The following is a 57,671-nucleotide window of genomic DNA, read 5'->3' on the forward strand; positions in this document are numbered from 1 at the left end:
TGTAGCCAGCGCCGAAAGCGTCAATCTCAGCGGGAGTTTCGGTATCAACATCGTAGACGCGGCGTTCGCGTTCAACTGAGAGGTACTTCTTCTCTAGAGTGTCCCATACACGCAGGGTCTTGTCGGTGGGACCTGCAAGGAAATCAGCGTTACCTTCAAAGGGAGTGTAGTTGCGCATGATGAAATCGCGGACATCTACATGCTCCTGCCAGGGACCACCAACAAACCCAGCCCAAGCTTCAGTTTTTGGATCGTTCTGATCGGGCTGGATGGTATCTGGACGGTCTACTGTTACGGTCATCTGTTGTGCTCCTATAGAGGTGCTTTTATTCAATAAAATATTGAATGTTCGAATACTCTTACTCTATAAAATTGCTGCGTGAAGGTCAGCCCCGCACCAAGAATGTTAAGAGTCATTTTGAGTAGAAGTAGGGTCAAAAACCGCAGAATATCAGGCTTATGAGAAATGTTATGCAGGATAACTCTTCAATAGAATTTCCAAACTATTCTCTATATTTTCATTTGTGAAGTTTATGTAAATTGAACCTTATTCTTAGTGTAAAAATGACCTTTTGGGTTATCCACAGGTTTTCGTGATTGGATAGCTAGCATCCCGTGAGTAATCGCTACGGGGAGCTCCGTGTGTATGCTTCACGGAGGCACGATTGTTCAACGAATGACGGTTCAGGAGAATTTAGTGGGAGTTGCACTCTTTATCAGTGGTGTGGTGGTGATGGTCATTGCTATTGCCGCTTCGATTGCCCTCCATGAAATCGGGCATTTAGTTCCTGCGAAAATTTTCCGTGTGAGAGTACCTCAGTACATGATTGGGTTCGGTAAAACGCTGTTTTCGGTGAAAAGAGGCGAGACAGAGTACGGGCTCAAAGCTATACCGCTGGGCGGGTATATCGCTATGGTGGGCATGTATCCTCCGGGGGCGACGCGCGACCCCCAGAAAAAACCTGGACCGCTAGCAGATATATATGATGAAGCCCGACGCGCGGACGCCAAACGGATTCTTGCCACCGATAAGGGGCGACTTTTCTATCAGTTACCTGTCTGGAAGAAAATCATTATCATGCTGGGCGGGCCCACCATGAATTTACTCATCGGTGTACTTTGCCTTGCTGTATTAATTTTGGGCTTTGGTCAGCAGCAACCTACCACCACGATTTCATCAGTTTCTCAGTGCGTTCAAAAGGTCTCAGCCACGAACGTCGATAACGCTGCCTCGGATGGTTGCGGAAACGATGCGCCTCAATCTCCTGCGGCTGAGGCGGGTATCGAACCGGGGGATAAGATTCTGTCGTTTGCAGGAACTGAGGTCAGTTCCTGGGATCAGCTGAGCGAACTTATTCGCTCCCACGCTAATCAGAGTGTGCCTGTTACGGTGCAGCGCGATGGCACGCGCACCGAACTTACTATTGAGCCGATGCTCACCGCGCGCCCTGTGCTCAATGAGCTAACGGGCCAGTATGAGAAGAATGCCGATGGCACCTATCAAACTGTGGAGGTCGGTTTCATCGGAGTTGGTCCGACGAGTGAACTGACTCCCGGCACTGTGAGCGATGTACTACCTACCGTGGGGCAGAATTTGCAGCAGATTGGTTCTACCCTCATTAAACTTCCTGTCCGCGTTTGGGGTGTGGCGCAGACATTACTGACCAACGGTGAGCGAGCAGCAGATTCACCGGTTTCTGTAGTGGGCGTGGGGCGAATCGCCGGTGAAGTAGCGGCAACGGACAAAATCGATCTGCACTCCAAGGTTGCTTCGTTGGTTTCGCTTATCGGCTCGATGAACCTGATGCTCTTTGTCTTCAACCTGATTCCCTTACTACCGCTGGACGGTGGCCACGTGCTGGGTGCTCTCTGGGAGGGGATTCGTAAAATATGGGCAAAGCTGAGAGGAAAGTCTTCGCCGGGGGCTTTCGACCCCGTCAAGCTCCTACCACTGACCTGGATAGTTGCCGGGGCGTTCTTGGCGATGTCCGGCATCCTGATTCTTGCCGATATTTTCAAGCCAGTCAGTATTTTCTAAGGTCTAGGGGCGGTTAATACGGAGTAGTTTAGCCAGCTGTTCATGGTGGTGCGATGGCAGGCACTGTGCTTCATAGACCTGGCGCGCAAGCTCCTTATCGCCCATTTTCGCCCGAAACGCCATACCCATAGTGATTCCATGCTCTGGCGCGGGTAGAAATTCCAGGGTATCACCGGGAGAAATCACGCCGGGTTCAAGCACTCTGAAGTAGCAGCCAGAATCCCCGTGCTGGGTAAAAGACTTGACCCAGCCCTTTTGGTCTAACCAGGAGGCGAACGTGCGACAGGGCTGGCGAGGCACGCTCACCTGCAACAGAGCTGACCCAACGCGTACCTTTTGATTAATGACTGCGGTGCTCCAATCGACGCCCTCCGTCGTCAGGTTCTCCCCGAAAGCGCCCGACTCATAGGTGCTGCTATTTTCTTTAGACCACCACTGTAATTCTTCTAAAGCAAAAGCATAGACTGCCTTATCGGCGCCTCCATGATGTTTGCAGTCTCCAATAGCATCACCTTTTACTCCTGAGCCGTCACCATAATTCGGCCCCGGAGCAAATACCGAGATGAATTTCTGGGGCAGTTTGTTGATCCCCGAAATCTTATCTTCCCCGGTAGGGCAGGGGATTGGTCGGGCAACGTTGGTTGAAACAACGACGCCGTGTGTGCCTCCGGCAGCGGGAATTTTCAAAAGTGAAGAAGCCATGTCTCCATCATATTCAAACGCACTCTGATCGCCCTGAACAACGTGGGCAAATGTACTTTGCTCCTATATCGCTCCTGAGGGAATGAAGTGGCAGAATAGGATGATGATGTGATGCGTGGTTTTCACGTATCTAGGCAAAAACTTTGGAGGATTTATCTTGGCTTCGGTCAATCTAGGAATGCCAGCGGCACCAGCGCCCACACTCGCCCCCCGCCGCAAAACCCGCCAGTTCAACGTCGGTTCGGTGGGCGTAGGCTCAGATTCTCCTATTTCTGTGCAGTCGATGACTACGACCAAGACACACGATATCGGCTCGACCCTACAGCAAATCGCTGAACTGACTGCAGCAGGCTGCGATATCGTTCGTGTTGCATGCCCCACCGATAAGGACGCCGAGGCGCTTCCAATCATCGCCAAGCAGTCACAGATTCCCGTGATTGCTGACATTCATTTTCAGCCCAAGTACGTTTTCCAGGCGATTGAAGCCGGTTGCGGCGCGGTTCGTGTGAACCCTGGTAATATCCGCAAATTTGATAACCAAGTTAAAGAGATTGCTCAGGCAGCGCAGGAGCACGGTACTTCTATCCGTATCGGCGTCAACGCTGGTTCTCTGGACCCGCGCCTGCTGGAGAAATACGGCAAGGCAACCCCTGAAGCCCTGGTGGAATCGGCAGTTTGGGAAGCCTCATTGTTTGAAGAGCACGGCTTCCGCGACTTCAAGATTTCAGTGAAACATAATGACCCCGTAGTGATGGTTGAGGCTTACCGCCAGCTCGCAGCAGCGGGCGACTGGCCCTTGCACCTGGGCGTGACTGAAGCTGGTCCTGCATTCCAGGGAACTATTAAGTCCGCAACTGCTTTCGGCGCTCTGCTCTCTGAAGGTATCGGCGATACGATTCGTGTGTCTCTCTCAGCTCCTCCTGTTGAAGAGGTAAAGGTCGGTTCTCAGATTCTTGAATCACTGAACCTGCGCCCTCGTAAACTCGATATTGTTTCTTGCCCCTCCTGCGGTCGCGCCCAGGTGAATGTATGGGAACTTGCAGAAAGCGTCTCAGCCGGTCTCGAAGGTATGAAGGTTCCCCTGCGCGTTGCCGTCATGGGTTGTGTCGTCAACGGACCCGGCGAAGCTCGCGAAGCCGATTTGGGCGTTGCTTCCGGTAATGGAAAGGGCCAGATTTTTGTGAAGGGTGAAGTCATCAAGACTGTACCCGAATCAGAAATCGTTCCTACCCTCATCGAAGAAGCAAACCGTATTGCTTCTGAGATGGAAGCACGCGGTGAATTCGTGCCAGATGATGCCGCGCCCGAGGTCACCGTCAAATAGCCAGCCGTAGGTTCTCTTCGATGAATCTCCTACGAGAAAGCCACCGGAAACGTGTTTTCATTTCTTCAGCGTTCATCGCGTGATGCGCTGATTCGCCCCCTCACCATGGAGGATCGGGCTGATTTAGAAGCAATGATTAACACGGATCCGGTAGCTTTTCTCTATGCAGCGGAGCACCTTGATCTGTTTGGGTTGCCAGCGTCGTCAGCTATGCCGGCGTTGCGAACGTCTGCCGGGTTCATGGGTATTTTTGAACCGACCAGCGACGAGACGACGGCGCCCGTAGCTAACGCCGGGTTAGAGCCTGAACAGCACCGGCGGCAGAGCGGTCTTAGTTTGAGCCCCCGTATCAAACAAATTGCCGATATATTTCTTTCCCCCATCTCCCAAGCTCGTCCATCATCCTCAGAGCTAGAAGACGATGGAGAAGAGCCACTGCGTAGTGCAGCGCCGATTTCCCACGTCCTCGTAGGTGCGTTTTGGCTGGGATCAAACTGCGTACCTCTGGTGATTCCTGATGCCTACCGCGCTCAGGTGGCAACCGTTATTGCTCGCTCGTCTCGGACAGTAGCTTCCATTTTTGGAGCGCAACAGGACGTCCTTGGCCTCTGGGAGTTACTTGCCCCTAAAATGGGCAAAGCATTGTCGATCCGAGAGAACCAACCACTTCTGTATCTACCTCTGGATGTTTCGCTTGAACGCCTGGCTGCGCAGTCGTTATACCGCCCAGATTTAGAAGCACCTCAGGTCGTTGCCGGTGGCGCTCGTTGGGCGAGGACCTCAGACCGCCAATCTTTGCTCAAGGCATCGGTTGCTATGTTTACCGAAGAAGTCGGCTACGATCCTATGTCTAGGGATCCTGTAGGCTATGCCCGCAGAGTCGACGAATTCATTAGAACCGGGCGGTCTGTGGTGGCAACGAACGACGACGGCGTGGTGGTTTTTAAGGCGGATTTGGGGTTGGCGCATGCCGATGTTTGCCAGATTCAAGGGGTGTGGCTACACCCTGCTTACAGAGGGTTTGGGCTCTCTGAGCCGTTGCTTGCTCAGGCGTTCCAGCTCATCAGGCCGCGTTTTCCGCACATCAGCTTGTATGTGAATGATTTCAATACCCGGGCGCGTAAACTCTATGCAGCATTGGGTATGAGTGAAGAAAACACGTTTGCCACTATCCTCTTCTGAGTATGAAAAGTTCCCCTGATCAGCGTCTTGAGTTCGTAATAAACTTTTTAGTCTTTAACTCGCTGTGCGCAGTAAAAATGACACTCACTCAGTAATCTGTCGTTTAAATATCTATCTTTTGATTTGAAGGAAACACCAAAAATGTTTAAATCCCCTTGTCAGGGAGGGGATGCGAGTTGTGGGTCAAACGGGGTTAGCATAATTTCCCCTAGTCACAGGTATTTTTGCGCCTTAGCCCACAGTTATAGGGACAAATTTTCAAAACTCTGAGTAATATCTGAGTGAGAGCTTTATTTTCCGTAATTCTTTTAAGAGTCGGCTGACAGGCATTTTTACCTGCTTTAGCCGCGTCTTTCGCACATCCCTACATACATATATGCACTTTTAGAGGAGATTACTCATGGGTAAAAAACAACGCACACTGAGCGCTACCCTTCTTTCGGCTACTTTCTTGATGAGCTTGGCTCCAGGCGCAGCACAGGCGGCCGATGCTTCAGCCATTTATATGAATCCCCAAGCTGGGATTACAAAGCTGTGGAAGACCGACCCAGCTAAGTATGGTAATCCTGTTTCACCAGAGAAATGCGTTAAAGGAAAAGGTTGTGAACAGGTTTTTGAGAAGTCTGTTATCACCTGGAATTCCCGCAACGGTGTCAAGGCGCTGACCGGTGCAGAGCGTGCTCAGGCGTTTGAGAAGGCTGGCGGCATTGGTACGGTTGGTGCTCTAGAGGGCGACGCCTGGAATAACGCTTTCTGTGGCCCTTCAGTTACTACATTTGACGGTAAAACCCGCCACCTCGTCGTCGTGGGTGGAGATAAAGCAACTATTGGTTCTTCTATCGATTTGAACTCGGTCGAAGGCAAACAGTGGATTAAGGATCGCGCTACATCCAAGAAGTGCTTTACCTCGGTAGTTACTCCTCCTGCTCCCGGTGAAAACAACCAAATCCCCACAAATATTGACTGGTCCAAAGCAAGCCATGAGTGGAACGGTGACCGCCTCACCTTCCGCACAGACACCACCTCATACGTCGTCGCAGCAGATGCCAACTTGAAACCAAAAGCTGGTGCAACTGTTTATGAGGTACCCCTGTTCGCCAAGACCAATATCTATTGGAATAACTGGGAGCGGGCGTACCAAAATACTGCGTTTGATCCAGTAGCTGCTCTCGGTATGCCTGTTGCCCAGCCTGCCTGGCAGGACAAAGCGTACACCCAGCAGTTTGAGGGTGGCACCGTGACGTATAACCCCGCTACCGGAGAACACTCGATTCATATTTCCCTAGAGGGTGCCAAAGCCTACTCCAAGATCATTGGACAACGCCTTGATATTCCTGCAGACGGTTACACAGGAAATCTTGTACCAATCGGTAATCACCTCTACGCAGAAAAAGGTGAAGCCTTTGCCTTTATCTATGACTCCCAATCAGGAGAGTTTGGAGTGATGGACAACCGCGTCTACGACGAATTTCTGCAGAACCCTAGCCATTTTGGTACTTGGGATGGAACCGAAGTATACGGCGATGGACGTGGAGGTCCCCTCTATAACGGGGCAGTCTCCCTTTTCACTACCGCCGATGGTAAATCTGCCTGGGCTGGGGGAGAAAAGACTCAGTCGGTGTATTACACCGTTGAGAATGCAGATGGGACTAGAGTCACAGAGCATATCGACCGTGAACCTGTTTGGATTCCCACCGATCCCGCCAAGGTCGACTGGAGCAAGGCACACTATTACGAGTTGCCGGGTCTTCCCAACGAGGCAGGTGGAGCGCTCTTCTATCAAGACGGTCCAGCATCATCCATTATTATCAAAGCAAATGCAGATGGGACTCCCAAAGCGGGGGCAGCCGCATACCGTTCTGATTGGTTAGGTTACTTCTATCCCTTTGACGGACGCTTTACCTACAATGATTTCTCCGCCTGGTCTAACCCCACCCCTTCAGGAGATACCGCTCCTCACGCTTTCCTAGGTGTTCCTCTTGAGGATGGTAAAACCGTTGTAGAAAACGGCGTTACCTACCAGATCCAGAAGTTTGAACACGGTTCCATTAAATGGGAAGTGCCAGTAGGGGATGCTGCGGCTAAGGATGCTGTTGTCACTTTGGACGCTGAAACACAAAAAATTTATGACGAGCGTCTTGGCTAATAATCCGGGAAGCTCTCGGGCTATTCCTATAAGAAGTGCAATGGGAAGAAGGATTCCTGTTGCACTTCCCCTAAAACTCAACGAAGAGGAAAAATGATGAAATTTTCATCCAACAAATGGGGCGTCTCGCTTCTTTCTGCGACTGCTCTCGTCGCGCTACTACCCAGTGTGGCTCAGGCGGCCCCTACTCCGAGTGTCTACATGAACCCCAACGCTGGTATCACCAAACTCTGGAAAACAGACCCTGCCAAATACGGCCAGCCATTATCGCCGGAGAAATGCGTTAAGGGTAAAGGCTGCGAGCAGATTTTTGAAAAGTCTGTTATTACCTGGGGTTCATCCACCGGCGTCAAAGCTATTACCGGTGCCGATCGTGCTCAGGCATATGAAAAAGCAGGCGGTATCGGTGTGGTTGGCGCCCTCGAAGGTGACGCCTGGAATAACACTTATTGTGGTCCATCGGTAACAACTTTTGACGGCAAGACCCGCCACCTCGTCGTCGTCGGTGGCACCAAGGCGACTGCGGGTTCATCCATTGATTTGAACTCAGTCGAAGGTAAGAAATGGTTGCAAACGCGAGGCACAGCCAAGGCATGCTTTGATGCCAAGCCAGCAGCAGACAACGAAGCTGCAACCAAAGCCAAAGTTCTTGATATGGTGCATAAATCCTTTGACTCTACCGTTACGGCTGAAGACATTATCGTCACTGACGGTCGTTACTACGCAGTAGCTGTAGGATATAAAGGACGCGTTTTCCTTTACGACCAGCAGATCGGAAACAGCGGAATACTTGAAGGACCGGTTTATACCGAATACATCAAGAACCCTTCGTATTATGGCGGGCTTATCATCTCATTTTCCCCTGACGGCGGCGACAGCGATATGGGCTATGTCAGCATCTTCGGTGAGTCAGCAGTCAATGAGTTCGCACTTCAAGCCTATGGCGAGCGCTCCGTCAGCGTGCAGCACTCCCAGTATGTTGTCAATGCAGATGGAACAAAGACCTGGCAGCCTGTTGAGGACTACGTGATTGACCACGAAGTTCCTTATACCCCGCTTGATATTAATTCCATCGACTGGTCCAAGGCTTCCTACTCAGATATGCCAGGGCTACCCGGTGAAGAGGGTGGTGCCCTTTTCGTCACAGATGCCCGTGCCATGTACATCATCAAAGCTAACGCAGATCACACTCCTGTAACAGGAGCTAAAGCCTATCGCTCGGAATGGCTGGGATATCAAGAATCCATAGTGGGTCGTGGATCTTGGACGCAAGCTCAGCAGTGGTACCAAGGCGATTGGAATCTTGAGCCTAGTAAGGTGAGCGCTTTGGGCGTGCCTGTTGCTGAGGCAAAAATTGTGGAAGAAGGCGGCCTCAAATACCAAACGCAGCAATTTGAGCATGGATCTATCAAATGGCTCATGCCAGATAGTAAGCTCGTCAATCCAACCTATGAGGCAGAAATTACGTTAAATCCTGAAGCTCAGGCGTTCTTCAACTGGTAGGGGATTATCTCTCGACGTCTGATGTGCTGATTTAGCTTAATGGTCGCGTCTTAGAGCGGTGTGCATCCTTTCTAGAGGGTGCGCACCGCTCTTTTTTACTTTTTCTGTTGTGCATGCCGTGAGACAGTAGAATAAAACAAAATGCCTCTAGCCTGCGTGCTGGGGGAGAACCCCAAGAGAAACGGATGATTCAGGTGGCAACTACTCGCCTTTCACAACTCTTTTTGCGTACTCTGCGCGATGATCCGGTAGATGCCGAGGTCGCCAGCCACAAACTGCTGGTTCGCGCCGGGTACATTCGTCGTGCTGCCCCCGGCATTTATACCTGGTTGCCGCTGGGCCTTAAGGTGCTCAACAAAGTTGAGAACATTGTGCGCGAAGAAATGAACGCGATTGGTGCACAGGAAGTTCATTTTCCGGCTCTTTTGCCCCGTGAACCCTATGAGGCGACCAACCGCTGGACCGAGTACGGCGATAACCTTTTCCGACTGCAGGATCGCCGCGGCACTGACATGCTTTTGGCTCCTACCCATGAAGAGATGTTCACCCTTTTGGTGAAGGACCTTTATAGCTCCTACAAAGATTTGCCGGTCTATCTCTACCAGATTCAGACCAAGTACCGCGACGAAGCGCGTCCTCGTGCCGGACTGCTCCGCGGTCGTGAATTCATTATGAAGGACTCCTACTCCTTCAACATTGACGACGCCGGTTTGGAAGAAGCGTATTTCGCTCACCGTGGGGCTTACCAGCGTATATTTGAGCGCCTTGGCTTAGAAATCGCCATCGTGAAGGCACAATCTGGTGCTATGGGTGGCTCCCGCTCGGAAGAGTTCTTGCACCCCACGCCTGTCGGCGAAGATACTTTTGTGCGGTCGGAAGGTGGATACGCGGCAAACGTTGAAGCAGTCACAACCGTAGTGCCTGAACCTATCGATGCCAGCAACACCCCCGCGGCGTCCATCGAGGTAACTCCAGACTCACCCACTATCGAGACTCTGGTAGAACAGTCCAATGCGCTTCACCCCAAATCAGAGGGGCAATGGACCGCTGCAGATACCCTGAAAAACGTTGTTATCGCAGTCATTCACCCCGATGGCACCCGTCAGCTTGTTGCCATTGGCGTGCCTGGCGACCGCGCGGTCGACATGGGCCGCGTCGAAGTGAACGTGGGCGTATTGCTCGGTATTGGCGGCGAAGTTGAGGTAGAAGCAGCCACCGAGGAAGACTTCAAAAAATTCCCCCAGCTGGTCAAGGGGTATATTGGCCCCGGTCTCTCTCTCGATGCAAAACTGCTTGGCACCGAATCAGAGACCGAAATCCCATACTTTGTTGACCCCCGTGTAGTCTCCGGTTCGACATGGATTACCGGTGCTAACGAAGCTGAGAAGCATGTGTACAACCTCGTCTTCGAACGCGATTTTGAGGCCGACGGCGTGATTGAGGCCTGTGAAGTTCGAGAAGGTGATCCCGCTCCCGACGGTTCGGGACCTCTCATTGCAGCCCGCGGCATCGAAATGGGGCACATCTTCCAGCTGGGCCGCAAATATGCAGAAGCTCTGGGGCTCAAGGTTCTAGACCAAAACGGCAAGTTGCAGACTGTCACCATGGGGTCTTACGGTGTGGGTGTTACCCGTGCGCTCGCAGCGATTGCTGAAGGAAACCATGACGATAAGGGCCTAATCTGGCCTCGAAATCTAGCCCCTGCAGACGTTCATGTGGTAGCTACCGGCAAGGGCGCAGACATTACCGAATACGCTGAAAAGCTAGTGGAAGAATTATCTGCAGCCGGTCTTGACGTAATGTTCGATGATCGCCCCAAGGCATCTCCCGGCGTGAAGTTTGGCGATGCCGAATTGCTGGGCGTTCCTACCATCGTTGTGGTAGGACGTGGTTTCAAGGACGGCAAGCTAGAGCTGAAAGATCGCCGTTCTGGCGAGGCTCGGGATATTGCCGTCGAGTCCGCTGCAGAAGAAATTGTGCGAGAAGTAAATAAATAAAAGAAGTATCTCCGCGACCTGAAAAAGGGAACTGAAAATGAGGGCGCGGAGAACTTTTGCTTCGTGGGCTAGTGAAGGAGCCCCCTCATGTTTGAATCAATGGATCCAATGACCTTGATTTTAATGGTGTGCGCGGGTTTCTCTGCTGGCTGGGTCGACGCGGTAGTTGGCGGTGGAGGTTTGGTTCAGCTACCGGCGCTGATGCTTGTACCTGGACTCACTCCCTACCAGGCGTTAGCGGTCAATAAACTGGGCTCAGTTTTTGGAACAGCTGCCAGCGCCACCACCTATTACCGGCGGACTTCCAACGATCTCAAAACTTCGCTACCTACCGCCGTCGTGGCATTTTTTGCGAGTATGGGAGGGGCAATAGTTGCAACCCATATCCCTACAACCCTTTTCAAACCCATTATTGTCTGCGCACTGGTGGGGGTTCTGCTGTTTACTGTTTTCAAACCGAATCTGGGGGAGTTACAGCAGCTCAAACATACGGGGGCTCGGCATATTCTCACAGCTTTGGGTATCGGCGTGGTGATTGGGTTCTACGACGGGCTACTCGGACCGGGCACCGGCTCATTTTTGATGATTGCCTTGAATAGTCTTCTGGGATACAACTTTTTGCTGGCAACTGCTCAAACAAAAATTATCAATCTTGCGACTAACCTTGGAGCGTTGATTTTCTTTGCGCTTGCCGGGTACCAGATTTGGTCATTGGGACTTCTGCTGGGATTGGCAAATCTTTGCGGTGGCTACCTGGGTGCACGAACAGCCATAGCGCGGGGGAATAAGTTCATTCGAGTGATGATGATGGGGGTAGTTTCTGCATTGATTCTTACAATGGCGTGGGATCTTTGGAGCAGAGCACTTTTCTTCTAGGAACTACTCTCCAAACGAAAGTTTCACCGACTCCCCGAAGATGGGCGAGTCAGTAGTTACAGCGGAATCAGCCCAAACCGCCTGAGCGTTCGTTTTTACATTGTTCTGAAGAGATTTCAAAGAATCTGCAGCGTGCGCTTCATCGAAGTCATAAGCAGGTTGCTGGGCGGGAACCTGAAAATTACAAGAAGTTGCTTCCGAAAGATTTTGCTCCCACTTTTCGGCTTGAGCAAGCGCATCGGATATGCGTTTTTCATCGACGTTGTCCTCTGGCTCAGGGGAACGGGCGTCAATAACTTGTGCTGCATAAAGATAGGCGTGGGCAGATGCCAAGGTATCCTGCACACTGTCCGGGGCAGATTCAGCATGATTCGGAGAATCACAGCTGATGTGCACAGTTCCGACAAACTCTGGTGAGCCTTTAACTAATTTCTCTGCACTACCCGCAAGCCAGAGCTGCTGGGCGAAAGTGAGTGCTTGAGCGCGGTCTGCGGCGTCCGTCGAATCATCGACGGCGATATTCCAGAGCTCATCAACTCCGGACGTGAGGGAAAAGTCCGGTACTTCTGATGTTTCAGTGGAACTCAGTTCATGGGCGCTTTCAGGCACCTGCTCCAATTGCTTCTCTATCAGTTGATCGATGGATGCCTGCGCAGAGTTATCTTGAATAGATTGTAGAGTCTGCACCATACGAACCTGGGGAGCAAGCTGTTTTTCCACACTGTCAGTCTGCTGAGCCGAGCTATACCCCCAAGTACCCAAACCAAGGATCCCTACCGCTGCAAGCATGGATATACCCGTCGATGTTTTCATCATGCACCTCTTCTCAACCAACAGAACCCTCTCTATCTTCGCACAGGTTCGCAGCAGCCCCCGAGCACGCTTCCAGAGAAAAAACAATGCACAACCGCAGCTCATTCGCTACCGTTAAGCACGAAGAATATACAACTATCAACTACTTCCCTAGAGAAAGTAATTCATGGCAAAGAAAACAGAGCTGAATTCCCGTGAACGACGCGCGGCTGAACGCGCAGCGGCAGGTATCCAAACCAGCACACCCCGCAAGCCCTTTATCAACACCGAAGAAATCCGCACCGCAATTGTTCCCGTCATCGAAGAGTTCGGATGCGTACTAGAGTCGCTGAACGCTAAAGGTTCCGGCAAGAACCGCACCTTAGAAATCGTGATTGACTACACCGAAGAACGCACCGACTTCCTCTCCCTCGACACCATTGCCGAAGTTTCCCAGGGCATTTCAGCAGTACTCGATCAAGCTAATGACGGTGAAGAACCCTACCTATTAGAGGTCTCTTCACCTGGCGCTACGCGCGCCCTGACCGAGCGTCGGCATTGGAAACGATCCCTAAACCGCCTGCTCAATATTGAACTGACCGACGGTGAGCCCTTCCTCGCTCGCTTAGACGAAGTCCTAGAGGAAGGCGTCAAAATCCGCCGCAAAAAGCAGACGAAAAAGGGGCAACCGGAGTCTTATAAAGACCAAGAAACCTTGCCTTGGGATTCAATTTCTAGCGCAAATGTAGAGATTGAGTTCAACCACTAGGTCTAAGTTCGCTAGACTTACTCCAAGACGTATTAATCGACAAGATGTTTTGTGCGGGAAAGCTCGCGTGAATTGAACACATCGACGGAGCCGGGACACCGCAAGTGTCCCGGCCCTGTTCTACACGGAAAGGCCGGCTATGGATATCGATCTGAGCAACCTGCGACTGCTGGAAAAAGAGCGAGACATTTCAATTGAGGAACTCATTCCGATGATTGAGAGCGCTCTGTTGCTGGCGTACCAGAAACAGCCCGGCGCGATTAGAGAATCACGTGCTGAGATTGACCGTAAGACTGGCGCGGTCACTATTTGGGCTCCTGAGCTCGATGATGATGATGAGCAGATAGGCGAATTCGACGACACCCCCAATAACTTTGGGCGTATCGCCGCATCGACCGCTCGTCAGGTCATCTACCAGCGCCTGCGCGACGCAGAAGATTCACATTTGTTGGGTGAATACAAGGATCGCGAAGGTCAACTAGTAACCGGTGTGGTTCAGCAGGGTCCGAATCCCCGTATGGTTCACGTTGATTTAGGCACGGTGGAGGCTGTTCTGCCGTCTTCTGAGCAGGTTCCCGGTGAACGTTACCCGCACGGTTCGCGCGTGCGTGCCTATCTTTTGGAGGCTCGTCGCGGACCTAAAGGTCCTTCAGTGCAACTTTCCCGAACCCACCCCAACTTGGTTCGCCGTCTTTTCGAACACGAAGTACCTGAAATCCAAGATGGTTCGGTAGAGATCATGTCCATTGCTCGTGAAGCGGGCCATCGTACCAAGATTTCGGTCATGGCAACTAAGCCCGGCATCAACCCTAAGGGCTCATGCATTGGTGAAATGGGTTCGCGTGTACGCGCAGTCATGAGCGAATTGAACAACGAGAAAATCGATATTGTCGATTACTCGGATGACCCCACTGAGTTCATTGCTGCGGCTCTTTCTCCTTCAAAGGTTAAGAGCGTGACGGTCACGGATCAGCGTTCATACTCTGCTCGTGCTGTGGTTCCCGACGATCAGCTGTCTCTTGCTATTGGCAAAGAAGGTCAGAACGCTCGTCTGGCAGCAAAACTCACCGGTTGGCGCATCGATATTCTCTCTGAATCCCGCTTTAACCAGGCAATGGAAGAGGCAGGTCGGATGACGGAACCCTCCGAGGATAATGCGAACTAACTCACTTAGTTGCGCTCAACCCCTCCTTCGGGGCTAAACTGGAACATAGTCTAGTTCGACTTTTCAGTCTGAGATGGACGTTTCGCGCTTTTGTGCGCCCTTCGTCCAGTTACGCCTAAGGAGGGTACCATGCTTGATTCCCTCCGTACGTGTATCGGATGCAGAGTCAAAGACTCACCCCATCAACTTGTTCGCATCGTCTGCGAAAAGCGCGCAGGGGAATCTCTTCCTTTTGCAGTGTTTGATGATGAAAAGAACAAACCCGGGCGTGGAGCTTGGATTCATCCCGACTCCGAATGTCTGAGCAAAGCTCACCGCAAGGGAGCTTTTCACAGGGCGTTCCGTTCCCGAGTACAGCCTCAGGAACTGGTGATGACAGCATAGTGCTGTATAACCGGTTCTAGCCTGAGCGGTCACATGCCAAACAGGTCAAGGCGAACCAATATGTAAGTCAACTAGTTTGACGACTTCTTATGCGAAAGCGAGTCAGAAAACTGATGGAAACTCTATGAGTGCCGCACGATGAGTACTTTGTTGTGCTCTCACACAGGCAAAAAAGTAGCTAGCTTCAATCCTCGAAGCCGGTTTACTCTCTTCAAGTATTAAAGGTTCGCGCCGTCCTGGTGCGAACCAGGACAGGAGAAATGTGGCTAAGCCCCGCGTTCACCAACTCGCAAAAGAGTTGGGAATTACTTCTAAAGAAGCTATCGGTAAGCTTCAGGAACTTGGCGAATTCGTCAAAGGTCCATCATCTACCGTGGAACCGCCCGTAGAAAAGAAACTACGTTCAGCGTTCCCTCAAGCTGCAGGGGAAAAGCCTGCAGAAAACCAGGCAAAGGCAGCAGAGCCCAAGGGCTCCGCACCTAAGCCTTCTGGCGCACCTAAGCCAGGCGCCGCAACTCCTAAACCAGGCGCAGCAGCACCTAAGCCTTCTGGCACACCCAAGCCCGGCAACGCACCGAAGCCCGGTGCCAAACCAACTGCGAAGCCTGCAACCCAGCAGGCAGAAACTAAGCCGGCTCAGAAAGCTAGTGGACCTCGTCCCGGTAACAACCCCTTCTCTACGCAGCAGGGCATGAACCGGAACGAATCTTCTGCTCCTTCCGCACCTAAGCCAGGCGCCGCAGCTCCTAAACCAGGCGCAGCAGCACCTAAGCCTTCTGGCGCACCCAAGCCTGGCGCTAAACCAGGTCCTCGCCCCGGAAATAATCCTTTTTCATCCCAGCAGGGTATGGGCAAGCGTAATGAGCGCGGCGAACGAGGTCAGGGCGGACCCCGTCCTGCCGGTCGTAATCAGCGCGGTGGCGGCCCTCGTCCCGCAGGCGGTCAGGGTGGCCCTCGTCCCGCAGGTGGCGGTCAGGGCGGTTCTCGTCCCGCAGGTGGCAACGGTGGCCCTCGTCCCGCAGGTGGCGGTCGTAACCAGCGTCCTGCTAACGCAGGTCAGGGCGGACCCCGTCCCGCAGGTAACAACGCACCTCGTCCTGCAAATGCAGGGGGCGGCGGAAACCGTCCTTCACCTAACATGATGCCTACCAAGATGGCAGCTCCTGCAGCCGGTGCACCCGGTCGCGGTGGCAACGCTGGCGGCGGCAATGGTCCTCGCCGCGGAGGCGGGGGCGGATTCAACCGTGGCCCTGGTCGCGGTGGCCCCGGCGGCGGTCGCGGTAACGCTCAGGGCGCTTTCGGTCGCGGCGGTGGACGTCGAGGCAAGAAGAAGAAGCAGAACCGTAGGGATCAAGATCAGATCCAGGCACCCACAGTAGGTGGCGTAGTAGTTCCTCGCGGTGACGGAGAAACTCTTATTCGCTTGCGTCGCGGTGCTTCGATTATGGATTTTGCTGAGAAGATTAATGCAAACCCCGCATCGTTGATTACCGTGCTGTTCCACCTCGGTGAAATGGCAACTCAGACTCAGTCACTGGATGAGGAAACTTTCGAGCTCCTCGGTGCTGAACTGGGCTACAAAGTTCAGGTTGTTTCACCTGAGGACGAAGAGCGCGAACTCTTCGAATCCTTCGACATCAACTTGGATGCTGAAGCTGAAGCAGAAGATGACGATGTCCTAGAGATTCGTCCTCCTGTTGTAACCGTTATGGGTCACGTTGACCACGGTAAGACTCGTTTGCTGGACGCTATCCGTAACACCAACGTTATTGAAGGCGAAGCCGGCGGTATTACCCAGCACATCGGTGCTTACCAAATCCGTACCGAGGTAGAAGGCGAAGAGCGCGCTCTAACCTTCATTGATACTCCCGGTCACGAGGCGTTTACCGCTATGCGTGCCCGCGGTGCCAAGGTCACTGACATCGCTGTTCTGGTTGTTGCAGCGGACGATGGCGTTATGCCACAGACCGTTGAAGCACTGAACCACGCCAAGGCCGCTGAGGTTCCGATTGTTGTCGCAGTCAACAAGATTGATAAGGAAGGCGCTAGCCCCGATAAGATTCGTGGTCAGCTCACCGAATACGGTCTAATTCCTGAAGAATACGGTGGCGACACCATGTTCGTGGACGTCTCTGCACGCCAGGGTTTGAACATTGACGAGCTTCTTGAAGCTATCTGCCTCACCGCAGACGGTGCTCTAGAGCTCACCGCTAACCCCAACAAGGAAGCTCGTGGCGTTGCCATTGAAGCTAACTTGGATAAGGGTCGCGGCGCGGTTTCCACCGTCTTGGTTCAGTCCGGTACCTTGCATATTGGTGACGCTATCGTGGCCGGTGTGGCACACGGTCGTGTTCGTGCGATGTTCGATGAAAACGGGAACGCTGTACAAGAAGCTGGTCCTTCACGCCCCGTGCAGGTTCTGGGTCTTTCTACCGTTCCTCGTGCAGGCGATACCTTTATCTCGACCGAAGAAGAGCGTACCGCCCGTCAAATCGCTGAAAAGCGTGAGGCTGCCGATCGTAATGCTATGTTGGCTAAGCGCCGCAAGCGCGTTACCCTCGAATCCTTCGACGCTGCTGTGGCTGAGGGCAACATGGATACCCTCAACCTCATCATCAAGGGTGACGTTTCCGGTGCTGTTGAAGCTCTGGAAGAGTCCATCATGAAGATTGATGCTGGCGGGGACGAGGTTCAGGTTCGCGTTATCCACCGTGGTGTGGGTGCGATTACCCAGAACGACGTCAACCTTGCAACCGTTGATAATGCGGTCATCATCGGCTTCAACGTTCGTCCGGCGGAGCGAGTTACCGAACTTGCTGACCGTGAAGGCGTAGAACTGAAGTTCTACACGGTCATCTACCGCGCACTTGAAGAGATTGAAGCAGCCGTCAAGGGTATGCTCAAGCCTGAGTACGAAGAAGTTGAGCTTGGCTCAGCGGAGATCCGCGAAGTATTCCGCTCCTCCAAGTGGGGTAATATCGCAGGTTCGATTGTCAAGTCAGGCATCATTAAGCGCAACTCCAAGGCACGCCTGGTACGCGATGGCAACGTGGTTCAGGACAACCTGACCATCGAGTCCTTGCGCCGCTTCAAGGACGACGCCACTGAGGTTCGCGAAGGTTACGAGTGTGGTATTGGACTCGGCTCCTTCAACGACATCAAGGACGGCGACGTCATTGAGACTTGGGAGCTTCAGGAGAAGCCCCGCGTCTAAGATGTGTCTATCATCTAACACTCGTTGAGTGAGAGGGCGGGGTGTCCGGCTATGTTGCTGGGCGCCCCGCCTCATTTTTCTGCAAATAGTGCAGAACCCCGATAAACTTTTAGAAGATAAAATCTCATCGTTAAGGAGCAAAATTATGGCAGATGCAGCACGCGCAGCCCGCCTTGCGGATCGCATCAAGGTTATTGTTGCCAAAGCATTGGAACGCCGCATTAAAGACCCACGTCTGGGTTTTGTAACTATTACCGATGCGCGAGTAACCAATGACTTGCAGCACGCTACCGTGTACTACACGGTGTATGGCACCGCTGAAGAACAGGCTTCTACTCAGGCGGCTTTGGAATCTGCCAAAGGTGTTTTGCGCTCTGAGGTAGGTAAGAATATTACTGCCCGTTTGACTCCTACGCTGACTTTTGTGCCTGATGAAGTTCCGGTGAATGCGTCGCATATTGAGGACTTGCTACGTAAAGCGCGCTCTCGCGATGAGGAACTCGCTGAGGCGTCTTCGAGCGCTACCTATGCGGGTGAAGCCGATCCGTACAAGAAGCCTGATGAAGAAGAATCCGAAGAGGCATAAACCAGGTGGCTAAAAAACAGCATCAGGGGCCGTCCGGGCTGATTGTCGTTGATAAGCCTGCGGGCATGACGAGCCATGACGTGGTTTCGCGTGTGCGCAGGCTTGCCCAGACGCGCAAAGTGGGGCACGCCGGCACTCTTGATCCGATGGCGACCGGAGTGCTGATTTTGGGCATTGGGAAAGCTACTAAGTTACTCACGTGGATTGTGGAGGAGTCAAAGACGTATACCGCTACTATCCGCTTGGGCATTTCAACCGTCACCGACGACGTCGAGGGCGAAACTCTTGAGGTCGCTGAACCCAAAGCGATTGCATCTATCGATGATGCGCGGATACAGGCGGAAGTGGGAAAGCTCACCGGCGATATCATGCAGGTTCCCGCGTCGGTTTCGGCTATCAAAGTGGACGGCGTTCGTTCTTATTCTCGCGTTCGTGAGGGGCAAGACGTACAACTGGACGCTCGTCCGGTGACCATTAGTGAGTTCGCCGTACATTCTATTGACCGGACCTCAATTACTACGGTGGACGCTGAAGGTGCTTCGGTTGATGCTCAGGTGATTGACCTGAATATCACGGTTTCCTGTTCTTCTGGCACCTATATCCGCTCCCTTGCCCGAGATTTAGGGAATACCTTGGGGGTAGGTGGGCATCTGACCTCCTTGCGCCGTACTCGCATTGGCGAAATCCAAGTAGCCGAGGCTCACACGTTGGATGCTCTGGCAGAGCTGAGGGAACAGGAACAGCCTCTGCCGTTGTTTCCTTTAGAAGACGCCGCAGCCCATCTGTTTGGCGTCAGAGAGTTGAGTGCTCAAGATGCCACGGATATTTCTTTCGGACGCCGCATTGAGCCCTCTACTTCTGCACACCAGCGGGCGACGAACGGGGGAGCGACAGATGGCATTACAGCCGCTTATGCTCCCAACCAGACTCTCGTCGGGCTTATAGAAAATAAGACCTTCCGCGGACAACCCGTTGCCGCACCGTTACTGGTTTTTGAAGCAAGCCATACGTTTGAGGAGAACCCCGCATGATCGCCGGTTACGATATCTGGTTCTGGATTACCTGTCTGCTGGGAACCGTTGCTTTTCTGATTTGTCTGGTTCAATTTTTACGAGGTAAAGCGCCGGACGACTGGTCCCAGGGCTCCGCCATCGTACTGCAGGGCTGGCTATTCATCTATTTTGTGGGCTCCATCATCATGCAGTTTATGACTGATGGACCCAGCGGCGACTGGCTAGAATATTACGGGTATTTGCTGACCGCAATGGTGATTCCTGCTGGTGCTTTTACCTGGTCGATGAGTGAGAGAACGCGCTGGGCTACTCTGGTTCTGGCTATCGTTGGGCCGGTGCTTATTGTGATGGTTCAGCGTATGAATATGCTCTGGTACTACTACTAAAATTCAGGAATCCTGATTTCCCCTACCGTTACGAGACTAAGAATTACATGATGAACCAATCACCCACCGCCAAAAATAGTGGATTTGGCCGCCTGCTGATCGTTATCTACTGGATTTTTTCCCTGTCTGCAGGTGCTCGTGCGCTCTACCAGATTTTGCGTAAGTTCGATCAAGCCCCGCTGTCGATTTCGCTCTCACTGGTTTCTGCGATTATTTATCTAGTAGCGACAATCTTCTTGGCAAAGAAGGACGCGGTGTCCTGGAACATTGCAGTGGGTGCCTTGAGCATTGAACTATTGGGTGTGCTGGGAGTGGGCAGCTTCTCTTATATGCGCCCCGATCTTTTCCCCCTTGCGTCGGTGTGGTCCCATTTCGGAGCCGGCTACGGGTACGTTCCGCTAGTTCTCCCAATCATTGGCCTGTGGTGGCTCTTCCATACTCGTCAGGCTTCAACCTCTCGCGCTGTGAGTAAATAGCATGAAGTTTGCTTCTGCTCGATTCGGCAGCGGCAGGTTTTGATGCGTAATATGGAACCGTTCAAGTAGGGAAGAGGAAGACGTGGATTTGTACCGCACTATCAGCTCGATTCCGGCTGATTTCGGGCCGTCTGTGGTTACTATTGGTAATTTTGACGGCATTCATACAGGTCATGCAGCCGTCCTGGGCACCGTGGTAAACCTTGCCCGCGAACAGGGGCTCACTCCCACAGCGGTTTCGTTTGACCCTCACCCTGCGGTGGTTCATCGCCCGAACGAGCCCCTGCATGAGATTATGGGTCAGCCCGAGCGCCAGCAGTACCTGGCTGAACTAGGGATTGATGCCTATATCCTGTTGCATTACACCCTAGAATTTTCTCGGCAGTCGCCCGAAGAATTTGTGAAGAATACGTTTGTTGATGCGCTGCACGCTCGATACGTAGTAATTGGTGAAGATGTCCGATTTGGTCATAATAATGCCGGTGACCTTCAGACCATGCGCGAACTAGGTCAAACCTTTGGTTTTGAGGTTGTGACTATTGACGAGCTGATGGCAGACGAGACGCACCGTACTTCTTCTACACGTATCCGGCAGCTACTAGCTGAGGGAAAGGTGGAGGAAGCGCGTCAGCTTTTAGGACGCCCGCACCGTATGGTGGGTGAAATTGTCCACGGCGCCGCCCGCGGTCGAGAACTGGGTTTTCCCACAGCTAATCTTTCGCAGCAGTCCCGGGGATTTATCCCTGCCGACGGCGTCTACGCGGGATGGCTGGTTGACGAGCAGGGTAAGCGTCATCCGGTTGCAACCTCTATCGGTACCAATCCCACTTTTGAAGGAATTACCCAGCGCCAGGTTGAGGCTCACGTCATTAACCGCCCCGATGAACCCATCGAAAGCTTTAATCTTTACGGGCAAGAAGTCACCGTAGAATTTTTGCATTATCTGCGTCCGACGGTGGCTTACACCGGTGCCGAAGCTTTGATTGAGCAAATAGCCCAGGATGTTTTAGATACCGAGGAAAAGCTGGCTGAAAATTAAATATAGAGGTTTAACCATCAGGGAGAAAATCTCCAGTCCGACACAGCGTGAGGCAAGCAATCCTTCTCGCCTGCTTCGCTAGCGCTCAGAAAGGCGATTCATGCCAGACCCAGCCAGCTTGCCTCACGCTGTGCCGGGACTGTTGGTGATACTTCGGATTAAGCATCGCCAACCCATGGGGTATCATTCGATACTAATATTTGTTATAGAACAAGAGTTACTTCATGGAACAAATGATTTACATTTCTGGCGGAGATGTTTTACTCAAAGATGCTCGACGTAAAAGCGAGCGGACAGTTTCACTAGAGCCCTTTGAAATCAGCGATACCCCAGTGAGCGTCGAACAGTTCAAACTGGGTTATGTGGAAAACAATTCAGCTGAAACCAAACCAGTTCCTGCAAGAAATATTCGTTGGCTGGATACTATCCAATGGTGTAATCAATCTTCAATACAAGCGGGGCTTGAACCACCTTATCGAATTGAGGATACAGAAGTTATCTGGGATCCATTAGCGAACGGCTATCGCCTTCCCACAGAAGCTGAGTGGGTTTATGCAAGTCAAGCAGGTACTTTGGGTCCACGATATGGAAATCTTATGGATATTGCATGGACTGAAATCGATGAGGTTAATGAACCGCAACCAATGGGGTTAAAGAACCCTAATGCGTATGGGCTATATGACACCCTCGGTAATGTTTGGGAATGGTGCTGGGATCGTCTAGATACTGCTCGATATGGTAACTACCGTCTTTTGAAAGGCGGAGGCTGGTCTGATCCTGAGTGGTCCGTACGAGTAGGCGTTCGCCGTGGAGATGCTCCTGATGCAATATTGGAGGATGTTGGGTTCAGAGTTGCGCGTGGGGTTGTACTAAATTCAGATAGCTACCAAGGGTGGTCAGAATTTGTTGACCGTGAGCGTGCATCAACGAGGCAAGCCCTCCCAGTAGGTTGGACTCCTCTGAGATTCTAGGATGCTTACATTCAGAAGAGTGAGGAAAAGACGGACCCTCGAAATCATTCGCTTTATTATGAAATTTTGGCGAGGTAAACCCTGAACGTTAATGCAAAGGACGGTTTGTACCACGCTTTTGGTGGTACAAACCGTCCTTTCTGATACAAACTCGGTGGAACGCTTACATTTCCTCGTGAGTCGCGGGGTCAAAATTGAACCCCGAGATACCCGCATGGAGCAGATTGATTTCCTTCATCTGTTCGTCGGACAATTCCCAGCTGAAGACCGCAAAGTTCTCTTCGAGTCTTTCCTCTTTGAGGGTGCGGGGGATGGGAAGAAGCTGGCTCTGCACATGCCACCGAAGAATAACCTGGGCAGGAGTCTTTTGTACTTCTTCTGCGATTTTGGCGATGACGCTATGGCCCAGCAAATCGGTGTGATTACCCAAAGGCGCCCAAGAAATAGTAAGAATCGCGTGGTCATCGTTGTACTGATGCAGCGACTCTTGCTGATAATAGGGGTTCAGTTCAATCTCGTTGGCTGCCGGGTACTCGCCGGTTTCTTCGACCAGTTGATTGATATGTTCGGGCAAGAAATTGGAAACACCAATAGACTTGACCAAACCTTCGTCGCGCGCTGCCATCAAACCGCGCCAGGTATCAACGAATTTACCTTGGGACGGATTAGGCCAGTGAATGAGCACCATGTCCAGATAATCCAAACCCATGCGTTCAAGCGAACCGCGAATCGATGCCTTAGCTTCTTCATAACCGTGGTCGCGGCCTGGAATCTTAGAAATCACAAAGATTTCTTCCCGATCTACACCTGAACGAAGTACACCCTTACCCACGCCGCTTTCATTCTCGTAATTCTTGGCGGTGTCGATGAGGCGGTAACCTCGGCGAATCGCTTCAGACACAAGAAGTTCTGCGGACGTATCGTCCATTCCATAGGTACCTAAACCGATGGGCGGGATAGTCTTTCCATCACGCATTTTATGGTTTTGCATTAGTGCCCTCCTGCGGCAATAACGTGGTCAATAACAGCAAGAGCTGCCTGGGCGGACACCGGCGCTACCAAATCAACTTCTAGGTGGAACACCTGATCCGCTGTGGGGCCGCAGAGATCCGAAATTGCTCGGACAGCAATGAAAGGTACATCTTCGTTGTGGCATACCTGCGCGATGGCGGTGGTTTCCATATCGGTGGAGATCGCATCGGGAAAAACCACCCGCGTATCAGCCACATTATGAGCGGTCACGAAGGAACCACCAGCGAGCATAGGACCACGATGAATGGTGCCGGTGAACTCGACCGGTGCTAATTCGCTCTGGGGGAGCGCACCCAGGGATTCAACCAAAGATGGTGCTGCGTCGAACTTTTCGGGCATGCCCGGCACCTGACCGCGCGCGTAGCCAAATGCGGTGGCGTCGGCGTCGGTGTAGGTAAATTCTGTGCCGATGACGAGGTCACCGACATTAGTGGAGGTATGTAATCCTCCGGCGGTACCAGCAGAGACAACTAGCGGCGTCGACGGTACAAGGCGTAGCGCGGTAGTGATAGCCGTGGCAGCATTGACTAACCCGATGCGCGAGCGCACTAGCAGAACCTTTTCTTCGCGCTGGTCTGAGCGGACGACGCGCGGGAAGAACTCCGCGATGCCGTAGCTGAAAGAATCGCCTGCGGGCTCGGTGAGTTCAAAGAAGGGTGCTGCTTCTTCATCCATTGCCACCTGGACGATGGCGGCGTCTTGAAAATCTTGTGGGAGAGAAGAAATGGGGTGGGCCACTATGCCATCACCGTTTCCCACTCGGAGCGGTGGTCGAGGAACTGACTAACTGCCTCTTGCGCGTCCTTCAGCGAATGGTTGGCACCCCAGCCGCACTGTACTTCGTTTGCTGCTGGAACCTCGGTTGCCTGAAGAATGTCTTTGAAGCTGGCTTCGAGGATGGGCAAGAAATCTTGTGGTTCTAGACCGAGGGTGAGCGCGTAGAAACCGGTCTGGCAGCCCATGGGGCCAAAGTCGATGAGCTTATCGGTGTGGTTGCGCATGAGTTCGGCGGTGAGGTGTTCGATGGAGTGGATTGCTTTCATCTCCAGGTGATCGGTGTTGGGCTGGGTAAAGCGCACATCGTATTTGATGAGGACATCACCTGCGGGCAGTTCTTTGCGATCTGCAATGCGCACATAGGGCGCGGCAACTTTAGTGTGATCCAAATTGAAGGATTCTACGTTCATTTTTTCCATGAGTTTTCCTCTTTCTTTCGAACTTGCGGAGGTTTTCTCCCTATTATTCCCCACCTACAGGAAGCCATCCAAACGTTTTGACTTATCAGATGTGAGAAACTGTGGGGCGAGTTAGCAGTTTGTGGGCAAATCTTCAGATTGGGTTATTAAAGTAGAAGAGATAACACCAATCAACGGAGGTTTCATCATGAACGTTCTTATTCCTACTGCCGCAAGTGCTGCCGGTTTGGTGGGCGGTTATAAAGTTGCTCGGGCGACGGGCGTGCGTCCGCTGGGCGGGGTAGCTCTTGCCGCAGGCGGTGTGGCTGCATTTAAGGGATGGCAGAAAAATGCCGGTACAGCGCGAGCTGCAGCTTTGACCACTCTCTATCTGGGTAGCTTTGGTTACTCCCATGCTTTGCACAAAAAGATTGGTCCGTGGCCCGCTGTTCTCGCGGTCACCGGCGCAACCGCTGTGGGTTCTCTAGCGTTTGGGCGTGAGCGCTCCTAACCTTCCCCCCCAGCTATACATAAGGGTGTTTCCAAAGATTTGGGAACACCCTTATCTGTGCAGGGCATCTTAGAAAGAGAGAAAAATGAATACCCACTTAAGAATTTATATAAATTAGCTTCTATGTATAAAAACAAGTGGGTATTCTTGAACCACATACTTTGCTCATTATCATTTAGCTCAACAATCGAGGTATCTCCCGATGAACAACACGCAGGGGTCCCACGCGTCCAACCAGCTCGCTGAGAATCAATCTTCTCAGCTTCACCGTGGGTTGTCTCTGCGACATATCCTCTTCATCGCCCTGGGGTCAGCTATTGGCACCGGACTTTTTTACGGCTCGGCAAGTGCAATTTCTCTCGCTGGTCCTTCTGTTTTGCTTGCATATGTGATTGGTGGCGCTGCCGTCTTCATGGTGATGCGTGCTATGGGGGAGATGGCGCTGGCCCACCCAGTTGCCGGTGCCTTTTCCGAATACGCAACCCAGTACCTGGGGCGGTGGGCTGGTTTTGTGACCGGTTGGAGCTATGCCTTCGAAATGGCGTTGGTGGCAGTTGCTGACGTCACCGCGTTCTCCGTTTATATGAAGTTCTGGTTTCCCCACTCGCCCTCTTGGGTATGGATTGCTATTGTCCTACTGCTTATTCTTTCCATCAATCTCGTGCAGGTGAAAGCCTTTGGCGAGAGTGAATTTTGGTTTACCCTCATCAAGGTTGCAGCAATTATTGCCATGATTGTGGGCGGTATTCTGCTGATGATCTTCGGCGTCAACGCTCATGCTGGGGAGCCCTCGTCCATCACCAACCTGTGGAATCACGGCGGGTTTTTCCCCAACGGTCTGGGTGGTTTTATCGCTTGCTTTACCGTGGTGATGTTTGCTTTTGGCGGTATTGAAACCATCGGTATTGCCGCTGGTGAAGCAGAAAATCCCAAGGTCTCGATCCCCAAAGCCGTGAACACCACCCCCGTGCGTATTTTGCTGTTTTACGTGCTGGCGTTGGCAGTTATCATGACGCTGATGCCCTGGAACTCAATTGACGGGGAGACCTCGCCTTTCGTTCAAATCTTCAGCTCTCTGGGCATTCCTGCAGCCGCTCACGTGCTGAACTTTGTTGTGCTCACCGCGGCTATTTCTGCCATCAACGCAGATGTCTACGGCGCCGGACGTATGCTTTATGGTTTGGCAACGCGCCGTCTGGCACCCAAATCCTTTGCCAAGACCGACCGTCGAGGAGCGCCCTTCATGACAGTGGTGTGCATGGGGCTGGTTCTGGTCATCGGCGTGGTTGTGAATTTCCTGTTTGAAGACGCTTTCCTTGTGATTGCCTCTTTGGCTACATTCGCCACCATCTTGGTGTGGGTAATGATTTTGGTATCCCACATTGCATTCAAACGACAGCTGACGCGGGAGGGCGCAACGAGCGATTTCCCCACTCCCGGTTGGCCCTGGGCGTCTTATATTGCCCTGGCGTTCATGTTGGCAATTGTGGTTCAGTTCGCTTTCTTTGAGGACACCCGACTTGCGCTGCTCGTGGGTGCGGCGTGGTGCGTTCTGCTGGCGATTATCTACAAATTTATGCCCCATGACGACGCCGCTGCCCCCAACGGTGCCGTCGCACGGCCCCTGAATAAATAGGGTAGAAAAGTAGCAAATAAGCGAAAAGAGGGGCAGTGGTGCGTAATGCATCACTGCCCCTCTTGTGCCGCTATTCTTTTCAGGACTTATCCCCATGCGCTAGAATAGACAATGTATGACTGTAGTCCGTGGTGGTCATGCGTCAGGCGAAAGAGAAATCTTCTCTTTCACCTTCCCGGTAACAAAAATGTTATTCGGGCCGACACGGCACTAACTCTAGGAGTTATTCAGTGGCACTGGATCCCGCAGTAAAGCAGGAAATTATCAAGGAATACGCAACTCACGAAGGTGACACCGGTTCACCCGAGGTGCAGATTGCAGTTTTGACTCGTCGTATCACCGACCTGACTGAACACCTCAAGTTCCACAAGCACGATCACCACACCCGCCGCGGTCTGATGATCCTTGTTGGTCGCCGTCGCAACATGCTCGGTTACCTCAAGAGCACCGATATCGAACGTTACCGTGCACTCATCGAGCGCCTCGGTATCCGCCGATAAATAGAGCTTGAGAGGGCGGTATCTGCACGAATTTCTTTGTCTTTCAAATAATTCGTAGATACCGCCCTCTTCTCTCACCTTAGTAAAATCGGTGATTTCTTTGAAAATCACCACCAATAATGGTTCTGGCGGCTGCGTATCAGCTCACGGTCCTCGGTTGCATTTAGCGCAGCACAAAAAGTTTGTTGCGATGGGTTCAACTGATGATCGATGGTGAACGTCAACCGCCCACGAACCATCAACACAGAAATGGAGGAACCTTGGAAGGTCCCGAAATTAAATTTGCAGAAGCAATCATTGACAATGGAAAGTTCGGTCAGCGCACCGTTCGTTTCGAAACAGGACGCCTCGCACAGCAGGCTGCAGGTTCAGCTCTCGTTACCATTGACGATGAAACCACCTTGCTCTCCGCTACCGCAGTGGGCAAGAATCCCCGTGAAGGCTTTGACTTCTTCCCCCTGACCGTCGACGTTGAAGAACGTATGTACGCAGCGGGTAAGATTCCTGGCTCTTTCTTCCGCCGTGAAGGTCGCCCCTCCACCGAAGCTGTTCTCGCTGCGCGTCTGATTGACCGTCCCTTGCGTCCTGCTTTCAAAAAGGGCATCCGCAATGAGGTTCAGGTTGTCGTCACCGTTCTCACCATTGAACCCGATGAAATCTACAACACCGTAGCAATTAACGCAGCATCTTGCTCCACCGCTCTTTCAGGCCTGCCCTTTGCCGGTCCTGTAGGCGGCGTTCGCATCGCACTGATTGACGGTCAGTGGGTCTGCTTCCCCAAGTTCTCCCAGCTTGCTGAGGCAACTTTCGATATGGCTGTTGCCGGTCGCATCGTGACCAAGGCAGACGGCACTGAAGACGTTGCCATCATGATGGTCGAAGCTGAAGCTACCGATAACTCATGGAAGCTCATCAAGGAACAGGGCAAGCAGGCTCCCACCGAAGAAATCGTCTCTGAAGGTCTTGAAGCTGCTAAGCCATTCATCAAGGCACTGTGCGAAGCACAGCTTGCTCTCAAGGCTGAAGCTGGCAAAGAACCTATGGTTCTGCCTACTTTCGGCTCCCACGGCGACGACGTCGACGCCGCAGTGCGCGAATTTGCCAGCGAAAAGATTGCAGATGTTTACTCCATCGCGGGTAAGCAGGAACGTGAAGAAGCATCGGGGATGCTTCAGCAGGAAGTTCTTGCAGCTCTTGGTAGCGAAGGAAAAGAATTTGAAGGTCGCGAAGATGAAATCAACGCAGCTTTCAACGCTCTAACCAAGCACACCGTTCGCCAGCGTATCCTCACCGAGCAGGTTCGTATTGACGGTCGCGGTCTGACCGACATCCGGCAGCTCACCGCTGAAGTTGAGGTTCTGCCCCGCGTTCACGGTTCGGCTATCTTCGAGCGCGGTGAAACCCAAATTATGGGTGTTACCACCTTGAACATGCTCAAGCTGGAACAGCAGTTGGATTCGCTGTACCCCGTCAAGTCCAAGCGCTACATCCACCACTACAACTTCCCTCCCTACTCAGTAGGCGAGCCCGGTCGTGTTGGTTCACCTAAGCGCCGCGAAATCGGTCACGGTGCACTAGCTGAGCGTGCGTTGGTTCCCGTTCTTCCTTCACGCGAAGAATTCCCCTACGCCATCCGTCAGGTATCTGAGGCACTGGGCTCTAACGGCTCAACCTCCATGGGCTCGGTATGCGCGTCGACTCTTTCTATGCTCAATGCCGGTGTTCCTTTGCGTGCACCCGTTGCAGGTATCGCTATGGGGCTGGTCTCTGATGAAGTTGACGGCGAAACCCGTTACGCAGCTCTTACCGATATTCTCGGTGCAGAAGATGCTTTGGGAGATATGGATTTCAAGGTCGCAGGTACCTCTGAGTTCGTTACCGCAATCCAGCTTGATACTAAGCTCGACGGCATCCCCGCATCTGTTCTGGCAGCTGCACTGACTCAGGCACGTGAAGCTCGCCTTCACATTCTTGAGGTTCTTAACGCAGCAATTGACGCTCCCGATGAGATGAGCAACTTTGCTCCTCGCGTGATTTCAGTGAACGTTCCTGTTTCCAAGATTGGTGAGGTCATTGGTCCTAAGGGCAAGATGATTAACCAGATTCAGGAAGACACTGGAACCGATATCTCCATCGAAGATGACGGCACCGTTTACATCGGCGCGGTCGACGGTCCCTCCGCTGATGCAGCACGTGCAGCAATCAACGCTATTGCTAACCCTCAGGTTCCTGAGGTCGGCGAGCGTTACCTGGGTACCGTCGTCAAGACCACAACCTTCGGCGCATTCGTTTCCTTGACTCCTGGCAAGGACGGGCTACTTCACGTCATCGAGTTGCGTAAGCTCAATGACGGCAAGCGAGTCAACGACGTCGACGACGTCGTTTCGATCGGTCAGAAGGTTCAGGTTGAGATCACCAAGATTGATGATCGTGGCAAGCTCTCGCTATCACCTGTTGTAGCTGAATCTGAAGAATCAGAAGAAGACTCGGAAGCGTAATCGCTTCTAGTTGAGTAACCGGCGGCTCTTTCACACCTGAGGTGTGGGGGAGCCGCTGTGTTTTAACCGGTAGAATTGAGAGAAAAATTCACTGATATCTGGAATGTACAAGGAAGTTTATGCCTATTATTTTGCCCACTGATCGCGCGAGCATTACCGAAGAACTTAACTATGAAGTGGGCCGTGTTATCGAACAGGGCGAAGGCGGAAACGAGGTTCGTCGTTCTATTTTGCCCGGCGGTATCCGCGTGATTACGGAGAAGATGCCGTCTCTACGAAGTGTGTCTATAGGCTTCTGGGTAGGGGTGGGTTCTCGGGATGAGCAACCGGGTATGCTCGGCTCAACTCACTTTTTAGAACACCTGTTATTCAAAGGTACTCACACCCGCTCAGCGTTAGATATTGCTCAGGCCTTTGACGAGGTAGGTGGAGAATCCAATGCTCTGACCGCTAAAGAACATACCTGCTACTACGCAAGGGTGTTGGGTGAAGACGTGGCGATGGCTGTAGATGTTCTTGCGGATATGGTCTCTGACGCCGTCCTGGATGCCGAACTGCTGGAGCAGGAACGCGGAGTGATTCTCGAAGAGCTGGCGATGGATCAAGATGATCCCACCGATGTTGCTTTTGAGAATTTTGTGGAGCAGCTGATGGGGGAGAATCCCCTGGGGCGCCCTATCGGCGGTACTCCTGAGGAGATTCGTTCGGTACCTCGTACCTCGGTGTGGGAGCATTACCGAAAGTTCTATACTCCTGATCGCTTAGTTATTTCCGCGGCAGGCGGGCTAGAACATGCAGAGATTGTTCGCCTGGTCTTGGACTCGCTGACCAAGCATGGCTGGTCTTTACCGGAAGGGGTTGCTCCTTCGCAGCGTCGTGTACGTCAGCGTGTGGATATTACTCCGGGAGCTCTCGAACGAGAGGTCAATAAAGGATTTGAGCAGACGAACATAGTGATGGGTTGCCCCTCTATCATTGCCGGGGACGAACGTAGATTCGCCATGTCCGTATTGAACTCTGCTTTGGGCGGAGGCATGTCTTCACGTTTGTTCCAGGAAATTCGTGAGAAGCGCGGACTTGCCTATTCAACATTCTCGTTCTCGGGCTCATATTCTGATGCCGGTTACTTTGGTATGTATGCCGGTTGCCTGCCCGCAAAGGTGGAGCAGGTTCAAGAGCTGTTGACCGAGGAGTTTGCCAAGGTAGCTTCGGAAGGGCTGACCGAGGAAGAACTGACTAAGGTAGTAGGTCAGCTGGGTGGCGCTACCATTATGGGTTCTGAAGATTCAGGTTCGCGTATGAGCCGCCTGGGTAGAGCGGAGCTTGATTCTGGTAAATACACCAGCTTGGACGAGCTACTTGAGCGCATTCGTGCGGTAACGCTCGATGAAGTACGTGAGCTTGCCGCCTGGCTATCGAGGCAGCAGATGGTCACGACCATCGTGCGCTAGACGGTCGTTGTCTTCTACCATGCCTTGGCTGTGGCAGCCGAGGGGGCGGGGGTAGGATCTGCCGATGGAGACTCAGACGCCTGTTTGAGGTCTTCTTCGCTGAGCTTTCCCTCGTCCTTGAGCTGTTTTTGGGCTTTTGCCACGGCGTCGGCAATAGTTTGCGCGTACACCTGCTGACCTTGCCCCTGCGGGTGGACACCGTCAGAGACTAGATAATCGCTGTGTCCGGCAGCAGCTTGTGCCCAGTCGGCTACCAGTACCGTATCCGGGTATTTCTGTGCTGCCTGGTGCATCAAATCATTAGAGCCGGCTACCCAGGTGAGATTGGACGGCGCCGCACCGGTGACCAAAACAATCTTGCGTTCTTGGTGCGGTGCCAGAGCCTGCACCAGCTCATCAATCTGGGACTGTGCCAACGTTGAATTGGTGGCGAGCGAAACAACCACTACCTGTCCTAGCTGATGGTTGGCAGCGTCTTCTTTAATCTGAGGAAGAACTGCGACTAAAGTGCGGCTGACTTCGCCGTCGATGCTCGCCTGAGGAAGTTTTGATTGGAGGGCATCTGCTGAGGCAACGGTAACTGAGTCGCCGATAATTCTGACAGAACCGGCCACCACGCCGTCCTTCGCTGAAGCGCTCGCCGAAGGCTGGGGCTGGGGAGCCACGGGGGTTTGGGCGTGATCTTCACCAGATGCCACCACCGCTTCCGCCTCGGTCATGGCGGGGGCATTCACTATCGCAAATCCGGTACCCACTGCACCCAAGAGAAATAGGGCCAGGGAGACGATGGGCAAAGCTTTAGCCGGTCCGACCAGTGCGCGACCGAAGGCGCGGAACGCCCCTCCAAAGCCAAGGCGACGAATAGGGTCTTCGACGAACATATAGGAAAGTCCCGCCACAATAAATGAGGCGAAGAGGACGACCCACGACGTCCAAAACCTATTCTCCGGACCAAAAACGTAGTGGGCGATAACCGCCAAAGGCCAATGCCAGAGATAGATCCCGTAGGAGCGTTGGCCAATCCAAACCAGAGGCGGTAGCGAAAGTACATTTCGCAAGAGAGATGCCACCGGTGCGCGAGAATCTGCCAGCAGAGCCTGGATAACTCCAACGGCAAGGACAGAAGCAAGAAGAAGATCCCACGGCATAAAAAATGCGTCGTGATCACCCCACCTGCGCGCCAGCGGAAAAATAGCAATCAGGCAAACCCATCCCACAAGACCCCGCAAAATGCCCCAGATGCCTTCCCCATAACCCACCACAGGGTAGAGGCGGCTATCGGCTGGCGGGTACATGCTCCAGGGAATGAGCAGTGCCAGGCTGACCCCGAGCATGATTCCAAAGAGATGGGTATCAGTTCCGTAGTAAATGCGGGATGCAGATGCTCCAACAGCGGTGAGCACCGCACTCAATACCACGGAAAGTAGTGCGAGAACTAGCGGAATGGCAAGGCGCTTTCTCCAACTAGCTACCCACATAAAAATAAAGACCAGGGCTATGGGCCAGAAAATATAGAACTGTTCCTCTACCGCTAAAGACCAAAAGTTGGTGAGCAGTTCGGGGGAAGTCTGAGCAAAATAATCATTGTCCGAGGCGATGTACAGCCAGTTGGACGAAAAGGTAAAAGCTCCTAGAACCTGTCTGCCCAAGCCAACCTGTATGTCCCCACCGATGATGAAAACTAATCCACCTACCACCGCAACCAGCACGATAATCGCAGGAATGAGGCGACGCAAACGGCGTACCCAAAACTGGACGATATTCATCTTGCCGGTTAAAGCACCTTCTTTGAGCAGCAGCGCAGTAATGAGATACCCAGAAATAACGAAGAAAATATCTACGCCCATCATGCCGCCGGGTAGCACCGTCGGCCACAAATGGTAAACCAACACCGAGCACACGGCGATAGCACGTAGTCCATCTAAACCGCGTAGTCGAAAAGAACGCTGGGCTTCTGCCGGATCAACATTGGAATAGAACACGTGATCTTCGAGCGCAGCGTTTTTGGTCCCGGCTATTTTGTTCACAGATACCTCGTCAACAATTTCAAAAAGGAATGTTGCCTGGGGGATATGGCAACTGTTTAAGTTTAGTACGCATTTGACTGCAAGATATTCGCGCTGTGCAAGGGAATCACATTATGACGAGTGAAGACGGTTTATCCGACGGCGTATCCCTGGAGACGATAGAGTGGAGCAGATATAAAATGTACACGGTAACGATTCACTCGATACCTGATAAAAGTGGGAGGCGCAGATGACTAAAATGTGGAAAGTTGCAGTTGCCGGATCTAATGGACGCATGGGATCAGAAGCCGTGAAAGCGGTTGAAAACGCAACAGATATGGAGCTGGTAGCGACTATCTCTAGCGCAGCGGAACTGAAGAAACTGGTGGAAACTGGCGTAGAAGTGCTCATCGATTTGACGGTTCCAGCTGCGACCGAACAGAATGTCCGCTTTGCCGTAGAAAATGGTATCCATGCGGTAGTGGGTACAACAGGTTGGGACGAACATAAGCTTCACAACCTGCGAACCCTGCTCACTCAGCATCCAGAGGTTGGAGTTCTTATTGCCCCCAACTTCGCTATCGGTGCGATTCTAGCCACCGAATTTGCGGCAAAAGCAGCCCAGTACTTCGAATCCGTAGAAGTCATCGAAATGCATCATCCGCAGAAAGTGGATGCGCCTTCAGGAACCGCAGCACACACGGCACAGAAAATTGCCGATGCCCGCGCTGCTGCCGGGGTAGCTCCTTCACCGGATGCCACTGAAACAGACGAGGGTGGCTCGCGCGGTGCCGACATCGACGGCGTCAAAGTACATGCGGTTCGCTTGCGTGGGCTGACCGCCAGCCAGGAAATCTTACTGGGAGATGAAGGTCAGCAACTTGTCATCCGCCACGATTCCTTTGACCGCAAATCTTTCATGCCCGGCGTTCTGCTGGGAGTGCGAGAAGTAGCGGCGCACCCCGGGCTCACTCACGGTCTCGACGGCTACCTCAATCTTCGTTAGATCTCTCTTTTGATGAAGTCTTTGAAAATATTTGTTGCCTGCGCCGTTCTGGTCGGTTTATTGACCGTTCTGATATTGCCTCTGCCCACCGCCAGCAAAATGTTTGTCTTGGTGGCACTGGCATTTTCAGCGGTTTTCGTGTTCGTTGATTCGACGGGTAAAGGTAAGACTTTTGCTGCTATCACCATAGCGGCGTTGGTTCTCTATCTCTTCGTAACCTTTCAACGAGGTGTGCTTCTGCTTCAAGAGGGCAGCCTCTTGGCAACGTTGTTGGGGATAGGGCTCCTGGTCCTTCCTCTGATAGGTGCCTGGGCAATGGTTCGGGAAATCATCTTCGGAACGCGCATCCAACGCATGGCCGATGAACTCATGGCGAACGGGGAACTGCCCGAAGACCGGCTACCCCGCACTGCTTCAGGAAAAATTGACCGAGCTGCAGCGGATCAAGAATTCGCAAAATTTAGTCAGACGGTAGAGCAGGACCCCATGAACTGGAAACACTGGTTTAACCTATCGACTCTCTACGGAGCCGCAGGGGACCGGAAGCGAGCCCGTCAAGCAATGCGCACCGCCATCGCACTCAAATCGGGCAAAACATCGGTTAATCTATCCATCTAGGCGCTGATCAGCCTCATTCTTTCGGTCTTCAACCTGAGGAAATGCTGAGTGAACCGCGCTTGAAGAGCCAAAACATCCCAAACACCGCGAAAAGAAGGTAATCTAGCACTATGCCTGAGACTACAACCCCACCCCAAGGAACATTCGCTGAGCCAATTTTTGGGCGGTTGCTGACCGCTATGGTTACTCCGTTCAAGGAGGACGGATCAGTTGATGAATCTCGCACCGCCGAACTAGCTCAATCGCTGGTGGACGACGGTCACGATGGTTTGGTTGTATGTGGCACCACTGGTGAGTACTCCACCATGACCGATGAGGAAAATGAAAAAGTTTTCCGCATCGTCAAAGAAGCGGTGGGTGAGCAGTGCAAGGTTGTTGCAGGCGTAGGCTCAAACGATACAGCGCATACTCTGCACCTAGCATCGTTGGCTGAAGGCATTGGGGTAGATGGTCTTTTGGTTGTCACCCCCTACTACAACAAACCTACTCAGGCAGGCGTAGCGGCTCACTTCACCACCGTGGCAAATGCAGTAAAAACGCCTGTGATGCTCTACGACATCCCCGGGCGTGCAGGTATCCCAATTCTTCCGGCTACTTTTGAAAAGCTAGCAACACATGAGAATATTGTTGCAGTTAAAGATGCCAAAGCTGACTTTGCTGCTGCGACCGAGGTCATGGCAGCAACTGATCTTCAGTACTATTCTGGAGACGATGGTTTAACCCTCCCCTGGATGGCGATGGGAGCAGTTGGGCTAGTGGGCGTGACCACCCACATTGCACCGGCGCTCTTCCGTCAACTGATTGATGCGGTAGTGGCACAAGACCTTTCCACCGCACAGAAACTTCACCTTGAGATCGCACCCATCGTTTCGGCAACGATGACTCGCGTTCCCGGTTGCGTAGCAGCCAAACAGATTCTTTCCTGGCAGGGCAAGCTGGATTCAGCCACCGTGCGCCTGCCTCATGTGGATCCCACTGATGAAGAAATCGCGCTCATGCGAGCAGATTTAGAGAAATCGTCGGTAGCTTCCACGCTTATTCGCTAGAGAACTAACCGATGGTGAAGCGGGCTCACGAACTTGACGTTCAAGTTCGTGAGCTCGTTTTTCACCGTAAACAGTAAGGATATATATTGCCATTTATTAATACAGAATTACGCCAGCCTAAGAAGCTGAAAAACGGTACCCTGCGCGTCGTTCCCTTGGGCGGCTTGGGCGAAGTGGGCCGCAACATGACCGTTTACGAAATCAACGGCAAATTGCTGGTGGTTGACTGCGGCGTGCTCTTCCCCGAAGAATCCCAGCCCGGTGTGGACTTGATTCTGCCCGATTTGCACTACATTGAGAACCGCCTGCAAGACATCGTGGCAGTTGTTCTGACCCACGGACACGAAGACCACATTGGTGCGGTTCCCTATCTGCTCAAACGCCGCCCCGATATCCCTTTGGTAGGCTCCCAGCTCACCTTGGCTTTGGTTGAAGCAAAACTTGCTGAGCACCGGATTAAGCCTTTCACCTTGACCGTGAAAGAGGGCATGGTTGAGTCCTTCGGTCCCTTCGAATGTGAATTTGTAGCGGTAAACCACTCGATTCCCGATGCCTTAGCTGTATTTATCCGCACCACTGCAGGCAACGTACTGCATACCGGTGACTTCAAGATGGATCAGCTACCCCTGGACGGTCGTATCACCGACCTGCGTCACTTTGCACGCCTAGGCGAAGAAGGCGTAGACCTCTTCCTGCCTGACTCCACCAACGCTGAAGTTCCCGGATTTACACCCACCGAAAAGAACATCGGCAAAGTGCTTTCTAATGTCTTCCGCGATGCAAACCAGCGCATCATCGTGGCGTCGTTCTCCTCGCACGTCCACCGTGTGCAGCAGGTATTGGACGCCGCTCACGAGCGCGGGCGCAAGGTAGTTCTCGTCGGTCGTTCGATGGTTCGAAACATGACCATCGCTGAAAAATTGGGTTACCTCAACGTCCCCGATAACACCCTGGTTGATTTGAAAAAGATTGACAACTATCGCCCCGAAGAGCTGGTTCTGATGTGCACCGGTTCGCAGGGCGAGCCGATGGCCGCCCTTTCTCGTATGGCTAATGGCGACCACAAGGTGCAGGTAGAACCCGGCGATACCATCGTTCTGGCATCATCTCTGATTCCCGGTAACGAAACCTCAGTGTTCCGTGTCATCAACGGTCTACTTGCTTTGGGCGCAGAGGTAATCCACAAGGGTAACGCTAAGGTGCACGTTTCCGGCCACGCTGCTGCAGGCGAGTTGCTGTACTGCTATAACATCCTCAAGCCCAAGAACGTGATGCCCGTGCACGGCGAAGTTCGTCACCTCATTGCCAACGGTGAGCTCGCTCAAGAAACAGGCATTCCTGAAGAGAATATTATCTTGGGAACCGGTGGCACGGTCGTTGACCTGTACGAGAGCAAAGCAGAAATCGTAGGTCAGGTACGTTGCGATTACGTTTACGTGGACGGACGCTCAGTAGGCCAAGTTTCTGAAGACGACTTGAAAGACCGCCTGGTTCTGAGCGAAGAAGGCTTCATCTCCGTGGTGACTGTAGTGGATCGTCAGACGAAGCGCGTTGTCTCCGGTCCCGATATTCACGCCCGCGGCGTTGCTGAAAACGACTCGGTCTTCGAAGATATCGCTCCCAAGATTGTGACCGCGCTGGAGGATGCACTGCATCAAGGTCCCTCTAAGACCCATACCAATCATCAACTACAGCAAATTGTTCGCCGTACGATTGGTTCATGGGTTGCACGCCGACTGCGCCGCAAGCCTATGATTATCCCGGTAGTGATTGATACCCCTACCAAAAACCGGGATTAATCCTGTAAGTTAAACGTAAAGTTGAAACTTATTTTCTAAAGATTGAAGCGGAAAGCTTTCAAGGTTAACTTGAAGGCTTTCCGCTCTCGCTAACTAATGTTTAGGACGTATGGCACCGAGAACCTCATCTGGTCGGTCTTCCCAGGCTGGAAAGAAAAAGACACGTTCCTCTAGCACCCGAGCAAAGGGCGGCTCAAACCGCGCTCGCTCTGGTGCTCAGTCTGCATCTGAGTCACCTAACTGGTTGCTACGGAGCATCTTGGCAGTGTGGACTTCCCTGGCACACACGGTCGGCGCCGCCGTCCGTCGTATGGGAACTCTGCGCACTGATATGCACCCTGACGAGCGGCGCGATGGGGGAGCATTACTGATTCTCACCATCGGGTTGGTAACTGCCGGAGTGGAATGGTGGGCATGGCGCACCATCGATACGTACTCTTGGATTGAATGGCCCCTTCACGCTTGGCATGTGATGGTGGGCGGTCTCTTTGGCTTTGGAACTCTGCTCATTCCAATTTTCTGCATGGTGTTCGCCTGGAGAATCTTCCGCCATCCTGTGGAGGTTCACGCTAACAACCGCATAGCCCTGGGCATGTTGCTCATGGTAATAGCCACCTCCATGCTCGGTGCCAAGCTGGCAGGTTATCCCACCCTCGCTCAAGGATTTGAAGGCGTGTGGTCTGGTGGCGGAATTATTGGACTAATTCTCTCAGCCCCTGCCATGCGTTTAGTGGGCGGTATTAGTTTCTTTGAGTGGCTTCTCATCGGGCTTGTTTTCTTGATCGGTCTGCTCATTGCTACCAAAACTCCTCTTCGCCAAGTTGTTCCCAAAATCGTTCATTTGATGGGGGTCATGTTGGGGGAGGCGCCCGCGCGTCCTGAACCAGCTACTACCCAATTAGACGCCAAAGAGCATGACCGCAGCTATCTCTACGAGGACGAACCCACTCCTGCTAGCCCTCCTCGGAAGGGGCTCTTGGCATGGCTGGGCTTTGGAAGTGGGCATGAAAATGATCGGCGTCTGGATCGCTATGACGGTGATGAAGCGTTTGATACCGCCCTGCTTTCTGACGATTACGAATATGTTGATCCACCCACCCAGCCCCAGAAGAAGACAGTTTCTTCAAAGCGTGCCCAGAAACGCCAGACGAAGGCGTTTGATGTCATGGCACAGGAAGAAGAACCTGTTTCTGCTAAGGCACAAAGCGAGCTTTTTGATGTTAGCCAGTATGCCGATTCAGATGCTCCAGCTCAGCGCCTTGCCCAGGCACAGCAGGCAGCGGTAAATCACGGACGGGTCGAACCAGAAGATTCTCGTCCCCGAGAAACAGAATCGAATCGAGATCAAGAGCCTTCTGGCTCAGCTAACGCCTCAGCGTCGGTAGCAGCAGGTCAGTCTCAGGCAACAACGTCCCGTGCAATGGCTCCCCAGCGACCGGCAGCTTCGAGTCCAGCCCCGGCGCCCTCAAATACGCCACAGGCTGCCCCTGTTTCGGCTAGCCGATCGGTACAGAACAACACGATCTCAGCGCCGGTGGAGTCACCACGGCCGGCACAGGTAGTTGAATCCTCTTCGGGTAACTATGAACTTCCCGAGGAATCCTTGCTGATTGCAGGCCCACCTGCCAAAGAGTCGTCCGAGGTCAATGAGCAAGTCGTTGAGTCATTAACTAACGTGCTCCAGCAGTTCAACGTGGACGCCGAGGTTACCGGATTCTCCCGTGGCCCCACCGTCACCCGCTACGAAATTGAGTTGGGTGCCGGCACGAAAGTTGAGCGAGTTACTGCGCTTTCTAAAAATATTGCATATGCTGTGGCATCTGCTGACGTGCGCATCCTTTCGCCTATTCCCGGTAAATCCGCTATTGGTATTGAGATTCCAAATACCGACCGCGAGACCGTAGCGTTGGGCGACGTCCTGCGCTCTCCACAAGCTCATCAGGTGCACCATCCCATGATTATGGGCGTGGGCAAAGATGTCGAAGGTGGATTTGTTCTCGCCAACTTGGCAAAGATGCCCCATATGCTGGTTGCCGGTGCAACGGGTGCAGGTAAATCGTCGTTCGTGAACTCGATGATTACCTCTATTCTGATGCGCTCTACTCCCGATCAGGTTCGCCTAGTGATGGTTGATCCGAAGCGCGTGGAACTGACCGCTTACGAAGGTATCCCTCACCTTATTACTCCCATTATCACCAGCCCGAAAAAGGCTGCTGAAGCTTTGCAATGGGTAGTACGAGAAATGGATGCCCGCTACGACGACCTGGCTCATTACGGATATAAGCACATTGATGATTTCAATAAAGCGGTCAAGGCGGGCAAGATTCAACCCGAGCCGGGCTCTCAGCGGACCATCAAGGAATATCCCTACCTTTTGGTGATTGTGGACGAGCTTGCCGACCTCATGTTGGTTGCCCCACGCGACGTCGAAGAGTCCATCGTGCGTATCACCCAGCTGGCTCGTGCTGCGGGTATCCACCTGGTGTTGGCTACCCAGCGCCCGTCGGTCGACGTCGTCACCGGTTTGATTAAGGCGAACGTACCTTCGCGTCTGGCTTTTGCGACTTCATCGGTTACCGATTCCCGTGTGGTTCTCGACCAACCCGGTGCAGAAAAGCTCATCGGACAGGGTGACGCGCTCTTCTTGCCGATGGGTGCATCTAAGCCTATTCGAGTGCAGGGTGCGTGGGTCGGTGAATCTGAGATTCATGACATCGTGGAGCACGTCAAAACCCAGATGCCGGTACGCTATCGTGACGATGTCATCCAGGCAGCTCCGAAGAAGCAGATTGATGATGATATTGGAGATGACCTCGATGTTCTCTTGCAGGCAGCTGAACTCGTAGTGACTACCCAATTTGGCTCAACTTCCATGTTGCAGCGCAAGCTACGCGTCGGTTTCGCTAAAGCAGGCCGTCTGATGGATTTGCTGGAATCACGCGAAATCGTTGGACCGTCAGAAGGGTCGAAAGCACGCGATGTGCTGGTAGCTCCCGATGATCTTCCGGTAGTTTTGGCGAAACTACGGGGCGAAGATCCACCCGAGCCCGAACCGGCTACAGTTCCCGCTGAGAGCGGTTTAGGCGAGCACTATGGAACCGATGCCGTGGCTAGTTCCCTCGGCGAACCAGCCCCAGACTATTTTGACTCAGCTGATGAACCAGGCGACGAAGACGCCTGGAATCTCACCGGCAGATAATCCAGAAAGAGAGATCGTCATGAGCGAAACCCAACAGGCTTCCAACTGGAACCTGCCCAATGTACTAACTACTTTGCGCATCATTATGGTTCCGCTGTTTGTGTGGCTCATGGCGGGGGGCGGCACCTTTGGGGAGGATTCGCTGAGCGCACGCTGGTGGGCACTGGCGGTGTTTATTCTGGCGATGATTACTGACTGGCTGGATGGCTCCATCGCTCGTTCGCGCAACTTGATTACCAGCTTTGGCAAAATCGCAGACCCTATTGCCGATAAGTTGCTTACCGGTGCAGCATTTGTCATGCTTTCCATTCTTGGCGAGCTGTGGTGGTGGGTCACCATCGTGATTTTGGTGCGCGAGTGGGGGATTACCATCATGCGTTTCTTCGTGATTCGCTATGGCGTGATGGCTGCAGGCAAAGGTGGCAAGCTTAAGACCGTTTTGCAGACCGTTGCGCTGGTACTCTTAGTTGCTCCTTTGGGGCAGCTGGGTACCTGGGCTCTCATTCCCGGTTATATCGTGATGGCGGTTGTGGTTGTTATTACCGTGGTGACGGGTCTCGACTACGTGAAGAAAGCAATCGAACTCCGCCGTGACTATCTAGCAAAGAACCCCTCCTAATATGATGGCCGAATTGGAAGAGCTTGCTCGAGAGGTTATTGAAGCTGCAACTGCGAGAGGGGTTCACCTTGCCACTGCTGAATCTTTGACCGGGGGCATGCTGGGTAATTTTCTCTGTACAGTACCTGGTGCCTCCGCTACTTATTACGGCGGCGTCATTTCTTATGCCAATGAGGTCAAGCAAACGGTGCTTGGTGTTGAAGAAGAGTTGCTTGCAGAACAAGGTTCGGTGGACCCTCTGGTAGCGGAGCAGATGGCGCAGGGCGCCGCTAGAGTATGCGGTGCAGAATTTGCTATTTCGACGACGGGCGTGGCTGGGCCAGCACCGCATGACGGTAAACCCGTGGGCAGGGTCTATTTAGGTATTCTTACTCCCGAAGGTTCCCGAAGCGTGGAGCAACAATATTCGGGTAATCGCCGAGAGATTCGACTTCAAGCTGCAGGAGATGCTCTTCATCTACTACTGGGCGCACTGATATCTTCCAGCCCAGCGTCCCCATAAGGCCTTCTCTCAGGAAATACCCAGAGAATTTTTTGAATTTAGGGGAATGAAAACACAGGTACGTGCTGTTGTATTAAATGCAAGGCTTCAGTGAATGGAAAAGATTTCTGAAGAATAAAATAATCTTGCTTATTATCTGAAATCAGTTAGGCTATTAGAAGCGCTCAGACATCTGAGCATGAATACCAGGAGTTAGGTATAAAAATGACTAAGCAACCCGTATCCGTAAACGGTGTCGTCCGTTGGAAGGATGTGGGTCAGTCCGCAAATACTGCACCCACCTCGCGCGAGCCCAAGGTAATCCTGTTGCGTCACGCTATTGGTGAAGTGCTTCGTGATGTTCGTCAGCGCCAGAATCGTACGTTGCGCGAAGTCTCTCATTCGGCTCGAGTTTCATTGGGCTATCTCAGTGAAGTGGAACGCGGTCAGAAAGAAGCCTCTTCTGAACTGCTCGCTTCTATCTGTCAGGCACTGGAGATTCCTCTCTCTCAGATGCTTGCAGAGGTTTCAGAGCGTATGGCTGTTGAAGAAGGCTTCAATGTTCCCGATACGGTTCCCGCTGAGTTCTCTGAACAGTTCAAGCGTGAATACGGTGTTTCCGCTACTTCTTCCAAGGATATTCCTTCAGGCGAGCCTACTTTGAGCCCCACTCGATAATTGTGGGGATGCTTGAAGGTGGTTCTCGCCGCCTCAATCTTCTAGACTGCACGTTCATGAATCATGGGCGTGCAGTTTTTATGACAAAGCATGGTTGAGAAGTACCTAAAAGGGAAGGGGTGCTGTGAAACTCAGTGAATTTTGGTCTCTGATGGATTATGAATTTACACCCTCATATTCGAGAGTACTGGCACGAGACCTCGTGCTTCCCGAATTCAATAACGTTACTGTTCAAGAAGCGCTTAACCGCGGAGAAGACGTGCGGGCGGTATGGCTTGCTGTATGCACCATGCAGGAGATACCACCGGAGCGTAGGTGGGGTCCAGATATTCCCCCCAAGCCTTAGATTGGTTATTTTGTTCTAATTAAGTTCGAATACTAGAAAATATGTTCGAAAACCGGTAAAGTTTTCCACAGATAGAAAAAATTCAATTTTTAGGTCGGATTTATCCACAGATTTCGAAAAAGGCCTTAAATTGTCAGTCGTTGCGCTTACTGTGGTGTCAGAAGCAAAACTTCCATCACAGAAACCAAGTGAGGTTATACATAATGGCAGCTAAATCCCGCACAACCCAGCAGGTCAGCCGAGTTTCAGAAGAGGGGCGTGAAAAAGCTCTTGAAGCCGTCATGGCTCAAATCGATAAGAATTATGGCAAGGGCGCAGTCATGCGTCTGGGCGATAAAGAAGCCGTGAAAGTTGAAACTATCTCCACTGGCGCACTGTCTCTGGATGCCGCATTGGGAATTGGGGGGTTGCCTCGTGGTCGCGTCGTAGAAATTTATGGTCCTGAATCTTCAGGTAAGACCACTGTAGCTTTGCACGCCGTTGCTAGCGTTCAGAAAGAAGGCGGTATTGCTGCCTTTATCGACGCCGAGCACGCGCTCGATCCTATTTACGCTGCTAAGTTGGGCGTTGATACAGACGCATTGTTGGTGTCTCAGCCTGATACCGGTGAGCAAGCTTTGGAAATCATGGACATGTTGGTGGGTTCAGGCTCTGTTGACATCATCGTGGTTGACTCAGTTGCAGCTTTGGTTCCTCGCGCAGAAATTGAAGGCGAAATGGGCGATTCCCACGTGGGCCTCCAGGCACGATTGATGTCGCAGGCTTTGCGTAAGATCACCGGCCGTTTGGCGCAGACCGGTACCACCGCCATCTTCATTAACCAGTTGCGTGAAAAAATTGGTGTTTTCTTCGGTTCTCCCGAAACCACTACTGGTGGTAAAGCCTTGAAGTTCTACGCGTCGGTTCGTATTGATATCCGTCGTATCGAAACTTTGAAAGATGGTGCTAACCCCATCGGTAACCGCACCCGTGCCAAGATTGTGAAGAACAAGATGGCTCCGCCCTTCAAGCAGGCTGAATTCGATATTCTCTATGGCGAAGGTATTTCCATTGAGGGCGGCATTATTGACATGGGCGTTGAAAACAACATCGTCAAGAAGTCCGGTGCTTGGTTTACCTATGAAGGCGATCAGCTGGGTCAAGGTAAAGAAAATGTCCGTCGTTTCTTGAAGGATAATCCTGAGCTTGCCGAGGAAATCAAGTACAAAACTCTGGTGAAGCTTGGCATTATTGAGTCTGATGAAGAAGAAGAGAGCGCTGACGTCGCGGATGAGTTCTCTGAGGATATTGATCCATTGGATGCAGTGAGCGAGAACTTCTAAAGTAACGCTTGAGGGTATGGTTTTGCCCGAATAAGTTGAATAAAGCTTCTCAACGGTGAGGCAGGGGAGCGCCCCTGCCTCACCGTTTTGAATACGCTGGATTTTAAGAAAGTGGGGGAGGAAAGTATGGCTGAAACGAATGACTTTCCTGCATGGCACCCTGCCGCCCTCGGCGAACATGAAGATTTACCGGGGCGAGGAAATATCTCAGGAGCACCGAGCGACTCGGTAGGAACTCCCTATACGGGGAAAGCAACCCCATCTGCAGCGCCTTCAGAGAAAGAAAACTCTCAGAAGAAACTCCTAACGGCTTATTCCGCTTCTCAGAAACTCTCGGGAGCTCGACCCCGCAAGAGGTATAGGGAGGGGCATAAGAAAGGTTTTAGGAAACCGAAGACTAATCCCAAATCGCCGTTTGCTCCGGCATTTGGGGCGGAACCTCCAGAGAAGATTCCACAGAAGAAACGCACCTCATCAAGCGTTCAATTTCGTGCAGATAGCCGGCTAGCCGAAACCGAATCCCCTCTAATTCAAGGAAACACCAGCAGGGGGCAACGACGGGGGCGCAGCAGAGAACCCGAATCCGAATTTACGCAGGCGAAAAACATCGTTCTTAATCAGCTAGCGGCGTCAGCAAAATCGCGGGCGCAACTGGAAAAGAAACTTAAAGATAAAGAAATCAGCGAGGACACCGCTCAAGATGTTTTAGACCGTTTTGAAGCTGTCAAACTGATCAACGATGAAGAATTCGCTCACATGTATGTGCGGACGCGAGCGAACGTCAAGAAACTTTCTAAGACGGCAATTCGCCGGGAACTCCGCGAAAAAGGTGTTAACGGTGAATTAGCTGAGGTCGCTCTGGAACAACGAACCGAGGAAGACGAGCGAGCCGACGCTCATGAGCTGGTCCGTAAGAAAATGCGCCCGTCCATGGATTTTTCTGACCGTAAAGAAAAAGACAAGATTATGCGCCGGTTGGTCAGCATGTTGGCACGTAAGGGATACCCCTCTTCTATGGCATTTAGCGTAGTCAAAGAAGAAATTGACCGCTTCATCGAAGATAATGGTATCGAATCAGCTGATACAGATGATTATTTTTTCTAAGGACCATTGCAATGACTCTTTTGCCAGAACATGAGCTGCAAGCGCGCCGTCTGATTGCTCAAGGGCTGGCGGGTTCGAATGCAAGACCTGCGTTGAAGAATCCTGTGTACGTAATTCGCCACCTGCTGGCTCTTCAGGGGCAAACATATAAAGCGGGTATCCGCGCTATCGCACTGCGCGTTGAAAACGGTGAGGCGTCAGGGCAGGATATCGAGGCTACAGATGCTCTGGTACATGAAGCAGTAGCAAATCATGAGATTGTGCGTGCTTGGCCCATGCGGGGTACTTTACATTTTCTCGATGCCCAAGATGCTCGCTGGCTAATGCACCTGTGTTCCCCGCGCATCGAAGCCGCAGCAGCTAAGCGTCGGCATGGTCTCGGATTTGTTGAAGGAGATTTCGAACGAGCTCGTGAAGCGCTTTATGCGCATCTGCTGAATTTGAAGACGGGTGAAGTATTAGAACGCCGGGACGCCTATCGAGTTTTTGAAGACGCCGGAGTGAGTACCGCTGATGGGCGCGGTCCTCATCTTCTTAGAGCCTTCGGTGGACTAGGCGATGTGGTGCAGGGGAGCCTCGCCGGGTACCGGGAGACTTTTCAACACATCGATCGTTTACGCGTTAATCAGCGACATCTCCCTGCAGGACAGGCTCTCGCAGAACTGGGAACGCGTTATGTCAATGGACACGGCCCCGTGACGGTCAGCGACTTGGCGTGGTGGTCAGGCTTGACCAAACGGGAGTCCATCACCGCCCTGAAGTCAGCGGAGAACTGCGTCCCTATGGTCATAGGGGATGTCGAATATTTTGCGCCCTCCTGGCAGCTGAATATTACTGCAGAAGAACTAGAGCAGGCGCTAGAAAGAACTTTTTATTTACCCGCATTTGACGAATATTTGCTGGGGTATAGCGACAAATCTTTTACTATGGCATCTGAAATCCGTCACGAGGTTCTCACCATGAACGGGATAAGTTGGAACTTTACGGTGAAAAACGGAACCGTTATAGGTCGAACGGCGTAGTAAGAGCTGTTACTGTTTGCGGTACCGAGATGTTTTGCCCCTGTTCAGCTAAGACACACTGAACGGTGAGGATGGTTGCCCCTAAAAGCGGGTCGGTGAGCATTTGAGAACCAGGATAGCCAAAAGCTCTTTCATACAACGTGCGAGCGCTATCAAGCCACCAGGTGGACGACACAAAACGCGAGTAACGGCCAGAATCGTCGGCAGATGGAAACCCTAAGAGCATTTCTGCCAGCGGTAGATATCGGTGGTGGATAGCAGAACCTTCGGCGTCGATTCCCCGACTACCCATGTTGGAGCCGGAGGGGTTCTCTAAATCTGTGATGAGAATGTTATGCGGTGAGAAATCTCCCGACGATAGAATCGTAAGCTCAGAACGAGGTGGAAAAACTATGCTTTTTAACTGCTGTTGCAGCTGATCCAGCTCGATTGGTGTGAGAGATTCACCGACCCTGCCGGGGATTTTCCGCTGCTCGACGAGCTTAATCAACCCTTTCAAGGCCATCTGCGGGGATGCAATCATACCGGGGGTCGACGCCGCCGGATCAGCTTGAGCGAGACGATGGGCAAAATCAAATATGGCACCTTTTGTTTGCGGGGAATTTTGCTGAGCGAACGGCGTCCAAAAATCAATCCAGGAGGAAAGAGCTGCCTGAGCCTGAGCGGAATCGAGAAAGTAGTCAGCGAGGGAACGCCCCGGTACATATTCAATACCTAAGACCCGCTGGGAGTCCTCGGCAAAAAGTAGTCGCGAAAAAGAACCTGGCACCGTGTCATTGAGGCATATCAAACCGTGCTTTTCACGTAAATACCCAAAACCACCGGAATTAACAGCAGAGTCTTTTCGCCGAAAATATTTGAGAATCGCAGACTGCCTCTCGAAATCTCCCCTGACCACCACGGAGCGCATTCCAGCGGAGAGAATCTCCATATTTTCTAATGCACCTGCCTCCAAGCGCGTAGCTCCCAAAGTGACCATCATTTGAAGAAGCGCACGAAATTTAGGAGTCATTACCGGCGAATCACCGGGTTGAAGCTCATAGAGTGCGCAGGATTTCTCGCAAAGTGAGGAAAAACCATCGGTGAGTGACTCGTGGACCATAGAGCCATTATCGCCTATCTAGTAACCTTGAACGGTGACTTTGAATCTTTCTGAATCAACCAATCCTGAATCCGCCGAAAAAATCCGTACCTATGAGGTGCGCACTTTCGGTTGTCAGATGAACGTGCACGACTCCGAACGCATGAGTGGGTTGCTCGAATCCAGCGGCTATGTCCCGGTGCAAGAGGGGGAAACTCCCGATCTGGTGGTTTTCAATACCTGTGCCGTGCGTGAGAATGCCGACAACAAACTGTATGGCAACCTTGGCATGCTTGCTCCTGCAAAGCGTGAAAATGAGGACATGCAGATTGCCGTGGGGGGTTGTCTAGCGCAGAAAGACCAGGACACTATTCTCAAGCGCGCGCCGTGGGTCGACGTCGTGTTTGGCACCCACAATATTGGCTCGCTACCTACTCTGCTGGAACGCGCTCGCCATAATCACGAGGCGCAGGCCGAATTGCTGGAGTCTTTGGAAGTCTTTCCCTCTACTTTGCCGACTAAGCGTGATCACGTCTATTCGGGCTGGGTTTCCATTTCTGTAGGTTGCAATAACACCTGCACTTTCTGCATCGTTCCTTCGCTGCGAGGCAAAGAAAAAGACCGTCGCCCCGGCGATATTTTGGCTGAAGTCCAGGCTTTGGTGGACGACGGCGCGGTGGAAGTAACGCTGCTTGGTCAGAACGTGAATTCCTATGGTGTGGAGTTTGGGGACCGACAGGCGTTCTCTAAGTTGTTGCGGGCTTGCGGAAATATTGAGGGGCTTGAACGAGTTCGTTTTACCTCCCCCCACCCGGCGATGTTTACCGATGACGTCATTGACGCTATGGCAGAAACTCCTAACGTGATGCCTGTGCTTCATATGCCCCTTCAATCTGGCTCAGATAAGGTGCTTAAAGATATGAAGCGCTCCTATCGGTCCAAGAAGTTCCTGGGTATTTTGGAACGAGTACGCGCCAAGATGCCAGAGGCTGCCATCACCACGGATATCATCGTTGGGTTCCCTGGTGAAACCGAAGAAGATTTCCAGGAAACTATGCGCGTGGTGGAAGAATCCCGTTTCTCTTCCGCGTTCACTTTCCAGTATTCGATTCGCCCCGGCACTCCCGCTGCTACCATGGAAAACCAGGTTCCCAAGGACGTCGTACAAGAACGCTACGAACGACTGACCGCTTTGCAGGATCGCATCGCGGGTGAAGAGAACAAGAAGCAGCTGGGTAAGACGGTGGAACTGATGGTTACAGCCGAGAAGGGGCGTAAGGCTGATGAAACTCACCGTCTGGCAGGCCGCACCCCAGATATGCGTCTGGTGCATTTTTCGGTTCCTGAAGGCGCCGAGATTCCCCGACCCGGTGACTTTGTGACCGTGCCTGTCACTGAGGCAGGCTCCTTCCACCTGATTTCTGATCCCACCGCAGAACAGTATTCGGTGCGCCGTTCCCGTGCTGGTGATGCTTGGGATCGTTCACAAGCAGATTCCTGTGGAACCGGAACCACCCAGGTTTCTGGTGGCGCCGTCAACCTGGGCTTCCCCACCTTCCGCCAATAATGTCCAGCGAATTTTCTTCGAGTCAATTTCCCGTGGTGTCAATCGTGGGCCCAACGGCCAGCGGTAAATCAGATTTGGCGGTCGAAATCGCACGGGAGTTGGATGGGGAGTGTATTAATGCTGATTCCATGCAGTTTTACCGGGGCATGGATATTGGAACCGCAAAAATATCTGCCGAGGAGATGAAGGGCGTGCCCCATCATTTTCTGGATATTTTGGACGTGCGAGAAGAAGCTTCTGTCGCGGTTTTTCAACAGCGGTGCAGAGAACTGATGGCAGATATTCAAGGTCGGGGAAAGCTACCGATTTTGGTGGGTGGCTCTGGTCTCTATGTGCGGGCTGCGCTGGATCACTTAGAATTTCCCGAGACAGACCCTGCAGTCCGTAAAGCATTAGAGCAAGAACTGGAGCAAAAAGGCAGGGGTGTACTTCATGATCGTCTGCAGGAGATTGACCCGGAATCAGCGGCGCGGGTAAAAGATGATCGCCGCCTCATTCGTGCTTTGGAAGTGTGGGAAGTGACCGGTCGGACTTTCACTTCCTTTATGCCCCAGCGTCAGTACGTTCAGCCGGCTGTGCAAATCGGTCTCAACGGTGACCGGGCTGAGCTTCATCAGCGTATTCACCGCAGAGTGGAGATGATGGCGCAGCAAGGGCTGCTTCACGAGGTCGAAAAGCTAGAAGCCCAGGGTCTGCGCGAGGGAAAGACTGCCTCTAGGGCAATAGGCTATCGCGAATTCTTACGGGTTCTTGAAAGCCAGCGCTCGCAAGAGGATATATACACGGTGGAAGACGCCATCGAAGACACGGCAGTGGCAACCCGTCAGTTCGCCCGTCGTCAAATTACATGGTTCAATGCAGATCCTAGAGTGAATTGGTTGGACTGGAATGACAGCCAAAAGACGTCTAAAGCCTTAGAAATCATCCGTTCTCAGACATACGCGCGAAAGAACGAAACCCCGTAGAATACTAAAAAAGACAGCGCTATCGAAAGGACTATCCGTGGGAACACACCAGAAAAAGTGGGGAGATCTCACTAGCGTACCTCTGACGAAGGGGCACGGTACCGGTAACGATTTTATTTTTGTTACCGATCCTGAGGGCGTTCTCAATATAGATGCGGATGTGGTGGCGCAGGTATGCGATCGCCATTTCGGAATCGGTGCCGATGGTTTGATTCGCGCCACGATGGCTACAACTTTTGACGCCGATGCACCTTCTGAGCAGTGGTTTATGGACTATCGCAATTCGGATGGTTCAATCTCTGAGATGTGTGGAAACGGGGTACGAGCATTCGTTGAGTATCTGCGGACGGAGAACCTGATTTCCCTGGAAGTCGGTGAACGAATCCAGATTGGTACCCGAGCCGGTGTCAAGTCGGTTGGTCGAACTGATTCGGGTTACGCCATCGACATGGGTCCCTGGGGATTTATCGACGGCGACGCCGCTCGTGATACTGGTGCCGACTGCATGGTGAGCGCGCGCGGACTGAAAACCAACCGTCCCGGTGTTTCCATCAGCATGGGTAATCCTCATACTGTTGTTGCGCTGGGTTCTGACGGCAAACTTGAGGGCCTCGGCTTGGATGTTGCTCCCACCGTATCTCCGATTCCGCCTAACGGCACTAACGTCGAGTTTGTTGTTCCCGAAGAAATTGAGGACACCGAAGCGGAAACCGGTCAGGCGAATGTTGGTGCCATTAGAATGCGTGTTCACGAACGTGGAGTGGGCGAAACCCTTTCCTGCGGAACCGGGGCGTGTGCTGCTGCTGCAGCGACTCGGTTCTGGGGTGGAGAAGACGCCCCCGACGAGTGGTTGGTTCATGTCCCAGGCGGCACATTGGCGATTACTTTTGTGCTCGGTCCTGATGAACTTGAGCATGTGGTGCTAGCTGGTCCTGCAGAAATGACCGGCAAAATAACACTCTAATTTTCAGCGGGGAAGAGCACCAAAAAATAGCTCTTTCCCGTTGTTCCTCTCTAAGCGCTCCTTACGACTTCGAGGATGCGGAATCCTTTGGCAGTAGCGTAGCGGGAGACCTTAAACGTGCCTGCGTCCACCGAATCTAGCTCCTTAGCAATCCATTTTTGCAGAGAGTCTGCCCCCAAGTTCTTCTGTACCACCAGATAAGCACACCCCTGGGGCGCAAGGCGGGGGAGCCACGTCCGTAAAATATCGTGGAGCACATCTTTGCCCACACGGATGGGCGGGTTCGACCAAATAGTGTCAAATTGAAGATCTCCAGGCACGTCTGAAGGCGCGAATACCTCAATATTGCTCAACCCTAGCCGCTCAGCATTCATTCTCGTTAGTTCAGCAGATCGTTGGTTGACTTCCACTCCGATGACTCTCGCCTGAGGAAGTTTTTTCGCCAAGGTAAGTGAAATAGGGCCCCAGCCGGTACCAATATCGAGGACGGTAGAACCGGAAGGCTCAGGAGCTTCCGCCAACAAAATGGCGGTGCCTTTATCAATGCCCGCAGGGCTAAAAATCCCCGAGGCAGTCACCACAGAAACACGCTCTCCGGCAAGCTCCACACTCACCTGTTTTGGCGTGAAATCTCCCTGGGGATCAGAAGAAAAATAATGCTCAACAGACATAAAAAATACTTTACGGGAAAGTATCTTCTCATCTGAAACTTTGTCCCCTCGCTGTGAGAAAACACGCGACCCAAAACCACCGCTTAGAGACTAAAATGGAAAGAACACCTGACGAAAGGAACTATGAGCAACCACGATTCGTTATCCAAAACCACCAACGTTCCCAGTGACGAACTGCTGCGTGAAACCGTTGACCGCGTTTTGGGTCGCTCACCACAAAATTTTCAGGAAAGCTCGGTGCTCGATGAACGCGCACGCGAACTATCCTCCAACCAGCCAGAACATTCCTCATTCGATGGCGATCAGGAAGAACTTGAAGAGCGTCGGGCTCTTCGCCGAGTAGCTGGTCTATCTACTGAACTCGAAGACGTCACCGAAGTCGAGTACCGCCAGCTTCGCCTGGAACGCGTAGTCCTGGCAGGGCTTTGGACCGAAGGTACCGTTACCGACGCCGAGAATTCCTTGCGTGAGCTTGCCGCACTCGCTGAAACTGCCGGTTCGGAAGTACTTGACGGCATCGTTCAGCGACGCATGAAACCGGATCCGGGCACATTCCTGGGCTCGGGCAAAGCACTGGAGTTGCGAGATATCGTTCAGAGCACCGGTGCTGACACGGTCATCGTTGACTCAGAACTTGCCCCCTCTCAGCGTCGTGCCCTAGAAGATATTGTGAAGGTCAAAGTTATTGACCGTACCGCGCTGATTTTAGATATTTTTGCTCAGCATGCTAAATCTCGTGAAGGTAAAGCCCAGGTTGAGCTGGCTCAGCTAGAGTACATGCTGCCTCGCTTGCGCGGCTGGGGTGCTTCTCTGTCCCGTCAGGCTGGCGGTCGTGCAGCAGGTGGCGAAGGTATCGGCTCCCGTGGCCCCGGTGAAACAAAGATTGAAATGGATCGCCGTCGTCTGCGTGCTCGCATGGCAAAATTGCGCCGTGAGATTGCCGCGATGGAACCTGCCCGTGAAACCAAGCGTCTTAACCGGCGCCGTAACCGTGTGCCCTCAGTTGCTATTGCTGGATACACCAACGCCGGTAAATCCTCCCTTTTGAACCGCCTGACGGACGCCGGGGTACTGGTTGAGAACGCCTTGTTTGCTACCCTGGATCCCACTGTCCGCAAGGCAGAGACCCCCGATGGAGTGGGCTATACGCTCTCCGATACCGTGGGTTTCGTTCGCTCTCTTCCTACGCAATTGGTGGAAGCTTTCCGCTCTACTCTGGAAGAGGTAGCGGAGTCAGACGTCATTGTTCACGTGGTCGATGCATCTCACCCTGACCCTGAGGGGCAGATTAAAGCTGTTCGTGAGGTTATGGCAGAGGTCGATGCCCAGGATATTCCTGAAATCATCGCGCTCAATAAGGCTGATGCTGCTGATCCATTTGTGATTGAACGAGTACGCCAGCGAGAATCCAACACTGTTGTAGTCTCGGCGCGTACTGGCGAGGGCATAGAAGAGCTTAAGCAGCTCATTGCAGATACTATTCCGCGTCCCTCTATCGAACTCAATATGCTGATTCCCTATGCACACGGTGAGATTGTTTCCCGCTTGCACGAATGGGACGCTGAGATTCTTCAGACTGCTTTCGTCTCCGATGGTACGTTCGTCCGTGCTCTCGTGCGAGAGGAAGTTGCCTCTGAACTGCAGGAATACAATCTAGAGGAAGACCTTCTAGAGGTTCTGCAACCCGAGATTGAAGCAGCACAGCAGGCTGGAGCGGTGGAGACTCATCGCGCATGAGCGAATCTGAATCCTTGGCAAACCAGAGAGAAGGCGACGTGCGCGCGCCCACCGGGTTAGAGCCAGAAACTCTGCCCGGGGCGCAGCCTGTGCTCGAACTCTTGGATAGTGCTGTGGCATCCAGCGGCGGGCAAAACCGCCCGGGACAGCGTACTATGGCAGCCCATGTTGCGCAGGCTTTAGAGATGGATCGGCACTTGCTGGTGCAAGCAGGAACGGGCACCGGTAAATCCTTAGGATATTTGGTGCCTGCGCTTCATTATGCGCAAACGAGCGATAAACCCATCATCGTGGCAACTGCAACGCTCGCGCTGCAATCACAAATTGTTAACCGTGATATTCCTCGACTCTTAGAGTCAGTGGAGGGGCAACCGGAAAGCGAAACAGAAGTTGCTATTCTCAAGGGGCGTAATAATTATGCCTGCTTGCACAAGGTAGAAGGTGGATATCCCGAAGATGAGGGAGAAACCCTTTTTGACATGGATACTTCCACGGGTTCTACGGGAAAACTCGGCGAAGAAATTTTACGTTTGCGGAAATGGGTGGACACTACAGATACCGGTGACCGCGATGAGTTGATGCCTGGTGTATCGGATCGCGCGTGGCGGCAGGTTTCTGTCTCTTCTGCAGAATGCTTAGGTAAGCGGTGTCCTTTGGTGGATTCTTGCTTTAGCGAGTTAGCTCGTGCCCGGGCATCTGAATCCGACATTGTGATTACCAATCATGCCTTACTAGCCATTAACGCTTTTGAAGGTATCGGCGTTTTGCCCGAGCATGAAGTCGTGATTATTGATGAGGCCCATGAGCTTGCTGATCGGGTGACCGGCGCGGTGACAGGTGCACTCTCTCCACTGATGATTTCTTCAGCAGCGAGGTCTATTCGCAAGCATACCAAGGCTAGCCATGAACCTCTTGAACAAGCCGGACGGGCATTGGACCAGGCTCTCGATGGTGTGCCTGCCGAATTGCTGCCCAAGGGGTTACCGCCGCGAGTTGCATCAGCACTACAGGCAGTACGAGATTCTGCTCGCGCGGCCCTTTCTGACACCAAGTCAGATTCTAAAGATACGGACGCTGGCAGACAGATGGCACGCGCCAAAGTCACTGAGGTGCTAGAACTTGCCGAACGAATGCTGGGTGTCAATGATGAACACGAGGTGGTATGGGTATCCCGCCAGGGGTCCTGGGAACCAGGACGGGGATACATAGCTGCCGATGATTCTGATCCTGCGACCTTGAACGTAGCACCGCTTTCAGTAGCGGGGCGCTTACGCGAAGGATTATTTGACGGTAGAACTGCGGTTCTTACCTCGGCAACTCTCACCGTAGGTGAGTCATTCGATGCTGCTGCAGGCGCCCTCGGGTTGCAGGGCCAGGGCGCACCGCGCTGGGAGGGTATCGACGTGGGGTCTCCCTTTGATTACCCCAAACAGGGAGTTCTATATCTAGCCTCCGACTTGCCCAAACCTGGGCGTGGTATTTCCGAAGAACAGCTCCAGCGAGTAGTGGAGTTAGTAGAAGCATCCCGCGGCGGCGCGCTCGGTTTATTTTCGTCCAAACGAGCAGCCGAATTAGCTGCAGAGTACGTGCGCGAACATACCGATTTGAATATTTTGGTGCAGGGGGAGTCCTCTCTGCGCGCTTTGGTGAAAGAATTTTCAGAGGATGTTAATTCCTGTCTCTTTGGCACCATGAGCCTCTGGCAAGGCGTTGATGTACCCGGTGATTCGTGTCGACTAGTGATGATGGATCGCATTCCGTTTCCTCGGCCCGACGATCCGCTGTCTGCCGCACGCACCCGTGCCGTTGCACAGAATGGCGGAAACGGTTTTATGGCTGTTTCTGCTTATCATGCGGCTATCCGCATGGCTCAGGGGGCCGGACGATTGATTCGTTCGGTGGGGGACCGCGGCGTCGTCGCTGTTCTGGATTCACGCATAGCAACCCAACGCTACGGTTCGTATATTGTGCGAGCGCTACCGCCGTTTTGGACGACGCAACGTACTGAAATTGTCATCGGTGCTTTGGAACGATTAGCAGCATCGGTGAATAAAGAATAGTCTCTGGAATGAACGGGGAAGTCCGTTGATTTAACCTCAAAGCGGGGCGCGAATACTCAATTCGCGCCCCGCATTGTGCGGTTGAAAAATATATTAGAGGCTTCTGAGAACCGAAACTACCTTGCCCATGATTGTTGCTTGATCTCCAAGAATGGGCTCATATTGAGTGTTCTGTGGCAACAACCAGGTATGCCCATCTCGCTGGCGAAACGTCTTTACCGTTGCCTCATCGTCCAAGAGCGCAGCCACGATGTCGCCATTGTTGGCGGTATTTTGGGTGCGGACTACTACCCAGTCACCATCGCAGATCGCGGCATCTACCATTGAATCTCCCTTGACGCGCAACATGAAGAGTTCTCCATTACCTACAATTTGGCGGGGGAGAGTCATGACATCTTCAATGGACTGCTCGGCAGTGATGGGGCCACCAGCGGCGATTCGACCTACCAAAGGAACGGTCGCTGTCTCGGCAGATGACTGGTCAAACTGAGGTAATTGAATGAGCTGAGCGAACGATTCAGTGGGAGCAGTTTTTCCTTCGGTAGCTTCCTCGTTAAGAATTTCAAGAGCGCGAGGTCGTTTGGGATCACGTCTGATGTACCCCAACTCTTCCAGACGGTTGAGCTGGTGCGTCACCGAGGACAGCGAAGCCAGCCCGACGATGTCTCCGATTTCTCGCATAGAAGGAGGGTATCCGCGCGTTTCGATTTCCTCCGAGATAGCCGTGAGGATTTTCTGTTGACGCGCAGTGAGCGGACGGCGCGCTGCGGGGCTTGCGCTCGGGTCAGCGTGGTTCTTGATGTCGCTCACAGTGTTTCTCCTTGATGCTTATCTTGTCAGACCCCCTCAGCAGAATATGTAGAGAACTTGCATGTTCGAGAAAGAGGGTGTGCTTTCCCTCAACTTTAATGCAAATCCCATCGAAAACCAAACATTTGTTCTAATAAATCTCGACTATGTTCGAATTATCTGATAGAACATATATACGACCTTCGAACAGATATTCGAATCAAATGTTCGAAGGGCCTCACACATCACTCAAAAGGAGAGTTCACATGAGCGCATATTCGCTTTCGCCTCATGCGGCACCCAAACGATTGACTTCTACCCGCCGCTCCACCCCAATTCGTCCGCAACAAAAGGTTTCTTCTAAGCCTTCACCGCGCTGGAAACTTACGCGCCGAGGAAAGCTTCTCTTCAGGGGATTGCCGTTGATCACATTAGCTGCGCTTATAGTGCTGGGAGCCATCGCACTTATTAACCCTTCAGAAGCTCATGCAGGGAAAGAGGGAGCCTCCAGCGTGGTTACGCAGGAAATTACCGTCCAGGGTGGGCAAACTCTATGGGATATTGCGTTAGAAGTTGAAACTTCTGCTGATACTCGCGACGTCGTACAACAGATCATCGAAATTAATGATTTGAAGGGGAGTTCTATCGATGCGGGGCAACGGTTAGAAATTCCTCTATACGCTGAGAAATAAGAGCATCGATGGGTCAAGCTCGTTAGACTTTAGCTGTGACTGAAGCTATGGAAAATCTTGAAAATTTACCTCTCCGAGAAGACCTGCGAGGGCGTTCTCCCTATGGTGCTCCTATGTTGGACGTGCCGGTCACCCTGAATGTCAACGAGAATACGCACCCTATGCCGGTTGAGGTTGTAGAAGCTATTACTCGAGAAGTGGCTGAAACAGCGAAGACACTCAATCGTTATCCAAATCGAGAATTCACAACCTTGAGGAAGGAGCTGGCTTCCTATCTAGGGCACGGATTGACAGAAAATCAGCTGTGGGCTGCCAATGGTTCCAACGAAATTCTGCAGCAGCTTTTCCAGGTATTTGGTGGACCCGGTAGAAGCGTCATGAGTTTCGTTCCCACCTATTCTATGTATCCCCTACTTGCGGATGGCACCAATACCACTTTTATTGCTGGTTCCCGGGCGGATGATTTTACCTTGACTGCTGCATCTGCCGTAGAGCAGATTCGACATCATAAGCCCAACCTCGTAGTCTTATGT

The 57,671-nt window shown here is 52.5% G+C and carries 51 protein-coding genes (2 of these 51 cut by a window edge); 41 read left to right on the plus strand and 10 right to left on the minus strand.

The genetic code is table 11. The features are described 5' to 3' along the window. On the minus strand, positions 1–301 hold the 5' portion of the coding sequence (locus ACFR81_RS09235; protein ID WP_068167911.1) for a pyruvate formate lyase family protein. 1,820 nt of this gene lie to the left of the window's left edge; only the first 301 of its 2,121 coding nucleotides appear in the window; its start codon is at positions 299–301; its stop codon lies off the left edge, out of view. Between the two features lie 345 nt (positions 302–646). Here ACFR81_RS09235 and ACFR81_RS09240 point away from each other — a divergent pair, with 345 nt between their 5' ends. After that, positions 647–2,038, plus strand: a complete 1,392-nt coding sequence (locus ACFR81_RS09240) for a M50 family metallopeptidase (RefSeq protein ID WP_318275055.1) — start codon at positions 647–649, stop codon at positions 2,036–2,038. 3 nt (positions 2,039–2,041) lie between these two features. Here the strand turns inward: ACFR81_RS09240 and ACFR81_RS09245 are convergent, their stop codons facing one another. Continuing rightward, the gene (locus tag ACFR81_RS09245) at positions 2,042–2,740 is read right to left on the minus strand and encodes an MOSC domain-containing protein (protein WP_343875703.1); all 699 of its coding nucleotides are present in this window, start codon (positions 2,738–2,740) and stop codon (positions 2,042–2,044) included. A 157-nt stretch (positions 2,741–2,897) separates the two neighbouring features. On the opposite strand from ACFR81_RS09245, the gene ispG reads away from it, so the two are divergent. From ispG to ACFR81_RS09275, 6 genes are all read left to right on the plus strand, one after another. Then, positions 2,898–4,064: a flavodoxin-dependent (E)-4-hydroxy-3-methylbut-2-enyl-diphosphate synthase gene (gene ispG / locus ACFR81_RS09250; protein WP_068168169.1), complete on the plus strand. Its 1,167-nt coding sequence runs from the start codon at positions 2,898–2,900 to the stop codon at positions 4,062–4,064. 51 nt (positions 4,065–4,115) lie between these two features. Beyond that, positions 4,116–5,246 carry a GNAT family N-acetyltransferase gene (locus tag ACFR81_RS09255; protein ID WP_343875700.1) on the plus strand — a complete coding sequence of 377 codons (1,131 nt, stop codon included), beginning with the start codon at positions 4,116–4,118 and terminating at the stop codon, positions 5,244–5,246. A 400-nt stretch (positions 5,247–5,646) separates the two neighbouring features. Beyond that, entirely contained in the window at positions 5,647–7,392 is a 1,746-nt protein-coding gene (locus tag ACFR81_RS09260) for a hypothetical protein (RefSeq protein WP_145174815.1), read from the plus strand. 93 nt (positions 7,393–7,485) lie between these two features. Continuing rightward, positions 7,486–8,895 (plus strand): hypothetical protein, encoded by a 1,410-nt coding sequence (locus ACFR81_RS09265; RefSeq protein WP_190616882.1) that lies wholly within the window; start codon positions 7,486–7,488, stop codon positions 8,893–8,895. Positions 8,896–9,080: 185 nt separating this feature from the next. Continuing rightward, on the plus strand, positions 9,081–10,892 hold the full coding sequence (locus ACFR81_RS09270; protein ID WP_190616880.1) for a proline--tRNA ligase: 1,812 nt from the start codon (positions 9,081–9,083) through the stop codon (positions 10,890–10,892). Positions 10,893–10,979: 87 nt separating this feature from the next. Further along, positions 10,980–11,768 carry a TSUP family transporter gene (locus ACFR81_RS09275; protein ID WP_343875696.1) on the plus strand — a complete coding sequence of 263 codons (789 nt, stop codon included), beginning with the start codon at positions 10,980–10,982 and terminating at the stop codon, positions 11,766–11,768. A 3-nt stretch (positions 11,769–11,771) separates the two neighbouring features. Here the strand turns inward: ACFR81_RS09275 and ACFR81_RS09280 are convergent, their stop codons facing one another. Then, positions 11,772–12,584, minus strand: a complete 813-nt coding sequence (locus ACFR81_RS09280) for a hypothetical protein (protein ID WP_343875694.1) — start codon at positions 12,582–12,584, stop codon at positions 11,772–11,774. A gap of 163 nt (positions 12,585–12,747) precedes the next feature. On the opposite strand from ACFR81_RS09280, the gene ACFR81_RS09285 reads away from it, so the two are divergent. From ACFR81_RS09285 to ACFR81_RS09330, 10 genes are all read left to right on the plus strand, one after another. After that, positions 12,748–13,329, plus strand: coding sequence for a ribosome maturation factor RimP (locus ACFR81_RS09285; RefSeq protein WP_145174830.1), 582 nt, complete (start codon positions 12,748–12,750; stop codon positions 13,327–13,329). Between the two features lie 139 nt (positions 13,330–13,468). Further along, positions 13,469–14,494: a transcription termination factor NusA gene (nusA, locus tag ACFR81_RS09290; RefSeq protein ID WP_068167938.1), complete on the plus strand. Its 1,026-nt coding sequence runs from the start codon at positions 13,469–13,471 to the stop codon at positions 14,492–14,494. 129 nt (positions 14,495–14,623) lie between these two features. Then, positions 14,624–14,878: a YlxR family protein gene (locus ACFR81_RS09295; RefSeq protein ID WP_068167940.1), complete on the plus strand. Its 255-nt coding sequence runs from the start codon at positions 14,624–14,626 to the stop codon at positions 14,876–14,878. Between the two features lie 262 nt (positions 14,879–15,140). Next, positions 15,141–18,092: a translation initiation factor IF-2 gene (gene infB / locus ACFR81_RS09300; protein ID WP_343875690.1), complete on the plus strand. Its 2,952-nt coding sequence runs from the start codon at positions 15,141–15,143 to the stop codon at positions 18,090–18,092. A gap of 145 nt (positions 18,093–18,237) precedes the next feature. Further along, the gene (rbfA, locus tag ACFR81_RS09305; protein ID WP_145174842.1) at positions 18,238–18,678 is read left to right on the plus strand and encodes a 30S ribosome-binding factor RbfA; all 441 of its coding nucleotides are present in this window, start codon (positions 18,238–18,240) and stop codon (positions 18,676–18,678) included. 5 nt (positions 18,679–18,683) lie between these two features. Continuing rightward, positions 18,684–19,709: a tRNA pseudouridine(55) synthase TruB gene (gene truB / locus ACFR81_RS09310; RefSeq protein ID WP_145174845.1), complete on the plus strand. Its 1,026-nt coding sequence runs from the start codon at positions 18,684–18,686 to the stop codon at positions 19,707–19,709. Further along, entirely contained in the window at positions 19,706–20,077 is a 372-nt protein-coding gene (locus ACFR81_RS09315; protein WP_068167948.1) for a hypothetical protein, read from the plus strand. The genes truB and ACFR81_RS09315 overlap by 4 nt, the downstream gene beginning before the upstream one ends. A gap of 47 nt (positions 20,078–20,124) precedes the next feature. After that, positions 20,125–20,553, plus strand: a complete 429-nt coding sequence (locus ACFR81_RS09320) for a hypothetical protein (RefSeq protein WP_145174848.1) — start codon at positions 20,125–20,127, stop codon at positions 20,551–20,553. Positions 20,554–20,635: 82 nt separating this feature from the next. Continuing rightward, on the plus strand, positions 20,636–21,592 hold the full coding sequence (locus ACFR81_RS09325) for a bifunctional riboflavin kinase/FAD synthetase (protein ID WP_343875686.1): 957 nt from the start codon (positions 20,636–20,638) through the stop codon (positions 21,590–21,592). Positions 21,593–21,816: 224 nt separating this feature from the next. Then, positions 21,817–22,563: a formylglycine-generating enzyme family protein gene (locus ACFR81_RS09330; protein WP_343875684.1), complete on the plus strand. Its 747-nt coding sequence runs from the start codon at positions 21,817–21,819 to the stop codon at positions 22,561–22,563. A gap of 163 nt (positions 22,564–22,726) precedes the next feature. On the opposite strand, the gene ACFR81_RS09335 is transcribed toward ACFR81_RS09330, so the two are convergent. The 3 genes from ACFR81_RS09335 to ACFR81_RS09345 are packed head-to-tail and all read right to left on the minus strand — an operon-like array spanning position 22,727 to position 24,791. Further along, positions 22,727–23,554 carry an aldo/keto reductase gene (locus ACFR81_RS09335; RefSeq protein WP_343875683.1) on the minus strand — a complete coding sequence of 276 codons (828 nt, stop codon included), beginning with the start codon at positions 23,552–23,554 and terminating at the stop codon, positions 22,727–22,729. After that, positions 23,554–24,333 (minus strand): 5'-methylthioadenosine/S-adenosylhomocysteine nucleosidase, encoded by a 780-nt coding sequence (gene mtnN / locus ACFR81_RS09340; RefSeq protein ID WP_343875682.1) that lies wholly within the window; start codon positions 24,331–24,333, stop codon positions 23,554–23,556. The genes ACFR81_RS09335 and mtnN overlap by 1 nt, the downstream gene beginning before the upstream one ends. After that, positions 24,333–24,791: an S-ribosylhomocysteine lyase gene (locus ACFR81_RS09345; RefSeq protein ID WP_068167954.1), complete on the minus strand. Its 459-nt coding sequence runs from the start codon at positions 24,789–24,791 to the stop codon at positions 24,333–24,335. Before ACFR81_RS09345 ends, mtnN begins: the two co-directional genes overlap by 1 nt. Positions 24,792–24,978: 187 nt before the next feature. On the opposite strand from ACFR81_RS09345, the gene ACFR81_RS09350 reads away from it, so the two are divergent. From ACFR81_RS09350 to ACFR81_RS09370, 5 genes are all read left to right on the plus strand, one after another. Continuing rightward, on the plus strand, positions 24,979–25,281 hold the full coding sequence (locus tag ACFR81_RS09350) for a hypothetical protein (RefSeq protein ID WP_343875679.1): 303 nt from the start codon (positions 24,979–24,981) through the stop codon (positions 25,279–25,281). A gap of 202 nt (positions 25,282–25,483) precedes the next feature. Continuing rightward, positions 25,484–26,917, plus strand: a complete 1,434-nt coding sequence (locus ACFR81_RS09355; RefSeq protein ID WP_343875677.1) for an amino acid permease — start codon at positions 25,484–25,486, stop codon at positions 26,915–26,917. Between the two features lie 230 nt (positions 26,918–27,147). Beyond that, entirely contained in the window at positions 27,148–27,417 is a 270-nt protein-coding gene (gene rpsO, locus ACFR81_RS09360) for a 30S ribosomal protein S15 (RefSeq protein ID WP_068167963.1), read from the plus strand. 260 nt (positions 27,418–27,677) lie between these two features. Beyond that, positions 27,678–29,915: a polyribonucleotide nucleotidyltransferase gene (locus ACFR81_RS09365; RefSeq protein WP_343875674.1), complete on the plus strand. Its 2,238-nt coding sequence runs from the start codon at positions 27,678–27,680 to the stop codon at positions 29,913–29,915. A 119-nt stretch (positions 29,916–30,034) separates the two neighbouring features. After that, the gene (locus tag ACFR81_RS09370) at positions 30,035–31,366 is read left to right on the plus strand and encodes a M16 family metallopeptidase (protein WP_068167967.1); all 1,332 of its coding nucleotides are present in this window, start codon (positions 30,035–30,037) and stop codon (positions 31,364–31,366) included. A gap of 14 nt (positions 31,367–31,380) precedes the next feature. Here the strand turns inward: ACFR81_RS09370 and ACFR81_RS09375 are convergent, their stop codons facing one another. Further along, positions 31,381–33,393, minus strand: a complete 2,013-nt coding sequence (locus tag ACFR81_RS09375; protein WP_343875670.1) for an acyltransferase family protein — start codon at positions 33,391–33,393, stop codon at positions 31,381–31,383. Between the two features lie 229 nt (positions 33,394–33,622). On the opposite strand from ACFR81_RS09375, the gene dapB reads away from it, so the two are divergent. The 12 genes from dapB (at position 33,623) to ACFR81_RS09435 (ending at position 46,612) form a co-directional block, all read left to right on the plus strand. After that, positions 33,623–34,378, plus strand: a complete 756-nt coding sequence (gene dapB / locus ACFR81_RS09380) for a 4-hydroxy-tetrahydrodipicolinate reductase (RefSeq protein ID WP_343875668.1) — start codon at positions 33,623–33,625, stop codon at positions 34,376–34,378. Between the two features lie 12 nt (positions 34,379–34,390). Beyond that, on the plus strand, positions 34,391–34,996 hold the full coding sequence (locus ACFR81_RS09385; protein WP_068167974.1) for a tetratricopeptide repeat protein: 606 nt from the start codon (positions 34,391–34,393) through the stop codon (positions 34,994–34,996). A gap of 110 nt (positions 34,997–35,106) precedes the next feature. Next, the gene (gene dapA / locus ACFR81_RS09390) at positions 35,107–36,042 is read left to right on the plus strand and encodes a 4-hydroxy-tetrahydrodipicolinate synthase (RefSeq protein ID WP_068167977.1); all 936 of its coding nucleotides are present in this window, start codon (positions 35,107–35,109) and stop codon (positions 36,040–36,042) included. A gap of 86 nt (positions 36,043–36,128) precedes the next feature. Then, a complete protein-coding gene (locus tag ACFR81_RS09395; protein WP_377148825.1) occupies positions 36,129–37,841 on the plus strand; it encodes a ribonuclease J in 1,713 nt (570 codons plus the stop codon). Positions 37,842–37,950: 109 nt separating this feature from the next. Beyond that, positions 37,951–41,040 carry an FtsK/SpoIIIE family DNA translocase gene (locus ACFR81_RS09400; RefSeq protein ID WP_343875665.1) on the plus strand — a complete coding sequence of 1,030 codons (3,090 nt, stop codon included), beginning with the start codon at positions 37,951–37,953 and terminating at the stop codon, positions 41,038–41,040. A 19-nt stretch (positions 41,041–41,059) separates the two neighbouring features. After that, positions 41,060–41,659, plus strand: coding sequence for a CDP-diacylglycerol--glycerol-3-phosphate 3-phosphatidyltransferase (pgsA, locus tag ACFR81_RS09405; protein WP_343875663.1), 600 nt, complete (start codon positions 41,060–41,062; stop codon positions 41,657–41,659). 1 nt (position 41,660) lies between these two features. Continuing rightward, the gene (locus ACFR81_RS09410; RefSeq protein ID WP_343875661.1) at positions 41,661–42,161 is read left to right on the plus strand and encodes a CinA family protein; all 501 of its coding nucleotides are present in this window, start codon (positions 41,661–41,663) and stop codon (positions 42,159–42,161) included. A 204-nt stretch (positions 42,162–42,365) separates the two neighbouring features. Further along, positions 42,366–42,818, plus strand: a complete 453-nt coding sequence (locus ACFR81_RS09415) for a helix-turn-helix domain-containing protein (protein ID WP_068167989.1) — start codon at positions 42,366–42,368, stop codon at positions 42,816–42,818. Between the two features lie 124 nt (positions 42,819–42,942). Next, positions 42,943–43,164 (plus strand): DUF3046 domain-containing protein, encoded by a 222-nt coding sequence (locus tag ACFR81_RS09420; protein ID WP_343875658.1) that lies wholly within the window; start codon positions 42,943–42,945, stop codon positions 43,162–43,164. A gap of 203 nt (positions 43,165–43,367) precedes the next feature. Further along, positions 43,368–44,486 (plus strand): recombinase RecA, encoded by a 1,119-nt coding sequence (gene recA / locus ACFR81_RS09425; protein ID WP_068167991.1) that lies wholly within the window; start codon positions 43,368–43,370, stop codon positions 44,484–44,486. Between the two features lie 126 nt (positions 44,487–44,612). Continuing rightward, positions 44,613–45,590, plus strand: a complete 978-nt coding sequence (locus ACFR81_RS09430) for a regulatory protein RecX (protein WP_343875655.1) — start codon at positions 44,613–44,615, stop codon at positions 45,588–45,590. Between the two features lie 11 nt (positions 45,591–45,601). Then, positions 45,602–46,612 (plus strand): winged helix DNA-binding domain-containing protein, encoded by a 1,011-nt coding sequence (locus ACFR81_RS09435; protein ID WP_343875653.1) that lies wholly within the window; start codon positions 45,602–45,604, stop codon positions 46,610–46,612. Here ACFR81_RS09435 and ACFR81_RS09440 read toward each other — a convergent pair. After that, positions 46,593–47,714, minus strand: coding sequence for a hypothetical protein (locus tag ACFR81_RS09440; protein ID WP_343875651.1), 1,122 nt, complete (start codon positions 47,712–47,714; stop codon positions 46,593–46,595). The genes ACFR81_RS09435 and ACFR81_RS09440 overlap by 20 nt on opposite strands. Before the next feature lie 34 nt (positions 47,715–47,748). Here ACFR81_RS09440 and miaB point away from each other — a divergent pair, with 34 nt between their 5' ends. The 3 genes from miaB to dapF are packed head-to-tail and all read left to right on the plus strand — an operon-like array spanning position 47,749 to position 51,189. Further along, entirely contained in the window at positions 47,749–49,260 is a 1,512-nt protein-coding gene (gene miaB / locus ACFR81_RS09445) for a tRNA (N6-isopentenyl adenosine(37)-C2)-methylthiotransferase MiaB (protein ID WP_068168003.1), read from the plus strand. After that, complete coding sequence (miaA, locus tag ACFR81_RS09450; protein ID WP_068168006.1) at positions 49,260–50,225, plus strand: tRNA (adenosine(37)-N6)-dimethylallyltransferase MiaA; 966 nt, start codon at positions 49,260–49,262, stop codon at positions 50,223–50,225. Before miaB ends, miaA begins: the two co-directional genes overlap by 1 nt. 37 nt (positions 50,226–50,262) lie before the next feature. Continuing rightward, a complete protein-coding gene (gene dapF / locus ACFR81_RS09455; protein WP_068168009.1) occupies positions 50,263–51,189 on the plus strand; it encodes a diaminopimelate epimerase in 927 nt (308 codons plus the stop codon). A gap of 50 nt (positions 51,190–51,239) precedes the next feature. Here the strand turns inward: dapF and ACFR81_RS09460 are convergent, their stop codons facing one another. Further along, positions 51,240–51,860: a class I SAM-dependent methyltransferase gene (locus ACFR81_RS09460; protein WP_343875647.1), complete on the minus strand. Its 621-nt coding sequence runs from the start codon at positions 51,858–51,860 to the stop codon at positions 51,240–51,242. A gap of 123 nt (positions 51,861–51,983) precedes the next feature. Here ACFR81_RS09460 and hflX point away from each other — a divergent pair, with 123 nt between their 5' ends. After that, positions 51,984–53,597: a GTPase HflX gene (hflX, locus tag ACFR81_RS09465; protein ID WP_145174894.1), complete on the plus strand. Its 1,614-nt coding sequence runs from the start codon at positions 51,984–51,986 to the stop codon at positions 53,595–53,597. Further along, positions 53,594–55,657, plus strand: coding sequence for an ATP-dependent DNA helicase (locus ACFR81_RS09470; protein ID WP_343875646.1), 2,064 nt, complete (start codon positions 53,594–53,596; stop codon positions 55,655–55,657). Before hflX ends, ACFR81_RS09470 begins: the two co-directional genes overlap by 4 nt. Before the next feature lie 93 nt (positions 55,658–55,750). On the opposite strand, the gene lexA is transcribed toward ACFR81_RS09470, so the two are convergent. Continuing rightward, on the minus strand, positions 55,751–56,467 hold the full coding sequence (gene lexA, locus ACFR81_RS09475) for a transcriptional repressor LexA (protein WP_068168024.1): 717 nt from the start codon (positions 56,465–56,467) through the stop codon (positions 55,751–55,753). A 245-nt stretch (positions 56,468–56,712) separates the two neighbouring features. On the opposite strand from lexA, the gene ACFR81_RS09480 reads away from it, so the two are divergent. Next, positions 56,713–57,138: a LysM peptidoglycan-binding domain-containing protein gene (locus tag ACFR81_RS09480; protein WP_190616848.1), complete on the plus strand. Its 426-nt coding sequence runs from the start codon at positions 56,713–56,715 to the stop codon at positions 57,136–57,138. Positions 57,139–57,173: 35 nt separating this feature from the next. Then, positions 57,174–57,671 carry the beginning of a histidinol-phosphate transaminase gene (locus ACFR81_RS09485; RefSeq protein ID WP_343875642.1) on the plus strand. The gene runs 618 nt beyond the window's last position, so 498 of the gene's 1,116 nt are visible here — the first part of the coding sequence; it begins with the start codon at positions 57,174–57,176; its stop codon lies off the right edge, out of view.

This window comes from Rothia amarae (assembly GCF_042677725.1).
GTDB lineage: Bacteria > Actinomycetota > Actinomycetes > Actinomycetales > Micrococcaceae > Rothia > Rothia amarae.

Excerpts from the sequence above, each read along its gene's own strand:
- ACFR81_RS09330 (WP_343875684.1), top strand. The coding sequence starts at position 21,817 with ATGGAACAAATGATTTACATTTCTGGCGGAGATGTTTTACTCAAAGAT.
- ACFR81_RS09270 (WP_190616880.1), top strand. The coding sequence starts at position 9,081 with ATGATTCAGGTGGCAACTACTCGCCTTTCACAACTCTTTTTGCGTACT.
- ACFR81_RS09430 (WP_343875655.1), top strand. The coding sequence starts at position 44,613 with ATGGCTGAAACGAATGACTTTCCTGCATGGCACCCTGCCGCCCTCGGC.
- nusA (WP_068167938.1), top strand. The coding sequence starts at position 13,469 with ATGGATATCGATCTGAGCAACCTGCGACTGCTGGAAAAAGAGCGAGAC.
- ACFR81_RS09435 (WP_343875653.1), top strand. The coding sequence starts at position 45,602 with ATGACTCTTTTGCCAGAACATGAGCTGCAAGCGCGCCGTCTGATTGCT.
- ACFR81_RS09480 (WP_190616848.1), top strand. The coding sequence starts at position 56,713 with ATGAGCGCATATTCGCTTTCGCCTCATGCGGCACCCAAACGATTGACT.
- dapB (WP_343875668.1), top strand. The coding sequence starts at position 33,623 with ATGACTAAAATGTGGAAAGTTGCAGTTGCCGGATCTAATGGACGCATG.
- ACFR81_RS09260 (WP_145174815.1), top strand. The coding sequence starts at position 5,647 with ATGGGTAAAAAACAACGCACACTGAGCGCTACCCTTCTTTCGGCTACT.
- ACFR81_RS09240 (WP_318275055.1), top strand. The coding sequence starts at position 647 with ATGCTTCACGGAGGCACGATTGTTCAACGAATGACGGTTCAGGAGAAT.
- ACFR81_RS09370 (WP_068167967.1), top strand. The coding sequence starts at position 30,035 with ATGCCTATTATTTTGCCCACTGATCGCGCGAGCATTACCGAAGAACTT.
- ACFR81_RS09470 (WP_343875646.1), top strand. The coding sequence starts at position 53,594 with ATGAGCGAATCTGAATCCTTGGCAAACCAGAGAGAAGGCGACGTGCGC.
- ACFR81_RS09245 (WP_343875703.1), bottom strand. The coding sequence starts at position 2,740 with ATGGCTTCTTCACTTTTGAAAATTCCCGCTGCCGGAGGCACACACGGC.
- ACFR81_RS09440 (WP_343875651.1), bottom strand. The coding sequence starts at position 47,714 with ATGGTCCACGAGTCACTCACCGATGGTTTTTCCTCACTTTGCGAGAAA.
- ACFR81_RS09335 (WP_343875683.1), bottom strand. The coding sequence starts at position 23,554 with ATGCAAAACCATAAAATGCGTGATGGAAAGACTATCCCGCCCATCGGT.
- ACFR81_RS09460 (WP_343875647.1), bottom strand. The coding sequence starts at position 51,860 with ATGTCTGTTGAGCATTATTTTTCTTCTGATCCCCAGGGAGATTTCACG.
- rbfA (WP_145174842.1), top strand. The coding sequence starts at position 18,238 with ATGGCAGATGCAGCACGCGCAGCCCGCCTTGCGGATCGCATCAAGGTT.
- recA (WP_068167991.1), top strand. The coding sequence starts at position 43,368 with ATGGCAGCTAAATCCCGCACAACCCAGCAGGTCAGCCGAGTTTCAGAA.
- ACFR81_RS09275 (WP_343875696.1), top strand. The coding sequence starts at position 10,980 with ATGTTTGAATCAATGGATCCAATGACCTTGATTTTAATGGTGTGCGCG.
- pgsA (WP_343875663.1), top strand. The coding sequence starts at position 41,060 with ATGAGCGAAACCCAACAGGCTTCCAACTGGAACCTGCCCAATGTACTA.
- ACFR81_RS09280 (WP_343875694.1), bottom strand. The coding sequence starts at position 12,584 with ATGATGAAAACATCGACGGGTATATCCATGCTTGCAGCGGTAGGGATC.
- ACFR81_RS09350 (WP_343875679.1), top strand. The coding sequence starts at position 24,979 with ATGAACGTTCTTATTCCTACTGCCGCAAGTGCTGCCGGTTTGGTGGGC.
- ACFR81_RS09285 (WP_145174830.1), top strand. The coding sequence starts at position 12,748 with ATGGCAAAGAAAACAGAGCTGAATTCCCGTGAACGACGCGCGGCTGAA.
- hflX (WP_145174894.1), top strand. The coding sequence starts at position 51,984 with ATGAGCAACCACGATTCGTTATCCAAAACCACCAACGTTCCCAGTGAC.
- ACFR81_RS09415 (WP_068167989.1), top strand. The coding sequence starts at position 42,366 with ATGACTAAGCAACCCGTATCCGTAAACGGTGTCGTCCGTTGGAAGGAT.
- ACFR81_RS09355 (WP_343875677.1), top strand. The coding sequence starts at position 25,484 with ATGAACAACACGCAGGGGTCCCACGCGTCCAACCAGCTCGCTGAGAAT.
- ACFR81_RS09320 (WP_145174848.1), top strand. The coding sequence starts at position 20,125 with ATGATGAACCAATCACCCACCGCCAAAAATAGTGGATTTGGCCGCCTG.
- ACFR81_RS09295 (WP_068167940.1), top strand. The coding sequence starts at position 14,624 with ATGCTTGATTCCCTCCGTACGTGTATCGGATGCAGAGTCAAAGACTCA.
- ACFR81_RS09400 (WP_343875665.1), top strand. The coding sequence starts at position 37,951 with ATGGCACCGAGAACCTCATCTGGTCGGTCTTCCCAGGCTGGAAAGAAA.
- miaA (WP_068168006.1), top strand. The coding sequence starts at position 49,260 with ATGTCCAGCGAATTTTCTTCGAGTCAATTTCCCGTGGTGTCAATCGTG.
- ACFR81_RS09410 (WP_343875661.1), top strand. The coding sequence starts at position 41,661 with ATGATGGCCGAATTGGAAGAGCTTGCTCGAGAGGTTATTGAAGCTGCA.
- dapA (WP_068167977.1), top strand. The coding sequence starts at position 35,107 with ATGCCTGAGACTACAACCCCACCCCAAGGAACATTCGCTGAGCCAATT.
- ACFR81_RS09265 (WP_190616882.1), top strand. The coding sequence starts at position 7,486 with ATGATGAAATTTTCATCCAACAAATGGGGCGTCTCGCTTCTTTCTGCG.
- ACFR81_RS09315 (WP_068167948.1), top strand. The coding sequence starts at position 19,706 with ATGATCGCCGGTTACGATATCTGGTTCTGGATTACCTGTCTGCTGGGA.
- ACFR81_RS09385 (WP_068167974.1), top strand. The coding sequence starts at position 34,391 with ATGAAGTCTTTGAAAATATTTGTTGCCTGCGCCGTTCTGGTCGGTTTA.
- ACFR81_RS09345 (WP_068167954.1), bottom strand. The coding sequence starts at position 24,791 with ATGGAAAAAATGAACGTAGAATCCTTCAATTTGGATCACACTAAAGTT.